At 70.1% G+C, this 54644-nt stretch carries 61 protein-coding genes and 1 tRNA gene (1 of these 62 running past the window's edge); 37 read left to right on the top strand and 25 right to left on the bottom strand.

Annotation, left to right across the window (positions count from 1 at the left end; translation table 11 throughout):
* The 6 genes from ABT158_RS20305 to ABT158_RS20280 form a co-directional block, all read right to left on the bottom strand.
* Nucleotides 1–156, bottom strand: partial view of a hypothetical protein gene (locus tag ABT158_RS20305; RefSeq protein WP_352355420.1) — the 5' portion only. Its footprint begins 438 nt before the window's first position; only the first 156 of its 594 coding nucleotides appear in the window; it begins with the start codon at nt 154–156; its stop codon lies off the left edge, out of view.
* A gap of 76 nt (nt 157–232) precedes the next feature.
* Complete coding sequence (locus tag ABT158_RS20300) at nt 233–712, bottom strand: hypothetical protein (protein ID WP_352355418.1); 480 nt, start codon at nt 710–712, stop codon at nt 233–235.
* A gap of 11 nt (nt 713–723) precedes the next feature.
* On the bottom strand, nt 724–1221 hold the full coding sequence (locus ABT158_RS20295; protein ID WP_352355416.1) for an ankyrin repeat domain-containing protein: 498 nt from the start codon (nt 1219–1221) through the stop codon (nt 724–726).
* A gap of 17 nt (nt 1222–1238) precedes the next feature.
* Nucleotides 1239–1745, bottom strand: coding sequence for a DUF6461 domain-containing protein (locus ABT158_RS20290; RefSeq protein WP_352355414.1), 507 nt, complete (start codon nt 1743–1745; stop codon nt 1239–1241).
* Between the two features lie 157 nt (nt 1746–1902).
* The gene (locus ABT158_RS20285; protein WP_352355412.1) at nt 1903–2811 is read right to left on the bottom strand and encodes a hypothetical protein; all 909 of its coding nucleotides are present in this window, start codon (nt 2809–2811) and stop codon (nt 1903–1905) included.
* Between the two features lie 688 nt (nt 2812–3499).
* Nucleotides 3500–4171, bottom strand: coding sequence for a hypothetical protein (locus ABT158_RS20280; RefSeq protein ID WP_352355410.1), 672 nt, complete (start codon nt 4169–4171; stop codon nt 3500–3502).
* A 406-nt stretch (nt 4172–4577) separates the two neighbouring features.
* On the opposite strand from ABT158_RS20280, the gene ABT158_RS20275 reads away from it, so the two are divergent.
* On the top strand, nt 4578–5021 hold the full coding sequence (locus ABT158_RS20275) for a hypothetical protein (RefSeq protein ID WP_352355408.1): 444 nt from the start codon (nt 4578–4580) through the stop codon (nt 5019–5021).
* A gap of 23 nt (nt 5022–5044) precedes the next feature.
* Here ABT158_RS20275 and ABT158_RS20270 read toward each other — a convergent pair whose 3' ends face one another.
* The 3 genes from ABT158_RS20270 to ABT158_RS20260 are packed head-to-tail and all read right to left on the bottom strand — an operon-like array spanning nt 5045 to nt 7364.
* Nucleotides 5045–5749 carry a class I SAM-dependent methyltransferase gene (locus ABT158_RS20270; RefSeq protein WP_352355406.1) on the bottom strand — a complete coding sequence of 235 codons (705 nt, stop codon included), beginning with the start codon at nt 5747–5749 and terminating at the stop codon, nt 5045–5047.
* Nucleotides 5750–5789: 40 nt separating this feature from the next.
* Nucleotides 5790–6560, bottom strand: a complete 771-nt coding sequence (locus tag ABT158_RS20265) for an arylamine N-acetyltransferase family protein (protein WP_352355404.1) — start codon at nt 6558–6560, stop codon at nt 5790–5792.
* Nucleotides 6561–6614: 54 nt separating this feature from the next.
* Nucleotides 6615–7364 (bottom strand): class I SAM-dependent methyltransferase, encoded by a 750-nt coding sequence (locus ABT158_RS20260; protein WP_352355402.1) that lies wholly within the window; start codon nt 7362–7364, stop codon nt 6615–6617.
* A gap of 71 nt (nt 7365–7435) precedes the next feature.
* Here ABT158_RS20260 and ABT158_RS20255 point away from each other — a divergent pair, with 71 nt between their 5' ends.
* On the top strand, nt 7436–8005 hold the full coding sequence (locus tag ABT158_RS20255) for a CGNR zinc finger domain-containing protein (protein WP_352355400.1): 570 nt from the start codon (nt 7436–7438) through the stop codon (nt 8003–8005).
* A 16-nt stretch (nt 8006–8021) separates the two neighbouring features.
* On the opposite strand, the gene ABT158_RS20250 is transcribed toward ABT158_RS20255, so the two are convergent.
* Nucleotides 8022–8963, bottom strand: coding sequence for a D-2-hydroxyacid dehydrogenase family protein (locus ABT158_RS20250; protein ID WP_352355398.1), 942 nt, complete (start codon nt 8961–8963; stop codon nt 8022–8024).
* A 313-nt stretch (nt 8964–9276) separates the two neighbouring features.
* Nucleotides 9277–9669, bottom strand: a complete 393-nt coding sequence (locus tag ABT158_RS20245) for a hypothetical protein (RefSeq protein ID WP_352355396.1) — start codon at nt 9667–9669, stop codon at nt 9277–9279.
* A 271-nt stretch (nt 9670–9940) separates the two neighbouring features.
* On the opposite strand from ABT158_RS20245, the gene ABT158_RS20240 reads away from it, so the two are divergent.
* The 8 genes from ABT158_RS20240 to ABT158_RS20205 all read left to right on the top strand — a co-directional run bounded on the left by ABT158_RS20240 (nt 9941) and on the right by ABT158_RS20205 (nt 17226).
* Nucleotides 9941–11797: a glycosyltransferase family 2 protein gene (locus tag ABT158_RS20240; protein WP_352355394.1), complete on the top strand. Its 1857-nt coding sequence runs from the start codon at nt 9941–9943 to the stop codon at nt 11795–11797.
* A gap of 74 nt (nt 11798–11871) precedes the next feature.
* Nucleotides 11872–12879, top strand: coding sequence for an energy-coupling factor ABC transporter permease (locus tag ABT158_RS20235; protein WP_352355392.1), 1008 nt, complete (start codon nt 11872–11874; stop codon nt 12877–12879).
* Between the two features lie 23 nt (nt 12880–12902).
* The gene (gene cbiQ / locus ABT158_RS20230; RefSeq protein WP_352355390.1) at nt 12903–13658 is read left to right on the top strand and encodes a cobalt ECF transporter T component CbiQ; all 756 of its coding nucleotides are present in this window, start codon (nt 12903–12905) and stop codon (nt 13656–13658) included.
* Complete coding sequence (locus ABT158_RS20225; RefSeq protein ID WP_352355388.1) at nt 13652–14389, top strand: energy-coupling factor ABC transporter ATP-binding protein; 738 nt, start codon at nt 13652–13654, stop codon at nt 14387–14389. Before cbiQ ends, ABT158_RS20225 begins: the two co-directional genes overlap by 7 nt.
* Before the next feature lie 173 nt (nt 14390–14562).
* A complete protein-coding gene (locus ABT158_RS20220; RefSeq protein ID WP_138689510.1) occupies nt 14563–14901 on the top strand; it encodes an STAS domain-containing protein in 339 nt (112 codons plus the stop codon).
* A gap of 48 nt (nt 14902–14949) precedes the next feature.
* A complete protein-coding gene (locus ABT158_RS20215; protein WP_352322296.1) occupies nt 14950–15723 on the top strand; it encodes an SDR family NAD(P)-dependent oxidoreductase in 774 nt (257 codons plus the stop codon).
* 6 nt (nt 15724–15729) lie between these two features.
* Nucleotides 15730–16494 (top strand): crotonase/enoyl-CoA hydratase family protein, encoded by a 765-nt coding sequence (locus ABT158_RS20210; protein WP_352355386.1) that lies wholly within the window; start codon nt 15730–15732, stop codon nt 16492–16494.
* Between the two features lie 111 nt (nt 16495–16605).
* Complete coding sequence (locus tag ABT158_RS20205) at nt 16606–17226, top strand: rhomboid family intramembrane serine protease (protein WP_352355384.1); 621 nt, start codon at nt 16606–16608, stop codon at nt 17224–17226.
* A 3-nt stretch (nt 17227–17229) separates the two neighbouring features.
* Here ABT158_RS20205 and ABT158_RS20200 read toward each other — a convergent pair whose 3' ends face one another.
* Complete coding sequence (locus ABT158_RS20200; RefSeq protein WP_352355382.1) at nt 17230–17808, bottom strand: TIGR00645 family protein; 579 nt, start codon at nt 17806–17808, stop codon at nt 17230–17232.
* A 38-nt stretch (nt 17809–17846) separates the two neighbouring features.
* Here ABT158_RS20200 and ABT158_RS20195 point away from each other — a divergent pair, with 38 nt between their 5' ends.
* Complete coding sequence (locus ABT158_RS20195) at nt 17847–18218, top strand: BlaI/MecI/CopY family transcriptional regulator (protein ID WP_352355380.1); 372 nt, start codon at nt 17847–17849, stop codon at nt 18216–18218.
* Here the strand turns inward: ABT158_RS20195 and serC are convergent.
* Both serC and ABT158_RS20185 read right to left on the bottom strand, forming a co-directional pair.
* The gene (serC, locus tag ABT158_RS20190) at nt 18215–19324 is read right to left on the bottom strand and encodes a phosphoserine transaminase (protein WP_352322287.1); all 1110 of its coding nucleotides are present in this window, start codon (nt 19322–19324) and stop codon (nt 18215–18217) included. The two genes, ABT158_RS20195 and serC, sit on opposite strands and share 4 nt — an antisense overlap.
* 111 nt (nt 19325–19435) lie before the next feature.
* Nucleotides 19436–20542, bottom strand: a complete 1107-nt coding sequence (locus ABT158_RS20185; protein WP_352322285.1) for a citrate synthase 2 — start codon at nt 20540–20542, stop codon at nt 19436–19438.
* 202 nt (nt 20543–20744) lie between these two features.
* Here ABT158_RS20185 and pdxH point away from each other — a divergent pair, with 202 nt between their 5' ends.
* Together pdxH and ABT158_RS20175 are read left to right on the top strand one after the other, a co-directional pair.
* Nucleotides 20745–21422, top strand: coding sequence for a pyridoxamine 5'-phosphate oxidase (pdxH, locus tag ABT158_RS20180; protein WP_352322283.1), 678 nt, complete (start codon nt 20745–20747; stop codon nt 21420–21422).
* A 10-nt stretch (nt 21423–21432) separates the two neighbouring features.
* On the top strand, nt 21433–22719 hold the full coding sequence (locus tag ABT158_RS20175) for an MFS transporter (protein ID WP_352355377.1): 1287 nt from the start codon (nt 21433–21435) through the stop codon (nt 22717–22719).
* Here ABT158_RS20175 and ABT158_RS20170 read toward each other — a convergent pair.
* A complete protein-coding gene (locus tag ABT158_RS20170; RefSeq protein ID WP_352355375.1) occupies nt 22665–23288 on the bottom strand; it encodes a UdgX family uracil-DNA binding protein in 624 nt (207 codons plus the stop codon). The genes ABT158_RS20175 and ABT158_RS20170 overlap by 55 nt on opposite strands.
* Nucleotides 23289–23390: 102 nt before the next feature.
* On the opposite strand from ABT158_RS20170, the gene ABT158_RS20165 reads away from it, so the two are divergent.
* The 3 genes from ABT158_RS20165 to ABT158_RS20155 all read left to right on the top strand — a co-directional run bounded on the left by ABT158_RS20165 (nt 23391) and on the right by ABT158_RS20155 (nt 27241).
* Nucleotides 23391–24095, top strand: coding sequence for an iron-dependent transcriptional repressor DtxR (locus tag ABT158_RS20165; RefSeq protein ID WP_352355373.1), 705 nt, complete (start codon nt 23391–23393; stop codon nt 24093–24095).
* 123 nt (nt 24096–24218) lie between these two features.
* On the top strand, nt 24219–26441 hold the full coding sequence (locus ABT158_RS20160) for an ATP-binding SpoIIE family protein phosphatase (protein ID WP_352355371.1): 2223 nt from the start codon (nt 24219–24221) through the stop codon (nt 26439–26441).
* Entirely contained in the window at nt 26438–27241 is an 804-nt protein-coding gene (locus ABT158_RS20155) for an alpha/beta fold hydrolase (RefSeq protein ID WP_352355369.1), read from the top strand. Before ABT158_RS20160 ends, ABT158_RS20155 begins: the two co-directional genes overlap by 4 nt.
* On the opposite strand, the gene ABT158_RS20150 is transcribed toward ABT158_RS20155, so the two are convergent.
* The gene (locus tag ABT158_RS20150; protein WP_352355367.1) at nt 27238–27600 is read right to left on the bottom strand and encodes a helix-turn-helix domain-containing protein; all 363 of its coding nucleotides are present in this window, start codon (nt 27598–27600) and stop codon (nt 27238–27240) included. The two genes, ABT158_RS20155 and ABT158_RS20150, sit on opposite strands and share 4 nt — an antisense overlap.
* Before the next feature lie 20 nt (nt 27601–27620).
* On the opposite strand from ABT158_RS20150, the gene ABT158_RS20145 reads away from it, so the two are divergent.
* Nucleotides 27621–28049 (top strand): MarR family winged helix-turn-helix transcriptional regulator, encoded by a 429-nt coding sequence (locus tag ABT158_RS20145; protein WP_352355365.1) that lies wholly within the window; start codon nt 27621–27623, stop codon nt 28047–28049.
* A gap of 12 nt (nt 28050–28061) precedes the next feature.
* On the opposite strand, the gene ABT158_RS20140 is transcribed toward ABT158_RS20145, so the two are convergent.
* Both ABT158_RS20140 and ABT158_RS20135 read right to left on the bottom strand, forming a co-directional pair.
* Nucleotides 28062–28223, bottom strand: coding sequence for a hypothetical protein (locus ABT158_RS20140; RefSeq protein ID WP_352355363.1), 162 nt, complete (start codon nt 28221–28223; stop codon nt 28062–28064).
* A gap of 43 nt (nt 28224–28266) precedes the next feature.
* Complete coding sequence (locus ABT158_RS20135) at nt 28267–29412, bottom strand: acyl-CoA dehydrogenase family protein (RefSeq protein WP_352355361.1); 1146 nt, start codon at nt 29410–29412, stop codon at nt 28267–28269.
* A 222-nt stretch (nt 29413–29634) separates the two neighbouring features.
* Here ABT158_RS20135 and ABT158_RS20130 point away from each other — a divergent pair, with 222 nt between their 5' ends.
* From ABT158_RS20130 to ABT158_RS20105, 6 genes are all read left to right on the top strand, one after another.
* A complete protein-coding gene (locus ABT158_RS20130; protein WP_352355359.1) occupies nt 29635–31062 on the top strand; it encodes a hypothetical protein in 1428 nt (475 codons plus the stop codon).
* Nucleotides 31062–31841, top strand: coding sequence for a class F sortase (locus ABT158_RS20125; protein WP_352322264.1), 780 nt, complete (start codon nt 31062–31064; stop codon nt 31839–31841). The genes ABT158_RS20130 and ABT158_RS20125 overlap by 1 nt, the downstream gene beginning before the upstream one ends.
* 72 nt (nt 31842–31913) lie before the next feature.
* Nucleotides 31914–33266, top strand: a complete 1353-nt coding sequence (locus ABT158_RS20120) for a hypothetical protein (protein WP_352355357.1) — start codon at nt 31914–31916, stop codon at nt 33264–33266.
* A 5-nt stretch (nt 33267–33271) separates the two neighbouring features.
* Nucleotides 33272–34012, top strand: a complete 741-nt coding sequence (locus tag ABT158_RS20115; RefSeq protein ID WP_352355355.1) for a class F sortase — start codon at nt 33272–33274, stop codon at nt 34010–34012.
* 15 nt (nt 34013–34027) lie between these two features.
* The gene (locus ABT158_RS20110) at nt 34028–34687 is read left to right on the top strand and encodes a hypothetical protein (RefSeq protein WP_352355353.1); all 660 of its coding nucleotides are present in this window, start codon (nt 34028–34030) and stop codon (nt 34685–34687) included.
* Between the two features lie 72 nt (nt 34688–34759).
* Entirely contained in the window at nt 34760–35905 is a 1146-nt protein-coding gene (locus ABT158_RS20105) for an acetyl-CoA C-acetyltransferase (protein WP_352355351.1), read from the top strand.
* Nucleotides 35906–36312: 407 nt separating this feature from the next.
* On the opposite strand, the gene ABT158_RS20100 is transcribed toward ABT158_RS20105, so the two are convergent.
* The 4 genes from ABT158_RS20100 to ABT158_RS20085 form a co-directional block, all read right to left on the bottom strand.
* Nucleotides 36313–36903 (bottom strand): TetR/AcrR family transcriptional regulator C-terminal domain-containing protein, encoded by a 591-nt coding sequence (locus ABT158_RS20100; protein WP_352355349.1) that lies wholly within the window; start codon nt 36901–36903, stop codon nt 36313–36315.
* On the bottom strand, nt 36900–37331 hold the full coding sequence (locus tag ABT158_RS20095; protein WP_352355347.1) for a hypothetical protein: 432 nt from the start codon (nt 37329–37331) through the stop codon (nt 36900–36902). Before ABT158_RS20095 ends, ABT158_RS20100 begins: the two co-directional genes overlap by 4 nt.
* Before the next feature lie 23 nt (nt 37332–37354).
* The gene (locus ABT158_RS20090; RefSeq protein WP_352355345.1) at nt 37355–38773 is read right to left on the bottom strand and encodes a serine hydrolase domain-containing protein; all 1419 of its coding nucleotides are present in this window, start codon (nt 38771–38773) and stop codon (nt 37355–37357) included.
* A gap of 70 nt (nt 38774–38843) precedes the next feature.
* Nucleotides 38844–39314, bottom strand: coding sequence for an Lrp/AsnC family transcriptional regulator (locus ABT158_RS20085; protein WP_352355343.1), 471 nt, complete (start codon nt 39312–39314; stop codon nt 38844–38846).
* 80 nt (nt 39315–39394) lie between these two features.
* Between ABT158_RS20085 and ABT158_RS20080 the strand changes: the two genes are divergently transcribed.
* The 5 genes from ABT158_RS20080 (at nt 39395) to ABT158_RS20060 (ending at nt 45852) form a co-directional block, all read left to right on the top strand.
* Nucleotides 39395–40669: an APC family permease gene (locus tag ABT158_RS20080; protein WP_352355341.1), complete on the top strand. Its 1275-nt coding sequence runs from the start codon at nt 39395–39397 to the stop codon at nt 40667–40669.
* Complete coding sequence (locus ABT158_RS20075; RefSeq protein WP_352355339.1) at nt 40662–42533, top strand: acyl-CoA dehydrogenase family protein; 1872 nt, start codon at nt 40662–40664, stop codon at nt 42531–42533. The genes ABT158_RS20080 and ABT158_RS20075 overlap by 8 nt, the downstream gene beginning before the upstream one ends.
* A gap of 208 nt (nt 42534–42741) precedes the next feature.
* Nucleotides 42742–44010: an extracellular solute-binding protein gene (locus ABT158_RS20070; protein ID WP_352355337.1), complete on the top strand. Its 1269-nt coding sequence runs from the start codon at nt 42742–42744 to the stop codon at nt 44008–44010.
* Between the two features lie 73 nt (nt 44011–44083).
* Entirely contained in the window at nt 44084–44968 is an 885-nt protein-coding gene (locus ABT158_RS20065) for a carbohydrate ABC transporter permease (RefSeq protein WP_352355335.1), read from the top strand.
* Nucleotides 44968–45852: a carbohydrate ABC transporter permease gene (locus ABT158_RS20060; protein WP_352355333.1), complete on the top strand. Its 885-nt coding sequence runs from the start codon at nt 44968–44970 to the stop codon at nt 45850–45852. Before ABT158_RS20065 ends, ABT158_RS20060 begins: the two co-directional genes overlap by 1 nt.
* Before the next feature lie 55 nt (nt 45853–45907).
* On the opposite strand, the gene ABT158_RS20055 is transcribed toward ABT158_RS20060, so the two are convergent.
* On the bottom strand, nt 45908–46645 hold the full coding sequence (locus ABT158_RS20055; RefSeq protein WP_352355331.1) for a class I SAM-dependent methyltransferase: 738 nt from the start codon (nt 46643–46645) through the stop codon (nt 45908–45910).
* A gap of 116 nt (nt 46646–46761) precedes the next feature.
* On the opposite strand from ABT158_RS20055, the gene ABT158_RS20050 reads away from it, so the two are divergent.
* Both ABT158_RS20050 and ABT158_RS20045 read left to right on the top strand, forming a co-directional pair.
* Nucleotides 46762–47307 carry an RNA polymerase sigma factor gene (locus tag ABT158_RS20050; RefSeq protein WP_352355329.1) on the top strand — a complete coding sequence of 182 codons (546 nt, stop codon included), beginning with the start codon at nt 46762–46764 and terminating at the stop codon, nt 47305–47307.
* Entirely contained in the window at nt 47294–48055 is a 762-nt protein-coding gene (locus tag ABT158_RS20045; RefSeq protein WP_352355327.1) for a hypothetical protein, read from the top strand. Before ABT158_RS20050 ends, ABT158_RS20045 begins: the two co-directional genes overlap by 14 nt.
* On the opposite strand, the gene ABT158_RS20040 is transcribed toward ABT158_RS20045, so the two are convergent.
* A complete protein-coding gene (locus tag ABT158_RS20040) occupies nt 48044–49066 on the bottom strand; it encodes an adenosine deaminase (RefSeq protein ID WP_352355325.1) in 1023 nt (340 codons plus the stop codon). The genes ABT158_RS20045 and ABT158_RS20040 overlap by 12 nt on opposite strands.
* Nucleotides 49067–49172: 106 nt before the next feature.
* Between ABT158_RS20040 and ABT158_RS20035 the strand changes: the two genes are divergently transcribed.
* Nucleotides 49173–49757 carry a hypothetical protein gene (locus ABT158_RS20035; RefSeq protein ID WP_352355323.1) on the top strand — a complete coding sequence of 195 codons (585 nt, stop codon included), beginning with the start codon at nt 49173–49175 and terminating at the stop codon, nt 49755–49757.
* 41 nt (nt 49758–49798) lie between these two features.
* Nucleotides 49799–50317 (top strand): hypothetical protein, encoded by a 519-nt coding sequence (locus ABT158_RS20030; RefSeq protein ID WP_352355321.1) that lies wholly within the window; start codon nt 49799–49801, stop codon nt 50315–50317.
* Between the two features lie 70 nt (nt 50318–50387).
* Here ABT158_RS20030 and ABT158_RS20025 read toward each other — a convergent pair whose 3' ends face one another.
* Nucleotides 50388–51596, bottom strand: a complete 1209-nt coding sequence (locus ABT158_RS20025) for a pyridoxal phosphate-dependent aminotransferase (protein ID WP_352355319.1) — start codon at nt 51594–51596, stop codon at nt 50388–50390.
* A gap of 158 nt (nt 51597–51754) precedes the next feature.
* On the opposite strand from ABT158_RS20025, the gene ABT158_RS20020 reads away from it, so the two are divergent.
* From ABT158_RS20020 to rplA, 5 genes are all read left to right on the top strand, one after another.
* Nucleotides 51755–51827: transfer RNA gene (locus ABT158_RS20020), tRNA-Trp, on the top strand.
* Between the two features lie 77 nt (nt 51828–51904).
* Nucleotides 51905–52150 (top strand): preprotein translocase subunit SecE, encoded by a 246-nt coding sequence (gene secE, locus ABT158_RS20015; protein ID WP_125642950.1) that lies wholly within the window; start codon nt 51905–51907, stop codon nt 52148–52150.
* 60 nt (nt 52151–52210) lie between these two features.
* The gene (gene nusG / locus ABT158_RS20010; RefSeq protein ID WP_502911555.1) at nt 52211–53023 is read left to right on the top strand and encodes a transcription termination/antitermination protein NusG; all 813 of its coding nucleotides are present in this window, start codon (nt 52211–52213) and stop codon (nt 53021–53023) included.
* A gap of 117 nt (nt 53024–53140) precedes the next feature.
* Nucleotides 53141–53572 carry a 50S ribosomal protein L11 gene (gene rplK / locus ABT158_RS20005; protein ID WP_125642947.1) on the top strand — a complete coding sequence of 144 codons (432 nt, stop codon included), beginning with the start codon at nt 53141–53143 and terminating at the stop codon, nt 53570–53572.
* A gap of 60 nt (nt 53573–53632) precedes the next feature.
* Nucleotides 53633–54352, top strand: a complete 720-nt coding sequence (gene rplA, locus ABT158_RS20000) for a 50S ribosomal protein L1 (RefSeq protein WP_352325431.1) — start codon at nt 53633–53635, stop codon at nt 54350–54352.
* Nucleotides 54353–54644: the final 292 nt, after the last annotated feature.

The following is a 54644-nucleotide window of genomic DNA, read 5'->3' as shown; positions in this document are numbered from 1 at the left end:
GTTGTAGCTGAAGATCACGGCCATGGCCGTCCCGACGTCGGCAAGAGACATCCGGCCGGAGAGAGCGAGAAAGCGGTCGTTCGACCGCTCGTTGATCGGCCAGGCCGTGAAGTCCACCGCGTCGTGGGTCTCCAGGACGACTTCGATGATGACCATGGTCGGCAGTATCCAGGCATCGGGTGTCCGTGCAGCAGCCGATGGTGCCGGCCGTGCATCGTACTTGGTCCGTACGTCAAGCCCAGAAGTCCCTTTCGGGCAGTCGTATCCAGGCGCCGGGTGGGTCGGTGATCGGCCGGGCGTCGGTCAGGCGCAGGCCCGCGCCGGCGCAGCAATACGCCGGATGGCGGTCGCGGTAGAGGTAGGCGGAAAGGATCTCCTCGGTGGGGGCGTCAGTGGGGACCATGAAGGCGCTGACCGGCTCCCAGGCGATGACCTCGCCGTCGCGGGCGAGGTGCCCGAAGAGGCCCTTGGGGTTCGAGTTCATGCTGTAGCAGACCGTGTCTGTCGAGACGCGCCTACAGAGGCCGGGAGTGCAGGCGGCATGTCCCCAGGGTTGTGTGATGACGCAGCCGCCGGGCACGTCGGTGATGCCGACGATTCGGTCGGCGTCCGGGACGTCGTACCAGCCCTCGCACAGGGCGTCGACGTCCACGTCATCGGCAGGGGTGGCCTCCAGGCGCGCTGTCGCCTCGGCTGCGCTGATGCCGGCCACGCAGGCCAGGCTCAGGCCTTCGTAGTTGAGTCTCCGAGCGCGGGGATCAGCCGCTTGGCCTCCGCCGCGGCGGCGGCCTCGGTCTTGGAGAGGCCCATCTCTGACGGGGGGACGGGGATAAGGCCGGGAGCGGGACCGGCCAGGTTGAGGCGGCCAGGGGACCAGCCGTTCATCATGCGGCGCCACGGGTCCGCTCCAGCGGCGACGAGGGCACGGGCGTTGTCGGTGCGGCCTTCGAAGACGGCCGTCCAGAGCGCGGTACGACCCCGGTGTTCGGCGTCGACGTCATCGACCCGTGCGGCCAGTTCGGCGACCACCTCCGGCGAGCCTCGCTCAGCCGCGACGTGCAGCGGCTTGTCGAAGAGAGGCACGCCGGAGTTCGGATCAGTGCCCGCGGCGAGCCGAGCTCGGATCAGGTCGAGGTCCGTCCATTCGTCCCAGCCGACGATCCACCATCCGACATCGTCGGTAGTGGTCATGGGAATCCTCCAGATGATCTGGCCTTTCACGCTGGGGTCGTTGGACGTCAGGGCTTGGTCGTAGGTGGGAGGGCGCCCCATCTGAACGTGGAGCTCTTCAGCAGGTGCTCCGTCGTCCTGATGCCGGTCAGGTGCTCGACGAGCAGAAAGGCGGGGCCTTCGTAGAGCCGGGGACGGGACGGGTAGAGCCTGTCGATCTCCTCCATGGTGTCCAGGAGTTCGGCGGGCGTTTCCGTCAGGAAGCCGTCGTCGCCGCCCCAGCCGAATCTGATCTCGCCGTCCTCGCACCAGTAGAAGTAGTCGAGGTCCTTGACGCCGAGTGCGGCCTGGGCGACGAGGCGGGCGCCCTTGGACAGCTCGGTGAGCAGGTCTTCGCAGGTGCCGAGCCAGTCGGGGTCGGAGATGAGCGTCCAGTCGCCGATGGAGGCGACGCCGACGGGGGCCCAGGGGCCGGGCCTTGGAGGAAGGAGCCCGGGGAGAAGTCCTCCCAGCGGCCGCCGAGGCGCGCGACCATCTGTTCGGGCGTGGCACGCACGTAGATGAAGCTGTAGCACTCCTCGGCGTATTCGCCGCGGAGCCAGGAGACGTCGGGGGCTTCAGGGACATGTCGTCATGCCGGCAGTCGGCACCGACAGGAAAGGCGCTGTCGTCGGGAGGCGGCCGGTGGTGGGCATCGCGCGGAAGTGTTCGTAGGCGAGTCGAGTGTCGGTGTCAGTATCCCTGCCCGGGGATGGCGGCCAGGTCCATGACCATGTATCGCTTGCGGGCGTCGTCCTGCCAGAACAACAGCGGGCTGCCGGAAAGGGAACCGCCGACCTGAACGGTCAACTCACCTTCGGCCGGTTTGCCCTCTTTCAGGCGGAGCACGGCGGACCTGTCGGCGCAGCGGTCGTAGATCACGCTGCCGTTCTCCAACGTTCCGACACGGGCTGTGGAGATGGAGGAACCCTCGCCGATGACCTTCGGCGGATCGAAGAACCCGAACCTGTCGCGGAAGAGAGGGTTCCTGCGGAACCCGCCGGGGACGATGCTGCGATGTGAGCCGTCCCGGCGTTGCACGATCACTTCGGTCAGCCGGTCGGCGGCGCGGGCGACGCCGCTGACGCACCAGTCGGGGCCGCAGCGCCGGTCGGTGCCGTCGACCTTTTCGGCGGAGCGTTTCTCGCCGGTGACGAGGTTGGTGACGGTGTTCTTGCCGTCGTGCACCCAAGGCCAGGTGGAGACGTGGCCGGAGCCCATCAGGGCCGGAGTTCCGCCGGCGAGGGGGACGCGGTAGATGGGGCCTCCCCTGTCGTCCCACCAGACGATCTGGTCGCCCGCGAGCTCCAGGCGGTACATCCGGCCGTCCCGGCCCCCGGGCCGCTGGGGGTCGGGCGCGACGAGGGCCACGAAACGGATGTGGCCGCCGGTGATCGGCATCGTCCACAGTTGCAGCTCGGGGCTCGTGCGGTCCGGATGGCGGACTGCGGCGATCCACACGATCTGCGAATCGCTGACGGACACGTTCTCGATCCGGTGATAACGTGCCGCGCTTTCGGGGACGGTGCCCAAGAGTCTGTGCCTGCCGGTCCGCCGGTCGTAGTTCACCAGGATCGGCCGGTGCTCGTTCGGGTCGGCCATCAGCACCTCGTGCCTGCTGAGCATCGCCAGTGGCCGAACGTCGCGGGTGTCGCTGAACCAGCGTGGCACCGAGAAGAACGCCTCGGGCCAGACGTCCTCGGCCGCGGGTAAGTCCGGCACCGGAGGAGGGGCAGCCGGTTGTGACGCCGATTGCGGGATATGGGGCGAGCAACCGCCTGTACCGGCGGTGAGCAGGGCTCCTAATGCGGTGATCAGCAGCCTTGAATATGCAGAACGTCTCACCTCTTCTCAGACGTCGGGGCCGAAAAGTAAGTTCCCGTTCGTGGGCGTGAAAGGTGCGTCAATGAACGCGGGAGATGTCACCGAAACGGCCGTCGGGGGAGCGCTGGGTAACTGATTCGGCCATCTCGCGAATGCGTGGCCTAGGAAATGCTCAGTCGATACGCGATGAGAGCGCGAGCAGGGCTGTTCCGTCGGGTCGATCTGGAGATGGGGCGGGGAATCGATGACCCCGCTCATGCCTGCGAACTACTGGAAATGTATGTCGGCCCTCAGGGGGAGCCGGTGAGGAACAATTCCAGCTCACCGTATGCACCCCGTCGGCTCTCGCGGAACAGCTCGAACAGCGTCCCTTTCTCATGGGCCGGTAGCTGAAGGCGGGCGGGGCTGTAGCGGCAGCCCCGCCTCGGCGTGCGGGTGGCGGGCCGGCGAGGCCTGTGCGTGGTGGTCAGAAGGGGCCGGGCTCCGGGTAGCCGGCCTTGATGACGGCCCTGCGGGTCTTCGGAGTGAGCTTCTTCTCGCTGATGACCTTGCCGGCCGCCGGTGCGCTGATCTGCACCTTGGCGCCCCAGCCCGAGAAGCTGGTGTCGGTGTGGAAGGCCATCTGGCTGTAGTCGTCGTCGTCCGAGGACGGGGTCGAGTCGACGACGGTGCGGGTGAGCAGGTTGTTCTTGTCGAAGTACAGGTGGAACTCGACGCTGCCTTCACCAGCCGCCTTGTTGTGCTGGTACGCGGCCAGGGTGGAGGTGCCCTGGTATTCGCCGGGCGCCACCTCGGAGGAGTGATCCAGCATGAACTTCAGGTCCGCGGGGGTGACGCCTATGTCGAGGACGGAGTTCTCGCGCGCACTGGTCCGCGAGCCGATCCAGGAGCGGCCGGCGGGCAACGCCTTGGCGATGCCGGGGTTGGTCACGTAGGCGTTCCTGCCTTCGGCGACGACCCGGTAGGGAGGCTCGAACTCCTTCTGGCGGGACGACATGCGGACGCGGAGGTCGGCGGCCGCCACCTTGCCCTTGCCGAACGCCAGCGTGCCGGTGGTGCGGGTCTTCACCTCCACCTGCATGGCCTGGTCGTCGACGGTGAAATCGAGGGTGATGCTGTCTAATTCGGTGATCTTCACGCCCTTGCCTGGTAGTAGTTGGGCTTTCAGGGCTTTCACCGCGTCCGCGGGGGCGGCCTGCGTGGTTGCCGGAGATGCGGCCTGAGCGGGTATGGCTGCCGCGCACACGACTGCGGCCGTGGTCGCGAGGCCCGCGAAGAGGAGCTTCATCAGTATCCTTCATTTCGAAGATATAGCAGGGAAAAGAGTAAGAGAGGGATGTCGGGCGGATGGGCGATATCTCGTAACGATCGGGTGCCGACTGGTGATTTCGAGGATGGAAAAAGGGCGGCCCTTGCGTTCGCTCTCGTCACGCGCGGAGGGTTCCTTGGGCGTCAGGGACAGGGCATGGGCGGCGATTGCCGTTGTACTGGCTCTGGGGACGGTTTATGCGACCAGCGTTCCCGGTTGGCATTTCATGTGGTTGATGGCCATCGGCGTCGGCTGGGTGTTGTTCGGGGTTCCTTGGCTCGTCATGCTCGGTGGCGCTCTGTTCCGGAGGGGCGGGGCGGTCGAGTTACGCCGTCAGTGGCGGTTCTGGGTCGTGCCGCCCTTGGTCGCGGCTCTGGCCGAGGCACTGGTCTACGTCGGCGCGCCGGTCAGGGTGCGGTTCGAGTTGTCGCGTGGCAGTCTTGAGCACCTCGCGCAGACGGTGTCAGCCGGGACTCCGCCCGAGGAGCAGCGATGGATCGGGCTTTATCCCGTCAAGTACCTGGAAGGCTCCCGCGGAGCCTTCGGGTTCATGATCAAGGACGCGGGATTCTTCGGCAGTTACGGATTCGCCTGGAGCTCGAACGGCGAGCCCGACATCGACGCGCCGGGTTCCTACCGCCACTTCGACGGACGCTGGTACGTCTGGAGCGACGACTGAAGCCCGCCCGGTGAGCCGGGAGGTCAGGTGCGTCGCCAGGCCAGGAGGCCGTCGGGGGCGGTGGTCCGGGCGTAACCCGCGCTCACGAGTTCGTCCCGAAGGGTTTCCCAGGCGGGACGGTAGGCGTGCCCGACGAGCTCTTCCTCGCCGAGCACCTCGTCGCCCTGGATGATCCGGTAGAGGTAGCGGCACGTGGCGCGTTCGTCGTCCGACTCGACGATCTCGGACGAGACCGTGTACGTGTGGCGGCCCACCCGGCGGGAGTCCAGGTGCCGCAGGGGGCGCGGCTTCGGCGGGCCGCCGTCGCGCCAGGTGAACACGAGAAGCCCGCCGGGCTCCAGCCGGTCGGCCAGGACGGGCCAGAGCCGCCTTCGGTAGCCGGGTTCCAGGGCGTACAAGACGTTGATCATCACCATGGCCTCGACCGGCTCGTCGAGGTCGAGGCTCAGGGCGTCGCAGGGCAGCACGGTGACCCGTTCGAGCAGGTCGGGCCGTTCGGCCAGGCGGGAGAGCAGTACCGCCCGCATCGTGGCCGACGGTTCCAGCGCGAAGATCTCGGCAGGCGTCCACTCGGCCAGGGACGTGGTGATCAGGCCGGTTCCTGCGCCTACCTCCAGGACGCTGCGGCGAACCCCGGCCAGGAGAGACGGCAACTTCTCGCGCACGCCCGGTATGTGGCTGTGCACGGCGAGCAGGTCGTAGAAGACGGGAGAGACGTAGTCGGCCATGGTCGGCCACCGTAGTTCAGCCGGCGTGACTTCCGAGGGGTCAGGCTCCCGCCGCCGGCGCCCGGTCGAGCGTCACGCCGAAGTGCTCCCGGTACGCCGGAAGCAGCTCGTTCTCGTTCAGGATGCGTTCGGCGCGCTCGTCCTGCCGGGTGACGATCAGCTTGCGCCCGCTGATCGTGGTACGCCCCTCCGCCGTGCGGATCGAGCACACCGGCGACCTGGTGAAGTGCGAGTCCGGCGAGGTCGCCTGCCACCAGCAGGTCGGCACGAAGTCGGCCAGCTCGTAGGGCCGCGCGGTGAGCCGGTAGGCGGGCTCGCCGTTGTGCGACACGTCGAGATCGCCGTGCTCCCCGGGAGCGGGCACGATCTGGAACACCCCGGCGCCGTCCTTCTGCTCGCCGCGCTCGTCGATCCGCAGCGGCTCGTCGGCGAAGTCGCCGAAGCCGACGTCCACCAGCCAGGGCTCGTCGAGGTCGACGCGGAGCGCGAGGTGGTCGAACAGCGGCCCCGGCCGGCCGCCGCCGAACACCCGGGCCGCGAGCAGGGTCACCCGGTAGCCGAGCGCGGTGAGCAGGGCGGCGAACAGGCCGTTCTGCTCGTAACAGAAGCCGCCGCGGCGGCGGGTGACGAGCTTGTCGAACAGGGCGTCGGGAGCGAGGGAGATCGGCTCGCCGAGGTGGATGCTCAGGTTCTCGAACGGCACCGCTCGCAGGTGCGCGAGCTGCAGTGCCCGCAGGCCGTGGACGTCCGGCGGCACCGGCCGGGACGCTCCGAATCTGTCCAGGTAGCGGGTGACTTGCGACTCGTCCATGACCTACAGGAAACCACGTCTCGCCTGCCTGCGCCCGCCGGATGGCGGTGCGGGTCAGCTTCGCACGGCGCACAGCAGGCGGTTGTTCCCGCGCTGCCACAACGTGCCGATCTCGCCGAACCCGGCCTTGGTCAGCGCGCCGACGTGCTGCTCGACCAGGTGGGACTCCGAGCCGTGATGGGCTGCGCCGGCCGTGCTGCGCTCCTGGCTGAGGTCGGCGAAGGCGGGGTCGGCGGCGATGGCGTCCCACCAGGCGCGCCAGTCCTCGGGCCGGCGGTCGCCGAAGACGCGGTCGGTCTCGCGCTGGTGCACCGCGTGCTCCAGCCGGGCCAGGGTGGGGGAGGAGGAGTCCATGTGGTCGCCGTTGAGCAGGAGCCCGCCGGGGCGCAGGACGCCGGCCAGCTCGGCGTACGTCTCCTGAAGCTCCTCGGGCGAGATCCAGTGCAGCGCGGTGGTGCTGACGGCGGCGTCGGCCGGACGGTCGAGGCCGAGCGCCTTGGTCCACCCGCCGGTGCGCAGGTCGGCCGAGACGAACCGCAGCCCCGGGTAGGCGGCCCGGCCGAGCCCCAGCAGCAGCGGGTCGGCGTCGACGGCGATCACGGTGGCCGCGGGCAGGCGGTCGAGCAGCCGGGCGGACAACGACCCCGGCCCGCACCCCAGGTCGATGACCACGGGATCCGGCCGGCCCAGCGCCTCGACCGCGTCGATCAGCGCGGTGAAGCGGGCCTCCCGGTCGGGCAGGTAGCCCTCCTGCTGACGGTCCCAGCGCTCGATCCACGCCAGCGCGGCTTCCTGAGTGAGCATCAGATCTCCCTGTAACTGTCGTCTAAGATTTGAGCAGTCACAACTTAGAACGCGAAGGTGTAACCGGTCAAGTGGATTACAACAGTCACACAGATGCGATCGTCCGGGTCGCCGTGGCGCTGGTCAACGCGCTGACCCCGGGCGAGCAGCGCGGGCGCGAGTTCCCCGTCCCCGACGACCTCGCCGCGGCCGCCTCCGGCGCGCTGGGCAGCGTCTATTCCGGCCACCGCGGGATCGGCGCGGCCGACGCCGCCGAGCTGGCCGAGGTCGCGGCCCGGCTGCGCGTGGTGTTCCGCGCGGTCGCGGACGGCGACGTCGACGCCGCCGCCATGGCCACGAACGCGCTGCTGGAGGAGAGCAGGGCCAGGCCGATGCTCGAACGCCACGACGGCGAGCCGTGGCACCTGCACTTCCACGGCCCCGGCGGCTCGGTGGCGGGCGACTGGGCGGCGAGCTGCTCGACCGGGCTCGCGATCGTGCTCGGCAGCGAGTTCAGCGACCGGCTCGGCGTCTGCACCGCCCCCCACTGCGACCGCGTCTACGTGGACGTCTCCCGCAACGGCACCCGCCGCTTCTGCTCCACGGCCTGCCAGAACCGCGTCAAGACCGCCGCCTTCCGGGCCAGGACGAAGGCGGAGTGAGCCGGGGTGAGCCGGGTCAGCCCAGGACGCGGATCGGCGCGCCGGCCAGGAACGCGTCGATGTCCTGCACGGCGTCGCGGAAGTAGGTCTCGTAGTTGCCGCCGGTGACGTACCCGAGATGCGGGGTGGCCAGCACGTTGGGCAGTCTGCGCAGCTCGTGCCCGGCGGGCAGCGGCTCGGTCTCGAACACGTCGAGCCCGGCCCCCGCGATCAGCCCCTCGCGCAGCGCCGACGCCAGCGCGGCCTGGTCGACGATGGCCGCCCGCGAGGTGTTGACCAGGTAGGCGCTGGGCCGCATCAACGCCAGCTCACGCGCGCCGACCAGCCCGCGGGTGCGCTCGCTCAGCACGAGATGGACGGAGACGACGTCGGACTCGGCGAACAGCTCCTCCTTGGCGACGGCCCGCACGCCCAGCTCGCCGGCGCGCGCCGCGGTCAGGTTCTGGCTCCAGGCGATGACGTCCATGCCGAACGCCTGCCCGATGCGGGCCATCTGCGCCCCGATCTTGCCGAGGCCGAGCAGCCCGAGGGTGCCGCCGTGCAGGTCCATGCCGACGGTGCTCTGCCACGGGCCGCCGGAGCGCATCGCCGTGGCCTCGGGGACCAGGTGGCGGGCCAGGCCCAGGATGAGCGCCCAGGTCAGTTCGGCCGGCGGGGTGGCGGCGCTGCCGGTGCCGCACACGGTGACCCCGCGGGCGCGGGCGGCGTCGAGGTCGACGGAGGCGTTGCGCATGCCCGTGGTGATCAGCAGGCGCAGCCGGGGCAGCCGCTCGAACAGCTCCGCGCCGAACGGCGTGCGCTCGCGCATGACGACCACGATCTCGAAGTCCGCCAGGGCCGCCACCAGCTCGTCCTGGCTGGTGAAGTGGGCCCGGAAGCTCGTGGCCCGGACCCGCGACCAGTCGGCCAGCCCGAGGGCCACGCCCTGGTAGTCGTCGAGGACGGCGCAGCGCAGCATGATCCGTGATCCTACGCCGCGGCCCCCTGCTCCAGCTCCCCGGCGGGGCCGGGGAGCTGGAGCCCGTTCAGTCGGCGGCTAGCCTTTCCGCCTCTTCGTGCAGCGCCGCGACCAGGATCAGCTCCAGGTTGAGCTCCTCCAGATCCGGCGACGCCAGACCGTCAAGGACGCGCATGGTGGGCCTCCCTGAACAAAAGACGTCTCAGGTGTCACATAGGTTCACATCTATCCGAAACGTTCTCAGGGGAGGCGCGGACCGGAGGGAGGGGGAGTCATTCCGTCGAGGGTTCCGGGAATTGTCCCGGGCAAATCATCAAGCGACTCCCGACAGGCCGGAATCGCGGTTCAACTCGATGTCCATCTGCATCGCCAGAATCTCCTGCCGCTCCTGGTTGATCCTGCGGCAGATCGTGACATATGCGGTCAGCACCTTGGAGTAGGAAGCCCGGGCCTCCTCCAGCTGGCCGCGCAGACGTTCGATGCGGTCGGGGTCGGCGAACTCCTCGGCCTCGGCCTCGGCCAGCAGCGCGCGGGCCTCGTCGACGATCTCCTCGGCCCGCATCCGCGTGCGTCGCAGCATCGCCGAGCACTGGAAGAGCTCCGTCAGGCGCGCCGATGAACGAGCGAACTCGGCCTTGCTCATACCCGTGCCGCCCGCCCGATGCCAGCGAAGATTCGATGCCATTACCGCCACCTCCCCGGTCAAGGTTGCCTAACTGTAGACGTGTGTACCCCGCCGGAGGATGACCTGAGACGCCCACGGAGTACGTCCCTGATCCCGGCGGAGAGTTTTCTTCCTCTGACAGGTCGAGGATTTTCCCCTGAAACTCATTCGGTCCCTGGTGAATGTGCTGATTAGAGCCAACTGCGGGGTCTATCCGAAGAATGCAACGAATCGCCGGGGTCGGCAAATAGGTGACTCCAAGACGGCCGATCGCCCCCCGCGGCGACGGGCGTTCGTCACATACTGAAACGACATGGCGGCGCAACGTGACTCCGAGGTGACGGCAGTGGTGGCGATGTCGGCGGCGGGCAACAACGACGAGACGGTCGACGTCAGCGTCGTCATCCCGGTGCACAACTGCCGTCCCTATCTGGACAGGTGCCTCACCTCGGCGCTCGTGCAGCGGGTGAAGAAGGAGATCATCGTCGTCGACGACGGCTCCACCGACGGCGGCGCCGAGCTGCTCGACCTCTACGCCACCTACCACCAGTCCAGCGTCAAGGTGGTGCACATCGAAGGGTCGGGCGGCGCCGGCCGGCCGCGCAACGTCGGCCTCGCCCACGCCACCGGCCGGTACGTCTTCTTCTGCGACGCCGACGACCACCTCGGCCCCGAGGCGCTGGAACGCATGGTCGCCATGGCCGACAGGAACGGCTCCGACATCGTGCTCGGCAAGATCGTGGGCCACGGCAGGCGGGCCCCCGCCTCGATGTTCCAGCAGAACGCCGAGCGCCTGACCCTGGCCGACAGCAACGTCTACAACAGCCTGAGCTGCTTCAAGCTGTTCCGGCGGGAGATGGTCGAGCGCCACGGCATCCGCTTCGCCGAGGACATGCTGGTCGGCGAGGACATCATGTTCACCGTGCACGCCTACTGCCACGCCGGCGTGATCTCGGTGGTCGCCGACTACGACTGCTACCACCTGGTCTCCAGATCCGACGGCAGCAGCATCATGCAGCAGGCGGGCAGCCGCGACCCGATCGCCTGGCTGACCATGATCCGGCGGCCCATCCGGCTCATGGCCCGGCACGTCGAGCCCGGCCCGCTGCGCGACCACCTGCTGCGCCGGCACTTCAGGCTCGACGCCTTCAGCCAGCTCGGCACGGTGTTCCTGGAGAGCGACGACGTGCGCCGCAAGGAGATCGCCCAGGAGGTCGCGGCGCTGTGCGACGAGTGGTTCACCCCCGGCGTGCACGCCCGGCTGAACACCATCGACAAGCAGCGCGTGGCCGCGCTCGGCGACGTCGACCGCCTGGTCCGGCTGGCCCGCATCGAGAGCGCCACCGTGCGGCGGCGGCTGACCGGGCTGCGCTGGGAGGACGATCACCTCGTGGTGAGCGGCACGGCCGGCCTGGAGGGCATCAGCCAGGACGACGGCGTGGCCCTGGTGCTGCGCCCCCGCAACGACCCGCACGGCGAGCTCGTCGTCCCGGCCGAGCGGCAGGGGGCGGAGTTCACCGCCCGGGTGGAGGCCGCCGCGCTCGCCTCCGGCGTCTGGGACCTGCGGGTGGCGGTCGAGCTGGAGGGGGTGGTGCGCCACGGCCGGCTGGGCGCCGACCGGGACAACGGCGTCACCCGGCCGCAGCCCCGCCTGATCGGCGGCGTGGTGACCCTGCCGTACTTCACCAGGGACAACGGCAACCTGAGCATCGACGTCGGCGGCCATGTCGTCGCCGTGCCCGGCACCGTCCGGCTGGAGCGGACCAGGTGGGGGCTGGGCCACCGGCTCGTCGTGCACGGCGAGGTCAGCGTGGCCGGGCAGGTCCCCGAGTGCGCGGCGATCAGGCAGATCGTCTGGCGCGAACGGCGTACCGGCCGCGAGCGCGCCGAGCGCGTGACGGCGCTGCCCGGGGGCGGGTTCGCGGCCAGGCCGGCGGTGGGCCGGCTCCCGCCCGGCACCTGGGACGCCTACCTGGAGCTCGACCTCGGCGGGCCGCCCGCGCTGTTCAGGATCGAGACCGACGCCGACACGGTCGCCGGCCCGCGCAGGTGGCGGGGCGCGGCGTTGCTGCGCAGCGTGCGGCCGTACGCGACCTCGGGGAAGGGGCGGCTGAGCACGGTCGTGCACCGGCTGACGCCGCGAACGATCCTCAGGAAGCTCCTTCAGTAATTGCCACCTATGTGCAGGTGCAAGGCGATGCTCTAAAGTGAGGAGGATTTGTTCGTCCTTCTGGAGGCGTTGCCGTGCACGTACCCGATGGCTTCTTCAACGCAGCTACATCCGTCTCCGCCGGAGCGGTGGCGGCCGCCGGGGTAGCGGTCTGCCTGCGGGGCGCCCGCCGCGAGCTGGACGACCGGACCGCGCCCATGGCGGGGCTCGTGGCGGCCTTCATCTTCGCGGTCCAGATGCTGAACTTCCCCGTCGCGGCGGGCACCAGCGGCCACCTGCTGGGCGGCGCGCTGGCGGCGATACTCGTGGGGCCCTACACAGGCGTGCTCTGCATGGCCGTGGTGCTGCTGGTGCAGGCCGTGTTCTTCGCCGACGGCGGGCTGACCGCGCTGGGCGTCAACATCACCATCATGGGCATCGTCACCGTGCTGGTCGGGTGGGGCGTCTTCCGGCTGGTCACCGCGATGGCCAGGGGCCGGGGCGGCGTGACGCTCGGGGCCTTCCTCGGGGCGCTGATCTCCGTGCCGGCCTCGGCGCTGGTGTTCTCCCTGCTGTTCTGGATCGGCGGCACCGCGCCCATCGAGGTGTCGGCCGTGGCCGCGGCCATGGGCGGCGTGCACGTGCTGATCGGCATCGGCGAGGCGCTGATCACCGCCACCACCGTCACCGCCGTGCTGGCCGTCCGGCCCGACCTGGTGTACGGCGCCCGCGGGCTGGCCAAGCCGCTGGTGCTCAAGGGGGCCGACGGCGCCACCACGACCGTGGACGAGCCGGCGCCGGCGGCCCGGCCGGGCGCGCTCAAGCCGTTCCTGCTGGGCGGGCTCGGGCTGACCCTGGTGCTGGCCGGCGTGGTGTCCTTCTTCGCCGCCTCCGACCCCGACGGGCTGGAGGCCGTGGCCGAGAACAAGGGCTTCAGCGGCCAGGCGGCCGACCACGCGTTCGGGTCGTGGGCGCTGGCCGACTACGGTGAGGTGGGCGGCATCCCGGTCGGCGTGGCCGGGATCGTCGGCGTCGGGCTCGTGCTGCTCATCGCCGGCGCCGTGGCGTTCGCCGCGCGCAGCCGTACGAACGTGGGGGTCTGATCTGTGAGAGACGGTGAGTGACGGTGGGCGCGGGGCATCGGCACGATCTCTACCTGCCGGGTGACTCCCTCGTCCACCGGCTGCCGCCGCAGTGCAAGCTGCTCGCCGTCTTCGCCTTCGCGGTCGTCGTGGTGGCCACGCCGCGGGAGCGCTTCTGGGCGTTCGCGGTCTACGCGGCGCTGCTCGGGGGCGTCGCGCTGGCCGCGCGGGTGCCGGTTGGGCACGTGCTGCGGCGGATGGTGATCGAGCTGCCGTTCGTGCTGTTCGCGTTCCTGATCCCGGTGATCGGGATGGGCGAGCGCACGACGGTGCTCGGGGTCTCGCTGAGCGTGCCGGGGTTGTGGGCGGCCTGGAACATCCTGGTCAAGGCCACGCTCGGGGTGATCGCCTCGATCCTGCTCGCGGCCACCACCGAGCCGCGGGTCATCCTCGTCGGGGCGCAGCGGCTGCGGCTGCCGAGCCTGCTGGTGCAGATCGCCATGTTCATGCTCAGGTACATGGACGTGATCCTGGAGGAGATGCGGCGGATGCGGGTGGCCCGCGAGTCGCGCGGGTTCGAGGCGCGCAACTTCCGGCAGATCCCGGTGATCGCGCGTTCGGCCGGGGCGCTGTTCATCCGTTCGTACGAGCGGGGCGAGCGGGTGCACCTGGCGATGCTGAGTCGCGGCTACGCTGGACGGATGCCGATAATTCAAGATATTTCGGCATCCATCGGGCAGTGGGCGGCGGCGCTCGTCCTGCCCGTCGTGGCACTCGCGGTTCTGGGGCTCTCATGGTGAACTCTCTGGAGGTCAGTGACCTGGCCTACGCCTACCCCGACGGCACTCAGGCGCTGTTCGGCGTGAACCTGGCGATCGGCCGCGGTGAGCGGGTGGCGCTGCTCGGCCCCAACGGCGCCGGCAAGACGACCCTCGTCATGCACCTCAACGGCATTCTCACCGCCGGGCACGGCGGCGTGGCCGTGGGCGGCGTCCCGGTGCGCAAGGACACGCTCAAGGAGATCAGGCAGCGCGTCGGCCTGGTCTTCCAGGACCCCGACGACCAGCTCTTCATGCCCACGGTCCGGGACGACGTCGCCTTCGGCCCGGCCAACGCCGGACTCAAGGGCGCCGAGCTCGACCGGGTGGTCCGCGACGCGCTCGACCGGGTCGGCATGCTGGCGGCCGCCGACCGGCCGCCGCACCACCTGTCGTTCGGGCAGCGGCGCCGGGTGGCGGTGGCCACGGTGCTGGCGATGCGGCCGGAGATCCTGGTGCTCGACGAGCCGTCCTCCAACCTCGACCCGGCCGCGCGCAGGGAACTGGCCGAGATCCTGCGTTCGCTGGACGTGACGGTGCTCATGGTCACCCACGACCTGCCGTACGCGCTGGAGTTGTGCGAGCGCTCGCTGATCCTGTCGGGAGGCGTGATCGCCGCCGACGGGCCCACGCGCGAGCTGCTGGCCGACGCCGAGCTGCTGGCCGGGCACCGCCTGGAGCTCCCGTACGGCTTCGCCGTCCCGGCCGGGTGAGGCAACCTGGCCCCCAGGTCGCGGGCCGGGCGGCCGGGTGGGTAAGAACCTTCAGCGCCGCGTCCAGCGCATGATTAGTCCGGTCTAGTCCTTCTGTATCCGGCTCTTCGTAGTTTGTGCATGCCCGCTATCCGGGGATGTCGAAGTACAGTGGCTCATCGAGGAGGGGCCAAATGAAGCTGCGGCTTGCGCGACACGCCCTGGGTGACGCCGTGGTGGTGGCCGTTGAGGGAGAGCTCGATCTGTTCACCGCACCGTTCCTCCGCGACGAGGTCCGCGACGCCATCAAGCAGGACAGCGCCAGGCTCGTGCTCGACCTGCAGCAGCTGTCGTTCATGGACTCCAGCGGTCTTTCGGTGCTGATCGAGGCCTGGCGGCTGGCCACGGGAGAGGGAGGCGGGGTGTCCCTCGCCGCGCCCCAGGCGCCCGTGGCGCGCATCCTGCGGACCACGGGGCTCGACCGGCGGATCAAGGTGTACTCCGACGTCGACAGCGCCGTGGGTGGAATTTAACCCGCCCCGAGTAGAACTTCATTCGGTTGGCGCGTTAAGGTCCGGGATATGGACGTCAACGGATCTGCAGCAATCATCTCCGGCGGTGCCAGCGGCCTCGGTGAGGCGACGGCCCGCGAGCTCGCCCGCGCGGGCGCCACCGTGGTCATCGCCGACCTCAACGAGGAGCGCGGCAAGGCCGTCGCCGACGAGCTCGGCGGCGTCTTCGTCAGGACGGACGTGTCGGACGACGATCAGGTGCAGGCGGCCGTCGACGCGGCCGTGGCCACGGGCAAGCCGCTGCGCGTCGTGGTCAACAGCGCGGGCATCGGCTGGGCCGAGCGCACGGTCAACCGCGAGGGCAAGCCGCACAACCCGGCCACGTACCGCAAGGTGATCGAGGTCAACCTGATCGGCACCTTCAACCTCATGCGCATCGCCGCGGCCGCCATCGCCGCCACCGAGCCGGTCGACGCCGACGGCCAGCGCGGCGTGGTCATCAACACGGCCTCCGTCGCCGCCCTGGAGGGCCAGACGGGCCAGCTCGCCTACTCGGCCTCCAAGGGCGGCATCGTGGGCATGACGGTCCCCGCCGCGCGCGACCTGGCGGCCATCGGCGTCCGCGTGAACACGATCTGCCCCGGCATCATCGACACCCCCATCTACGGCTTCTCCGGCAACGCCGAGGAGTTCAAGGCCAAGCTCGTGGCCCCCGTGGTCTTCCCCAAGCGCATGGGCCGGGCCGACGAGTTCGCCCACCTGGTGCACTCGCTCGTCCAGAACGACTACATGAACGCCGAGGTCGTGCGCTTCGACGGCGGCATCCGCTTCCAGCCCAAGTGAGGTCCCGTGTCTGACGAAGTGCTCGTCGAGGAGTCCGGCAACGTCGCGGTCATCACCATCAACCGGCCGAAGGCGCGTAACGCGATCAACGGCGCGGTGGCCCGGGGGATCGCCGAGGCGCTGGACACCTACGACGCCCGCCCCGAGATCTCGGCGTACGTGCTGACCGGCGCCGGGGGCACGTTCTGCGCGGGCATGGACCTCAAGGGGTTCCTGTCCGGGGACTTCCCGGTGGTCGAGGGGCGCGGCTTCGGCGGCATCGCCGAGGCGCCGCCCAAGAAGCCGCTGGTGGCGGCGGTCGAGGGGTACGCGCTGGCGGGCGGCTTCGAGCTGGCCCTGTCCTGCGACGTCATCGTGGCCTCGTCGGAGTCCACGTTCGGGCTGCCCGAGCCCAAGCGCGGGCTGGTGGCGGGCGCGGGCGGGATCATGCGGCTGCCGCGGCGGATCCCGTACCACGTGGCCATGGAGATCGCCCTGACCGGCGACCACTACCCCGCCTCCCGCCTGTACGAGCTGGGCCTGGTCAACCGGATCACCGAGCCGGGGGCCGCCCTGGAGGGCGCGCTGGAGCTGGCCCGCAAGATCGCCGCCAACGCGCCCCTGGCGCTCGCGGCGACCAAGAAGGTGATCATCGAGTCCCAGGACTGGCCCCTGGAGGAGATGTTCAGGAGGCAGGGCGCGATCATCAACCCGGTGTTCGGCTCCAAGGACGCCATGGAGGGCGCGGCGGCCTTCGCCGAGAAGCGCGCCCCCCAGTGGAAGGGCGAGTAACCCTCACCCGTACGCCGGCCCCTTCCACACGTCCGGAAGGGGCCGCGTCAACGCGCGTGCGTGACCTTTCCTGCGTACGGTAAAGGGAGGAGACCACCACCAGGAGAGCGCATGAGCGACCATTCGGGTTCCAGGTTCGAGTCGGCCAGGCGCGGCGCCGGCACCTTCCTGTCGAGCGCGATCAAGGCGATCGTCATCCTCGGGTCCATGCTCGCCGTGATGTGGGTCCTGGAGGGCGTCGACTACGTGATGGGCGGCGCGCTCGACTCCTACGGCATCGCGGGCTGGGACGCCGACGGCCTGGTGGGCATCCTGTTCGCGCCGTTCCTGCACGGCGGCTTCGGCCACCTCATGGCCAACTCGCTGCCGCTGCTGGTGCTGGGCTTCCTGGCGGCGGTGCGCGACATCCGCAAGTTCCTCTGGGCCACGCTGCTGATCGTGCTGATCGGCGGCCTCGGCACGTGGGTGTCCAGCCCCGGCGTGATCACGATCGGCGCGAGCGGCCTGGTCTTCGGCTACTTCGGCTTCGTGCTGGCCCGGGGCCTGTTCGACCGCCGCCTGGTGGACATCCTGATCGGCATCGGCGTGGGCGTGGCCTACTACTCGATCCTGTGGGGCCTGCTCCCCAACCAGCAGGGCATCTCGTGGCAGGGCCACCTGTTCGGGCTCCTGGGCGGCGTGGTGGCCGCCTGGGTGCTGCGCCGCAGGAAAGAGCTGCCGGCCCGCGTCTGAGCCCTACAGGTGCGGTTTGGTGTGCTCGGCCGGTGAGCTGGAGAGCATGCGGTCGATGAGCGCCAGGCCGATCGCCGAGGCCACGAACGCCAGGTGGATGATCGTCTGCCACATGATCTTGTCGTTGGGCACGTCACGCGCCCGGATGAACGTCTGCAGCAGGTGCACCGACGAGATGCCCACGATGGCCGTGGCCAGCTTGACCTTCAGCACGTTGGCGTTGACGTGGGAGAGCCATTCGGGCTCGTCGGGATGGTCGTTGAGGTTGATGCGCGAGACGAACGTCTCGTAGCCGCCGATGATCACCATGATCAGCAGGTTGGAGATCATCACGACGTCGATCAGCGCCAGGACCGTCAGCATGACGACGACCTCGGCCGACGTGCCGTCGCCGGTCGCCGGGTGCAGGAAGACGCTGCTCAGCAGGTGCCACAGCTCGGTCATGAACTGCCAGACGTACACCGCCTGGGCCACGATGAGGCCCAGGTAGAGCGGGACCTGCAGCCAGCGGCTGGCGAACATGAGGTAGCCGAGGCTGCGGGGCAGCGCTCGCCCCTGGCCGATCGGGGGCTGTTCGGGCAAGAATGTTTCCTACTGATCGAGCCGGAGGACTGGTTGAGTTGGCGAACCTGGGTTCCCTGGAACGCGCGATCATGAACGTGCTGTGGGACGCCGGCCGGGCCATGCGCGTACGGGAGCTCCTGGGCAGCCTCAACGAGGACCGCGACCTGGCGTACACGACCGTGCAGACCGTCGCCGAGCGGCTGGTGCGCAAGGGCCTGCTCGTGCGCACGCCCGCGCGCAACGCCTTCCGCTACGCGGCCGCCTGCTCAAGGGCCGAGCACGTCAGCCGCCTGATGCTGGAGGCCCTCGCCGTCAGCACCGACAGGCTGCCGGTGCTGACGAGGTTCGCGCAGAGCGTCGAGGAGGCGGACGCCCTGGCGCTCCTGGACGAGCTGACCCGCCGGACGGGCCGGCGCGCGACGGGCTAGAGGCGCTCGACCACGTGGTCGACGCAGACCGTCAGCGCCTCGACGTCGGACGGCTCGATGGCCGGGAACATCGCGATGCGCAGCTGGTTGCGGCCCAGCTTGCGGTAGGGCTCGGTGTCGACGATGCCGTTGGCGCGCAGCACCTTGGCCACCTCGGCGGCGTCGACGTCGTCGTTGAAGTCGATCGTGCCGACCACCTGCGAGCGGAACTGCGGGGCGGCGAACGGCGTGGCGTAGGACGACTTCTCGGCCCAGGTGTACAGGCGCTGGCTGGACTCGGCGGTGCGGGCGGTGGTCCAGGCCAGGCCGCCGTTGCCGTTCATCCAGTCGAGCTGGTCGGCCAGCAGGAACAGCGTGGCCACGGCGGGCGTGTTGTAGGTCTGGTCCTTGCCGGAGTTGTCGATCGCGATCGGCAGGCTGAAGAACTCGGGGACGTACCGGCCGGAGGCGGCGATCTCCTCGACCCTGGCCAGGGCGCGCGGCGACATGATCGCGATCCACAGGCCGCCGTCGGAGGCGAAGCTCTTCTGCGGGGCGAAGTAGTAGACGTCGGTCTCGGCGATGTCGACCGGCAGGCCGCCCGCGCCGGAGGTGGCGTCGACCAGCACCAGCGAGTCGTCGCCGCCCACGCGGGAGATCGGCATGGCGACGCCGGTCGAGGTCTCGTTGTGGGTGAGGGCGTAGACGTCGACGCCGTCCTCGGCGACCGCGGTGGGGTGGGTGCCGACGTCGGACTTGATCACGCTCGGGTCGGCCAGCCAGGGCGCCTTCTTGGCGACGGCGGCGAACTTCGAGGAGAACTCGCCGAACGACAGGTGCTGGGACTTCTCCCTGATCAGCCCGAAGGCCGCGATGTCCCAGAACGCGGTGGTGCCGCCGTTGCCCAGCACGACCTGGTAGCCCTCGGGCAGCGAGAACAGGTCGGCCAGGCCGGAGCGCACGCGGCCGACCAGGTTCTTGACCGGCTTCTGGCGGTGGGAGGTGCCCATGAGGCTCGCGCCGGAGGCGGCGAGCGCGGCCAGTTGCTCGGTGCGAACCTTCGAGGGCCCGCAGCCGAAGCGGCCGTCGGCGGGCTTGATGTCAGCGGGAATCACGATGTCAGCCACGTGCCAAGCGTACTGAGGCCGTCCGGGTGACGTCGCACGGGTCCGCCGAATGAGACGCGGAACGGCCCGCCCTTGAGCGGGCGGGCCGTTCATGACACGGGTGAAAACGTGTCAGATCGTGCCGACAACCTCGGAGGCGCCGGGGACGTCGCTCAGCGGACGCGAGGCCGGGCCGATGTAGTTGGCGCTCGGACGCACCAGCCGGCCCGTGAGCTTCTGCTCCAGGATGTGCGCGGCCCAGCCGGCCGTGCGGGCGCAGGTGAACATCGAGGTGAACATGTGCGAGGGCACCTCGGCGAAGTCCAGCACCACGGCCGCCCAGTACTCGACGTTCGTGGCGAGCACCCGGTCGGGCTTGCGGGCGTGCAGCTCCTCCAGGGCGGCCTGCTCCAGCGCCGCCGCGACCTCGTAGCGGGGCGCGTCGAGCTCCTTGGCGGTGCGGCGCAGCACGCGGGCGCGCGGGTCCTCCGCGCGGTAGACGCGGTGGCCGAAGCCCATGAGCCGGTTGCCCTTGTCGAGCTCGCTCTGGACGTACTTCTTGGCGTCGCCCAGCTGCTCCACGCCTTCGATCATGTGGAGCACGCGGGCGGGGGCGCCGCCGTGCAGCGGGCCCGACATCGCGCCCACGGCGCCGGAGAGCGCCGCGGCCACGTCGGCGCCGGTGGAGGCGATGACGCGGGCGGTGAACGTGGACGCGTTCATGCCGTGCTCGGCGGCCGAGGTCCAGTAGGCGTCGATGGCCTTGACGTGCTTGGGATCAGGCTCACCGCGCCAGCGGATCATGAAGCGTTCGACGATGGTCTTCGCCTCGTCGACCCGGCTCTGCGGCACCATCGGCAGGCCGAGGCCGCGCGCGGACTGCGCGACGAAGGAGAGCGCCATCACGGAGGCGCGCGCGAGCTGGTCGCGGGCCTCCTCGTCACTGATGTCGAGCAGGGGCTTGAAGCCATAGGCCGGAGCCAGCATGGCCAGCGCACTCTGCACGTCTACGCGGATGTCACCGGAGTGGACAGGGATGGGGTACGGCTCCGCCGGGGGCAGGCCCGGCTGGAACTTGTTGTCGACCAGCAGGCCCCAAACGTGCCCGAAGGGGACACGGCCGACCAGCTCCTCGATGTCGACGCCCCGGTATCGAAGGGCGCCCCCTTCTTTGTCCGGTTCCGCGATCTCGGTCTCGAAAGCTACGACGCCTTCGAGGCCGGGTTTGAAGTCGGACATGCTCGGCCGCCTCCCTTTCTTGCCATGTAACGGCAATGCCTTGATGTCGAGATACCGGCGGGTCAATTTAACCCCCTCCCAGGTCATGGTCGGTCTCGGGACCCGCCGAAACGTCAAACCCGCTGGTAGGGAGCCTGCTGTGGGCACGTGTCCCGCGACCTGCGTCACGCCGCCGGACGCGCCCTAGCGTGGGATCTGCCACATGAGCGCGCAAGAATACCGTCTCGTGGATGCCACCCCGCGCCCGCCCCTGCTGGCGGCGCTACGCCGAACGTACGAGGGCGAGCCGTTGCTCGAGACCGACCTCGCGTCCGACCCCGTCGCGCAGTTCACCGTCTGGTTCCAGGACGCGCTCGACGCCGGCCTGCCCGAACCCAACGCCATGGTCCTGGCCACCGCCTCCGCGGGCGGCCGGCCGAGCGCCAGGACGGTCCTGCTCAAGGGCTACGACGAGAACGGCTTCGTCTTCTACACCAACTACGAGTCCCGCAAAGGCCGCGACCTGGCCGAGAACGGACGCGCCTCGCTGCTGTTCCCCTGGCACGCCATCCGCCGCCAGATCCGCATCGAGGGCACCGTCGCCCGCATCTCCCACCAGGAGTCGGCCGACTACTACAACTCCCGCCCGTACGGCTCCCGCATCGGGGCCTGGGCCTCGCGGCAGTCGGCGGTCGTGCGCTCGCGCGAGGAGCTCGACGAGCGCTACGAGGAGCTGGCCGCCCGCTGGCCCGAGGATCCGCCGGTGCCCGACTTCTGGGGCGGCTTCCGGGTGACGCCGACCGAGGTGGAGTTCTGGCAGGGACAGCTCGACCGGATGCACGACAGGCTGCGCTACCGGCGCACCCGACCCGGTTGGGCTTTGGAGAGACTTGCACCATAAATTGCCTTAGGTGGCAATCGGGGAACTGGTCAAACGTCATCTTGTGGACACAAGGCCGCTGGCCGTGCCCGCGTACCGGCGGATCTGGTCCGGCCAGGCCGTCTCGAACGTGGGCGTCTCCGTCACCGTCGTGGCGGTCGGCCAGCAGGTCTACGAGCTGACCCACTCCTCGCTCTGGGTGGGCCTGCTCGGCATGGCCAACCTCGTCCCGCTGCTGGTCTTCGGGCTGTGGGGCGGGGCCGTCGCCGACGCCTTCGACCGGCGCAGGCTGCTCGTCATCGGCTCGCTCATCACCTGGGCGGCCACCCTGGTCATCCTGGCGCAGGCCCTGCTCGGACTGGGCAACGTATACCTGATCTTCGCGGCGACGGCGGTCAACGCCACCGGGTTCGCCATCACCGGCCCGACCAGGGGCTCGGTGATCCCGCGCGTCCTCGACCCCGAGCTGGTGCCGGCCGCCAACGCGCTCAACTCGCTGGTCTACAGCCTCGGCGCGGTCGTCGGCCCGATGCTCGGCGGCGTGCTGCTGTCCACCGGCGGCGACCACCCGAACTACGCCGCCGCCTACGCGGTGGACGCCCTGCTGTTCAGCGCCGGCCTCTACGCGGCCCTCAGGCTGCCCGCCCTGCCCCCGCTGGGCGAGGTGACACGTCCGGGAGCGCGGGCGGTCTGGGAGGGGCTCAGCTTCATCGCCAGGAGCCCGGTGCTGCTGATGTCGTTCGTCGTGGACATCATCGCGATGGTGTTCGCCATGCCGCGCGCCCTCTACCCCGAACTGGCCGCCGATCGGTTCGGCGGCTCGATGACCGCGCTCGGCTGGGTGACCTCCGCCATGGCGATCGGCTCGGTCGCCGGCGCGCTGTTCTCCGGCTGGGTGGGCCGGATCTCGCGGCAGGGCGTCGCGCTCGTGCTGGCCATCGCCATGTGGGGGCTCGCCGTCGCGGCCGCGGGGCTGGTGCGCGAGCTGTGGCTGGTCGTGGCGTTCATGGCGGTCGGCGGCGTGGCCGACGTGATCTCGTCGGTGTGGCGGCAGTCGATCCTGCAGCTCTACGCCCCCGACGAGATGCGCGGGCGGATGCAGGGCGTGTTCATGGTGGTCGTGGCGGGCGGCCCGCGCCTCGGCGACCTGCGCGCCGGCGCGACCGCGACCGCCTTCGGGCTCACCGGCGCCTGGGTGGGCGGGGGACTGGCGTGCGCGGTCACCGTGCTCGTCGTCGGACTGTCGGTGGCCGGGTTCCGCGACTACCGCTCCGACACCCGCGCCGCGGCCTTGAGGTCGGAGACGAAGCCCGCGTAGGCCGCGTCCCTGTCGGACGCGCGCAGCACCGCCGAGGGGTGGATCGTGGCCACCGCGAGCGCGTCGCCCAGCGGCACCGGCTCGCCTCTGTGCTCGGTCAGCCGGAACGCCCTGCCCAGCAGCGACCTGGCCGCCGTCGCGCCGAGCACCACGACCACGTCGGGGCGCACCAGCTCCAGCTCCGCGCCGAGCCACGGCCGGCACGCCTCGATCTCGGCGACCGTCGGTTTCTGATGAATCCTTCTCTTCCCCCTGGGAGTGAAGGAGAAATGTTTGACAGCGTTCGTCAGATAAACCGCGTCCCGTTCGATTCCCGCTTCTTCCAGGCCCCGATCGAGTACGCGCCCCGAGGGCCCCACGAACGGATGACCCTCGCGGTCCTCGAGATCTCCCGGCTGCTCGCCCACCAGCATGTAACGGGCCTGCTCGGGGCCCTCGCCGAACACCGTCTGGGTGGCCTTCGCGTACAGGTCGCAGCCCTCGCAGCGGGCGGCCGCCGTGCGCAGGGAGCCGAGGTCGCGCCGGGCGGGAAGGAACTCGGCCGCTCCGTTGTTGCCGTCCTTAACCATCGTCGGTCGTTCTCCCAATAGGGTTCCTGATGACTTCTGTGCCCGTAGCGGACGGGCTCAGTCCCCGCCACGACCGGCGTAGCATTTCAGTTGGGAGGAGCCTTGACCGCACACGGCCTGATCGACACGACGGAGATGTATCTCCGCACGATTTACGAGCTCGAAGAGGAGGGCATCGTCCCCCTTCGCGCCCGCATCGCGGAGCGCCTCCAGCAGAGCGGCCCCACCGTGAGCCAGACCGTCGCCCGCATGGAGCGCGACGGCCTTGTCCGCGTCGAGGGCGACCGGCACCTGTCGATGACCGACCTGGGCCGCACGCTGGCCACCCGCGTGATGCGCAAGCACCGCCTGGCCGAATGCCTGCTCACCCAGGTCATCGGCCTTCCCTGGGAAGAGGTGCACATCGAGGCGTGCCGGTGGGAGCACGTCATGTCCGAGTCGGTCGAGGCGCGGCTGGTGACGCTGCTCGACAACCCCACGGTCTGCCCGCACGGAAACCCCATCCCGGGGCTGGCCGAGCTGGGGGCGCCGGAGGTCACCGACGGCGCGGCCAACGTCCTGACCTCGATGTCCGAGGCCGCCGGGCCGCGTGACATCCCGGTCGTGGTGCGCCGGATCAGCGAACAAGTGCAAAGCGATCCTGCTGTGATGCTTAAACTCAAGCAAGTTGGGATACAACCCGGACGCGAGGTGACGCTCGCGGCGAGCGACGACGGTGTGCGGGTGACAGGTGACGGTGACGCGAACGACACTCCCGCGGAGCTTCCGCGTGACGTTGCCGCGCACGTTTTTGTCTCCAAGCGCTGACGCGCGCGCAGCCACTTGGTTGAATCCCTCTTGGGAGGCCCTCCACTCTCCCCTGGCCAAGACAGTTGCAGGAGCACCCGTGGTCCGCTGTGCGCACAAGCCACCCCAAGGAGTGGTCTCCGGATGAAGCGATGGGGGGATCTGTCACAAGAAACGGCTGATCACCTTGGTGCCGGGTCCGTTTTGGACCATGCCGAAATGGCAGTGGTCGTGACAGACCGCTTCAGCAATCTCCTCTACTGGAATCCCTTCGCCGAGCAGCTGTTCGGCCGTCCCGGCAACGCGCCGGGGCGTGACGCGTCCGTCCTGTCCCTCGGGATCATGGAGAAGGACCACCCGCTGGCGATCGAGCTGGCCAAGCACGTGCTCAAGGGCGGCGTGTGGGAGGGCACGTTCGACGTCAGGCGCGGCGACGGCACGATCGTCTACGTGCGCGCCCAGGCCGTGCCGCTGCGTCACCCGTCCGGGTCGGTCACCGGCATCGTCATCCTGGCCCGTGAGGCCCTGCGCAGCAACGAACGCGAGAAAGACCGTTTCGGGCTCCTCGAACGCATCGGCGAGCGGCTGGCCGGCTCCCTCTACGTCGAGGAGACGCTCAAGCGGGTGGCCGAGATGCTCGTGCCGCAGTTCGCCGACCACTGCTTCATCGAGCTCATGGAGGGCGACCGGCTGGTCCGCCGGGTCTCGGAGCACGTCCAGGGCTGGACCCCGCCCGCGGGCACGTGGAAGCCGGTGGGCGCGGAGATCCGCTACCCCTCCGGCCACTACGCCGACACCGCGCTGCGCCGCCAGGAGACCATCCTCGTCGAGGACTTCTCCACCACCAGCTACCCGTCGCCGCACGAGGGCAGCGCGCGCCTGGCGAGCGAGATCGGCATGACCTCGGCCATCGTCGCCCCCCTGCTGGTGCGCGGCGAGACGCTGGGCCTGATGTACCTCGGCCTGTCCAACCTGACCGACCGGCGCAGCCCCCACTACGACGCCTTCGACCGCGACTTCGTGGGCGCCATCGCCACCCGCGTGGCCCTCGCGATCGACAACGCGCTGCTGTTCGAGGAGGAGCGCCACACCGCCGAGTCGTTCCAGAAGCACCTGCTGCCCAGGGCGCTGCCCCAGCTCGACGGCCTCGACATCGCGGTGCGCTACTACCCGGCGGCCCCGCTCGCCTCCCACGGCCAGGGCATCCAGACCCAGGTCGGCGGCGACTGGTACGACGTCATCCCGCTCTCGGCCGGCCGGGTCGGCATCGTGATCGGCGACGTCGAGGGCAGGGGCGCCAAGGCCGCGGCCATCATGGGCCAGCTCAGGGCGGCGCTGCGGGCCTTCGCACAAGACGACAAGTCACCCGCCGACATCCTGGCCAGGCTCGACGAGTGGACCCGCATCATCGCCACCCCCGAGCAGGACGACAACGGCGCCGACGTCAGCATCCCGCCCATCGTCACCTGCCAGTACCTCGTCTACGACGCCTGGTCCCGGCAGCTCTCCTTCGCCAACGCCGGGCACGCGCCGCCGCTGCTGGTGGTCGACGGCCAGTGCCTGGAGATGGACATCGAGGAGGTCGGCCAGCCGCTCGGCGTCCGGGCCAAGGGCCTGCACGCCGACCTGGTCTACAAGGAGGAGACCCGCACCCTCCCGCCGGGCGCGGCGCTGCTGCTCTACACCGACGGCCTGGTCGACCGGCGTCCGGGCCGCGACGGCAGGATGCCGAGCGAGGAGGAGACGCTCGGCGTGCTGTGCGAGAAGCTCGCCAAGATGGCCGACGCCGACGTCGAGCGCATCGCCGACGCCGCCACGATCGCGGTGCCCGGCGAGATCGACGACGACATGGCGATCCTGGTCGTCCGCTCCAGCGACGTCGACCTCGACGTCGAGGAGCGCACCTTCCCGGCCCAGCCGATCATGGTCGGCGAGGCGCGCCGCATGGCCTCCGAGGCGTTCTCCGGCTGGAACGTGCCCGAGGAACGCGCCGAGCTGGCCTGCCTGCTGGTCTCCGAGGTCGTCACCAACGTGGTGCTGCACGCCTCCACCGCCAACTCCCCGCGCCGGGAGCTGGTCGTCGAGGGGCCGCCGCTGCCGTTCGAGGATTCCTGGGACATGCCGGGCTTCGAGGAGGAGCCGGTCGGCGACAAGGAGTTCACGCTGAGGCTGCGCAGGGGCGAGGAGTCGGTCTGGGTCGAGGTGTTCGACCAGGACCTCCGCCTGCCCCGCATCCGCAGCGCCGGGGAGAACGACGAGGGCGGCCGCGGCCTCTACCTGGTCGACCAGCTGGCCAAGCGCTGGGGCTCCCGTCCCACCAGGGAAGGCAAAGCGGTCTGGTTCGAGATTCCCACCCGGAGCAGGTGAGTGGTTCACTGGGCCGCATGGAGCTGGCCTTCGAACGCCGGGGCAGCGGCGAGCCGCTGATCCTCGTCCACGGCATCGGGCACCACTGGCAGGCGTGGTTGCCGGTGATGGACCGGCTGGCCGCCGACCACACGGTGATCGCGATCGACCTACCCGGTTTCGGGGTGTCGCCGCGGCTGCCCGCGGGCATCCCGTACACCGCGGAGTCGCTGGCGGACGCGGTCGAGTCGTTCTGCGCGCTGCTCGGCATCCGGGAGCCGCACGTGGTGGGCAACTCGCTCGGCGGCTACATCGCGCTCGAACTGGCCTCGCGCGGCGTCGTGCGCGCGGCGACCGCGTTGTCGCCGGCCGGCTTCTGGTCGCGCTCCGAGCTGCTCTACTGCCAGACGACGCTGAAGGCTCTGCGGAACTCGGCGCGCGCGATGTCGCCGGAGCAGGCGGTCAGGGCGGCCGGCAACCCGTTCATGCGGGCGGTGTCCAGCGGGGTGCTGGTGGCCCGGCCGAGCCGGCTCGACCCCGCCGGGCTGGTCGCGGCCACACAGGCGCTGGCGGGGTCGGCGGGCTTCGACGAGACGCTGGAGTCGTTCGGCGGGCTGATGCCGCCCGCCCCGCCGAAGTCGCCCATCACGATCGCCTGGGGCGAGCGCGACCGGTTGCTGCCGCGCCACCAGGCCGTGCGCGCGGCGCGCTGGTCGGGGCAGCGGGTCAGGCTGCTCAAGGGCTGCGGGCACGTGCCGATGAGCGACGATCCTGAGCTGGTGGCCCGGGTCGTCCTGGAGGCCGACCGGGCGGCTTCCTAGCGTTCGGCGTTGGCCGCCATGCGGCGCAGCACCTCGACGGCGGTCCGGTACTCCTGCGCGCTCACGCCCTGCGTGACCTGCTGCCGGAAGCGGGTGACCCGCTCGGAGACGGCCGTGTGCACGGCCCGGCCCTGGCCGGTCAGCCGCCCGTCCGCCAGCCATCCCCTCGACGTCAGGCTCTGTACGGCCTCCTCCACCCCCTCGAACGGCGCCAGCGCGGCGGCGTTCTCCCCTTGGGCGGTGGCGTGGAGAAGCTGCCACTCCCTGCGCGAGGCGCCATGGGCGGCCAGGGCCTGACCCATCGCGTCCTCCAGCAGGTTGTCGAGGTGCTTCACCCAATATCCGATAGGTCTGTCCATGCATGTAGAATAGCAACTATATGTATGAAGACAAGGAAATTGCCGCGATCGAGCGGGCGATGGTCGCGATCAGGCGCAGGCAGAGCAGGCGGGCGCTGGCACGGCAGCACGGCGCGGCGGGCCCCGAGTTCGAGGTGCTCGACGTGATCGAGGGCGCCGGCGGGCGGCTCACCGTGTCGGCGGTCGCCGAGGCGCTCAACGTCGATCAGCCGCGGGCGAGCCGGCTCGTGACGGCCGCCGTGACGGCGGGGCTGGTACGGCGGGAGGCCGACCAGGCCGACGGGCGGCGGGCGTGGCTGGTGCTGACCGACGCGGGCGCCGCCGCGCTCGCCCAGGCCCGGCAGGCCCGGCAGGCGGCCTTCGCGTCGGCCACCGCCGGCTGGTCGGCGGCCGAGCGGGCCGAGTTCGCCAGGCTGCTGACCCGGTTCGTGCAGGGGATGCCGGGGTGAGCCTTCCCGGCCTCAGCGCATCGTCTGGCCCCAGACGAGCAGCATGGCGATGACGAACACGATCATCACGCCCGCGTAGCCGACCGGGCCGAGCCGGAAGGCCCTGCGCACGCGGTTGAGCCCCCAGGCGAACAGTAACGCCAGGAAAACGAGGAGGATCAGGCCGCCGTCCATGCTGACAGTATGCGGCGCGGCCCGGGCGGGCGCGCGCCTGCCGTCAGAATCCGAAGGACCGGCCGATGATCTCCTTCATGATCTCGGTCGTGCCGCCGTAGATCGTCTGGACGCGGCTGTCCAGCCACGCCTTGGCGACCGGGTACTCCATCATGTAGCCGTAGCCGCCGTGGAGCTGGAGGCAGCGGTCGATGACCTTGTTCTGCAGCTCGGTGGTCCACCACTTGGCCTTGGCGGCGTCCACGACGGTCAGCTGCCGGGCGTTGAGTGCCAGGATGCACTTGTCCACGTAGTGGCGGGCGATCTCCGTCTCGGTCGCCAGCTCGGCCAGGACGAAGCGAGTGTTCTGGAACGAACCGATGTTGCGGCCGAACGCCTGGCGGGTCTTGCAGTACTCGATCGTCTGCTCCAGCACCGTCTCTGCCGCGGCCACCGCCGCCACGGCGATCGACAGGCGTTCCTGGGGCAGGTTGTTCATCAGGTGGAAGAAGCCCTCGCCCTCGTTCGGGCCGAGGCGGTTGGCGACGGGCACGCGCACGTTCTCGAAGAACAGCTCGGCGGTGTCCTGGGCCTTCATGCCGACCTTGTCCAGGTTCCGGCCGCGGTTGAAGCCCTCCATGCCGCGCTCGACCACGATCAGCGTCGTTCCCCTGGCCCCCGCCTCGGGGTCGGTCTTGGCGACCACGACCACGAGGTCGGCGTTGACGCCGTTCGTGATGAACGTCTTCTGGCCGTTGACCACGTAGTGGTCGCCCTCGCGGACGGCGGTGGTCCTGATGCCCTGCAGGTCGCTGCCGGCGCCCGGCTCGGTCATCGCGATCGCGGTGATGAGCTCGCCAGAGGCGAAGCCGGGCAGCCAGCGCTGCTTCTGCCCGTCGTCGGTGAGCTCGACGACGTACGGGGCCATGACGTCGTTGTGCAGCGAGAAGCCCAGGCCGGAGGCGCCGGTCCTGATGATCTCCTCGACGATCACCGCGTTGTAGCGGAAGTCGGTGATGCCGGATCCGCCGTACTCCTCGGGGACGCCGAAGCCGAACATGCCGATCCCGCCGGCCTTCTTCCAGACCTCGCGGGGCACGATGCCGTCCTTCTCCCACTGGCCGTGGTGCGGCACGACCTCGCGGGCCATGAACTCGCGCACGGTTTCCCTGAAGAGCAGGTGCTCCTCGTCGAAGAGGTCTCGCTGCATCGATTCGCCTCCAAGCAGGTGTCGTGCACGACAGAATACGATTCTGTTACCCGGAGGTATACCCGCTTTCGCGGCAGGGAAGGCGGTGGGGACACGGCAGGGGACACGGCAGGGGACACGGCTTCATCACAAGTGCTGGAACTTGGGGGAAACCGCCTGCGTTGCGGGTGTTTTCGACTCTAAGATCTACCCTCGGTCTATTTGTGATGATCGGAGTGTCCCGTGAGTCGGTGGCGCAAGTCGTTGCTCGCCGCGTCGATCGCATCGGTGGCGGCCGTCGGGGTCGTCGCGTTGCCCGGCGTCCCGGCCTCGGCCGCACCGGCCGACCTGGACGTCCAGTACGAATGCATTCCCTCCGGGGCCGACAGCATCGTGCGGCACGCACCGGTACGCCTGAACACCCATCTCACCTTCGCCACCGACCTGGTGGTCGGCGACCCGCTCAACTTCACCTGGAAGCTCGACTACGCCGACCACGGACGGCTCCAGTCGCCCGGCTACTTCGCCCCGGGCGCCAACGTGCACGCCACCGGCAACGTCGAGCTGACCAGCAGCTGGCAGGGCATCCTGCAGCCGAAGGGCTCGGTCGAGCAGAAGGGCAAGCTGCGTCCCGACGGCGAACTGTCGCTGCCCGAGTCCCTGAACGACCCCGGCCTGATCGACAAGGTCGGGACCATCAAGGTCACGCCGAAGGACATCGAGCTCGACTTCACCCCGCCGGACGGCACGGTCGTCGCCAACGACGGCAACGAGAGCGACAACCCGACCGACATGAAGGTCATCTACGGCCCCGGCTGGACCTCGATCGACGACCGTCCGGGCTCCGAGAACCACGTGCACAACGACCTGCACGAGACCAACGACCTCGGCGCCTGGGCCGAGCTGAGCTTCACCGGCACCGGCGTGGAGTACATCGGGCCGCACGACAAGGACGCCGGCCCGGTGGACATCTACATCGACGGCGGCAAGGTGGCCACGGAGGACCCCTCGCGCTCAGACGACGACCTGCCCGTCAACGACGACCTCGACGGCGGCTTCACGATCTGGAAGTCGCCGGAGCTGAAGTACGGCAAGCACACCATCAGGATCGTGAACGCCTCCAGCAAGCCAGCCTGGCTCGACGCGTTCAAGGTGTCCACCAACACCGCCAAGATCCCGACGGGCTACCACGGCGCGAAGTGCAAGCTCGTCGGCGGGCCGGTCTCGGTGACGGTGACCGTACGGGACAAGTCGGGACCGACCAACAGCCAGACCCCCACCACGAGCACCACCCCGACGACCACGCCCACCACCAGCCCGACGACCACCCCCACCAACACCAGCACGTCCACCGCGACCAGCACCCCCACGCGGAACCACTCGCGGCCCACGCCGACCAACGGGCTCGGGCACGTGGTCGTGGTGCCGGCGGTCACGGGGACGAGCACGAGCACGGCCACGCCCACCGCGACCGGCCCCACGGCGACCACGTACGTCAGGGCGCAGGTGGCCAAGGTCCCCAAGGGCGGGGTGGACACCGGTGAGGCGCCCGACGAGCCGGACCGGCCGTACGGGCTGATGGCCAGTGGGGCGATGTTGCTCATGGGCAGCGCGGGCGGCGGGCTCGCCCTGCGCCGCCGCAGGGCCGCGCACGCGGGAGGAACGAAGTGATGGCCGAGCAGAAGACTCCGATGCAGCGGGCGATGCCCGGGCTGCTGATCGCCGGTTCGCTGGCCGGCGTCGGCGCGATCATGGTGGGCCTGCTCTCCGTGGCGCCCAAGGTGGACGACGGCTCCGGCACGCTGGCCGCCGCCGACCGGCCGACCGCCGTGCAGATCGAGAACGCGGGCGCGTTCGTGTTGCCCGCGACCGTGGGACCGGGCGGCAAGGGGGCGACGCTGACCCCGGCCCGGCCGGACGCGCCGCCGCCGCTGGCCGCGGCCCCGACCGTGCCGCCGATCCCCAAGGCCAGGACGAAGGCCGCCAAGGCCAAGGCGAAGCCCAGCCGGATCAAGATCCCCAAGATCAAGGTGAACGCCCCCATCGGCGGCGTCACCGTGGACATCAAGGGCAACCTGGGCACTCCGCCGCTGACTCGGCCGAACCAGACCGGCTGGTACCGCTTCTCGCCGGTGCCCGGTGAGCTCGGGCCCGCGATCATCAACGGCCACGTCAGCACCCGCAAGGGCCCCGCCGTCTTCGACCGTCTGCGCGAGCTGGCCAAGGGCGACCAGATCTACGTGTACCGGTCGGACGGGAAGGTCACCCGGTTCACGGTGAGCGGGATCGAGCAGGTCAGCAAGTCGGCGTTCCCGACGTCCCGGGTGTACGGGAACACCAAGGACTCGCAGCTCCGGCTGATCACGTGTGGCGGCGTCTTCAACAAGGAGGCGCACAGCTACACGGACAACATCGTGGTGTACGCGACGTTGTCGAAGAAGAAGGGCTGATGGGGTTTTTGGGACGAATTTGGGGTTTTACGGGAAGTTGACAGGGACAGTTCGTAGGATCTCAACCGAACCGTGACCATCGGCTGGAATTCTGGCACGACTGTTGACACTGCGCTGAACGGAGATGGACCCGTGCTTACGTCCCAGGCGTGGCGCCGCCTCGCCCACAAGACCTCCGCCTTGGGATTGATGGGCACACTCGCCGTCTCCGTCGGCTCGCTGGTCGGCCTGTCCTCGCCCGCCCAGGCTGCGGCCCCGAAGCAGTTCAGCTACACGTGCGCCGGAGGGCCGTTCACCTTTGGAGCCACTCCGCTCAGCGTGACGCTCACTGGTCCCGAATCGGTCACAGCAGGCGGTAGCTTCGACCTGTCGGTTGGCATTCCGGCGCTGACCCAGACAACTCCGGCCACACAAGCCACGTATGTGCAGGCCACGGTCGCGCTGACGCCGACCGGTGGGTCAGTCACTGACCCTGGCGCGAAGCAGGGAGCGGCTGTCGCGGCGAACACCCCTGCCATTCCTGCGGGCGAAGTGAAGTACAAGGTGTCTGTGGGCGCCACCACGACGGGCAAGGTGAGCATCAAGCCCGGAGAAATCCGTCTCGGGCTCCTGTCCAGCCCGAGCAGCGTGGCGACCTGCACTCCCTCCTCCACCACCGAGGTCCTCGACATCCCTATCGGGACTGGCGGTGGCGCCGGGACCGACGTGGTCTCCTACAACTGCAAGCTCCCCAGCGGGACGGACGCCCTCTACCCCGCCACTGTCGACATCAAGGTCGCGATGACGACGCCCACCAACGCCAAGGCCAATGAGGATGCCTCCATCACCTGGACAGGCACCATCGAGACCACGAATGACCCGCTCACCGCGCCCACCGGGTTCCCCGTGAGCAGCAAGCTCTTCGCCACCATCAAGGCGACCGGCGCAGGCGCGCCCGCCACCGCCACCGGCGAGGTGACCCTCACCGGCGCCGTGGCCGGTCAGGACATCATGACGCTTCCGAGCGTCACCATCAAGATCAAGCCCACCACCGCCGGCACTGTGCAACTGACGGCGGGGGATCTGGCTCTGGGCACCTCCTCGACTGCGCCTGCGATCAAGTGCGAGGCGCCCACGACCGGGCTCAAGACCTTCAGCTTCCAGGTGGCGGCCGGCACGGGGACGACCCCGACGCCCACGCCGACCCCCACTCCCACTCCCACGCCCACGCCGACCCCCACCCCCAAGCCGACCAAGACCAGCACTGCCACCGTGACCGTCACCCCGCCCGACAAGTCCAAGACGCCCAAGGCGGGGGCCGACACCGGGGGCGGGGGTATGGCGGGGCCCGACGGGCGGTTGTTCGTGCTGACCGGCACCGTTCTGATCGCGGCCGCGGCGGCCGGTGGGCTGGTGCTGCGCCGGCGTACCGCGGGCAGGGGCTGAGCGGCGTGGCCGGGCAGTATCCCTACGGCGGCCCGCCACCGCGGGACCGGGGGAGCACCGCGCTCAGGACCGTGCTGATCGGCGCGGCCATCGCCGGGGTCGTCACGGTCGTGGCGGGCATGCTGATGGTGCTGCAGTCGCCCGAGGAGTACGGCATGGACAGGGACGCCCTGCCCGTGGCCGTGCAGACGCAGGCGTCGGGGCAGCCGCAGCAGGCGTTGTTCCAGGCGCCGCCGGACCAGCCGCCGCCGCTGCCGGAGATCACGCCGGCGCCGCCGATGCTGCCCTCGACGCCGATCCGGATCGTGATCAAGCGGCTTGGCATCAACGCGCCGATCAAGTCGGTGGGGCTGGCCAAGGACGGGACGATCGAGGTGCCGCCGTCCGACAATCCCAACCTCGTCGGGTGGTACCGGAACATGTCCACGCCGGGCCAGGAGGGTCCGGCGGTGCTGCTCGGGCACAAGGACACCCGGACGCGCAGCGCCGTGTTCAGCCGCCTCGGCGAGCTCAAGCACGGCGACACCATCGAGGTGAAGCGCCAGGACAAGACGACCGCCGTGTTCACGGTCGGCGGCGTGGAGCAGGCGAGCAAGAAGACGTTCCCGACCGAGCGCGTCTACGGGGGCCGGGAGAACGCCCAGCTCCACCTCATCACCTGCGGTGGTGCCTACGATCGCACCATCGGCCACTACAACGACAACATCATCGTCTACGCGACGATGACGAGCTCCTATCGAAGCTGATTGGCGGAGGCGGGCATGGGCTGGCTGGCGAAGCGGAAACTGCGTACTGGCCCGACGGCGGCCCTGCCCGCCAGACCGGACCCCGCCGAGTTGTTGCGGATCGTCCGGCTGGCCGACCCGGACGCCCGGCGCGAGGGCGACGACATCGTGGCGGCCGACGTGCGGGTGTACGCGCCGGTCGAGGCCGACGCCGAGCTGACCGGCGGGGTGCTGGAGAAGGCGTGGGCCTGCCGGGTCACCGCCGAGGGGCCGCTGCCGTTCGACTTCTTCGACCGCTACCTGGCCGAGGGGCTGGCCTTCCGGCTCAAGGGGCTCGCCGTGTGCCGGGGCGAGGTGAGCGATCCGGCCGACGGCGAGGATGGCGGTCCCGCCGTCATCCTGCCCGTACGTCCGTCCGCCGACGATCTGGCGCCGCTGCTGGAGCAGGGGGAGGACGAGTTCACGTTCACGTCGGGCGACATCCGGGCCGCGCTCGTGCCGCAGAAGGGGCAGCCGCCGGCGGTGCGGGAGCTGCTGCCGTTCGCCACCGAGCTGACCGCGATCGAACTGCGCGGCGAGGAGCCCGTCAAGCTCGGAAGCCTGGCGCTGGAGCTGGCAGAATCGCTGAACGGCCTGGTCGTGGACCGGTGGCGGTTCAGGATCGACGCCGCGGAGGACCTTCTGCCCCCGGAGTGACGAGCCACAGAACGTCGTTCTGTTGTAGTCTCTCCTCAATAACCGAATAATGCTCGGTTTCCAGGAGGCACTGTGGCAGAGGCGTACATCGTCGGAGCGGTCCGTACCCCGGTCGGCAAGAAGAAGGGCGGGCTTTCCACCGTCCATCCCACCGACCTGGCCGCCCACACGCTGAAGGCGCTCATCGACCGCACCGGCGTCGATCCGGCGGCGGTCGAGGACGTCATCATGGGGTGCGTCATGCAGTTCGGCCCCCAGAGCATGGACATCGCGCGGAACGCCTGGCTGTCGGCGGGGCTGCCCGAGACGACGGCCGGCGTCACGATCGACCGGCAGTGCGGGTCGTCCCAGCAGTCGATCCACTTCGCCGCCCAGGGCGTCCTGTCGGGCACCCAGGACCTGGTGGTGGCCGCGGGTGTCGAGTCGATGAGCATCGTCCCGATGGGCGCGTCGATCACCGCCGCGCTGGAGAAGGGCATGCCGTTCCCGTTCGGCGACAAGTGGGTCGAGCGCTACGGCAAGCAGGAGATCTCGCAGTTCCGCGGCGCCGAGCTGATGTGCGAGAAGTGGGGCCTCCAGCGCGACGTGCTGGAGCAGTTCGCCTACGAGTCCCACCAGCGGGCCGCCAAGGCCGTCGCGAACGGCTACTTCAAGGACCAGATCGCCCCCGTCAACGGCGTCGAGGACGACGAGGGCCCGCGGCCCGACACGACGCTGGAGAAGATGGCCGGGCTCAAGACCCTCAAGGAGGGCGGCCAGATCACCGCGGCCACCTCCTCGCAGATCTCCGACGGCTCCGGGGCCGTGCTGATCGCCTCCGAGCAGGCCGTGCGCGAGCACAATCTGACGCCGAGGGCCCGCATCCACCAGCTCGCGCTCATGGGCGACGACCCGGTCTACATGCTGACCGCGCCGATCCCGGCCACGCAGCGGGCGCTGCGGAAGGCGGGCATGTCGATCGACGAGATCGACGTCGTGGAGATCAACGAGGCGTTCGCCCCGGTGCCGCTGGCCTGGATCAAGGAGCTGGACGCCGACCCGGCCAAGGTCAACCCCAACGGCGGCGCCATCGCGCTCGGCCACCCGCTGGGCGGCACGGGAGCGATCCTGATGACCAAGCTGCTGCACGAGCTGGAGCGCACGGGCGGCCGCTACGGCCTGCAGACGATGTGCGAGGGCGGCGGCCAGGCCAACGTCACCATCATCGAGCGGCTCTAGCGGAACCGGGCCGGAAAAGGGTGAGCGCCGCCTCCCGGGCGTAAGAGGGGAGGCGGCGCTCGCTAACTACCATCCCGGTAGTTGTCTAGCGGCCCTTGGGCGGGATGATCCGCCGGGGCGGCACGACCGGGCGCTGCGGCATCTTGGGCAGTTGCCGGGGCGGCATGGGCGTGGCGGTCTTCTTCTTGGCTGAGCGAACTCGCATGCGAAGCTCCTTTACACGAACTCAGGACGCGGCTCGGTGAGGGCCGGGCGTCGACGAGCACAGCGTGGCCGCGTCTGTCGGACGATGGACTGAGGTGGCTGCTGTCACAGGTAAAGGCGCATGTCCGACAAGCTACGGCCTGTCCATAACACCGGGCAACCGAATTACCGCGGCGCCGCGAGCCGCTGCACGAGCAACCGAATCAACGCCGTGCCGCCAGCTGCTGCTCGAAGCCCGACACCATGGCCCGCAGGCCCGCGTCGAACCACTGGTCGTAGAAGCGCAGGGCGTCCGGGTCGTGGGTCTCGGCGGTCGAGCCGACCTGGGCCAGGGCGTGGCCGAGCACGTAGACGGCCACCGACTGCACCGCGTTGACGGTGTCGCCGGAGGGCACGCCCGCCGCCTCGAAGCGGGCCAGCAGGCCGGAGATCAGCTCGGTGCCGAGCCGTACGTCCACCGGGTGGGTGGCCAGCAGCGGGACGGCGCGCGGGTGGGCGAGCAGGAAGCGGCGGTAGGCCACGGCGAACCCGGTCAGCGCCCGCGGCCAGTCGGCGACCGGCGTGTAGCCGGCCATGGCCTCGGTGAACAGCCGGCCGACGACCAGGGACACGAGCGCGTCCCGGTTGGGCACGTGGCGGTAGAGCGACATGGCGGCCACTCCGAGGTCGGCGCCCAGGCGGCGCATGGTCAGCGCGTCGGGGCCCTCGGCGTCGAGGATGCCGACGGCCGCGGCCACGATGCGCTCGACGGTGAGCACGGCCGGACGCCCCGCCCGCCTGGGTGCCTGAGTCATGCGGTCAGCGTAACGACGATCGTGGCCGCCAGCATGAGCAGGGACAGCAGGCCCACCACCATGTGCTGGACGTCGATGACCACGGCGTGGCCCGCGGTGGGCAGAATCTTCCAGGTGCGGCTGTACTCGCGCCGGTAGAGCTCGCACTGCTCGGCCGTGGCCGGGCCGAAGTAGGGCAGCCACCAGTTGCGCACGTGCCCGGCCACGACCAGGACGCACAGGACGGTCGCGGCGATGAGCGACCACGTGCGGTGCAGCGCGACGCCGGCCGCGATGAGCAGCGGGAACGGGTAGTTGATCGCGGCGGCCATGGCCCGGCCCCTGACGTTCGCGCCGTCGAGGTCGTTGAGCGGGAACATGGGCACCCAGTCGGTGAGGACGAGCCAGGCGAGCCACACGAGCGGGACGGTGACGGCGACCGCGATCATCGGGTTCTCCTCGAATTTGCTTACTAGGTAAGCTTACACAGTACACAAATTCGGACGGCGGCGGTCAAGAGTCCGGCGAGAGCCGCGGCGAGCAGGGTGATCGACAACGACACCGGGAAGTAGGTGAGCTGCTCCCAGGTCACGTACCGCCCGTTGAGCAGCACGGAGACCCAGTTCGGATAGAGCGCGAACACCAGGACGGGCACCAGCACCGGCACCAGCCGCAGGGCGATCCGCCACCACGGCCGCCCCGACCGCCGGGACGCCCACCGCCGCGCCCGCAGCACGCCCATGACCCCGAGGCCGGCCGCCACGACGGCGAGCAGCCCCAGCACCAGGTCGTAGAGCTGCCGGTCGCCGCCCAGGGCCGCCGGCGCGCGGCCCTCGCTCATCGCGGCCAGGCCCCGCATGACGTCGTAGGTGGGGTCGTAGAGCGAGGCGCCGTTGGTCATGACGGCGAAGCCGTAGCCGGTCTTCGGCGAGACGGCCTCGACGGCGTTGTAGGTGAACAGGTTGCCGGAGTGCACCAGCAGGCCGGACTCCTCCTCCAGGCTCCAGCCCATGCCGTAGCCGTGCGGGCCGGGCTTGTGCATGGTCTCCAGGCTCTGCTTCTTGACCAGCGGGCGGCCGGCGTCGTTCTGGGCGATCAGCCACTTGCCCATGTCCGCGGCGGTCGTGATGACCGCGCCCGAGCCGCTGCCGTCGAGGAACCCGGACGCCTCCGGCCGGGGCAGCCACATGCCGTAGACCGAGACGAAACCGTCCGCCGGCCGGACGGCCTGGGCGCTCACGGCGCTGCCGGTCATGCCGAGCGGGCCGAAGACGCGGTCCTTCATGTAGGCGTCGAAGGGACGGCCGCTCGCGGTCTCGACCAGGCGGGCGGCCAGGTCGTAGTTGACGTTGCAGTAGGCGTACCGGCTGCCCGGGTCGGCGGCCAGGCGGCCCTCGGCCAGGCGGGCGGTGTAGTCGGCCAGCGAGCTCGCGGACTCCAACTCGCCGATGTCCAGCGAGCTGTCGGACAGCCCGGAGGTCTGGTTCAGCAACTGGCGCACGGTGATCTCGGCGAAGCGCGGGTCGGCCATCCGGAAACCGGGCAGTTGCCCGGCCACCGGCTCGTCCAGCGCGATCTTGCCCTGCTCCACCAGGGTCATCACGGCCATCGCGGTGAACGACTTGCTCACCGAGGCCACCCGCATCGGCGTGGCCGCGGTGACCGGACGCCCTTCGGAGTCCCTGCCGTACCCGGCGGCGTGCACGACCTTGTCGCCGTGGGTCACCACGACGGACAGCCCCGGTACGCCGGTGGCCTCCAGTGCCTCGCGCAGGTAGGCGTCCACGGCGGCGGGGGTCGGCGCGACGGGGGCCGAGGCGAGGGCCGGGGCCGCGGCGGGGGTGAGAGTCAGGGCCGCGGCCAGCCCGGCGAGGGCGATCTTCAAGCTCATGCAGGCAAACGTACGGAGAACGCCCCCACCGCCGAATCTGCCGACGGTCTAGTGGCACCCCCGACGAAAGTCAGGTCTCCGCGGCGGACGGCAGCCGCTCCGGCACCGCGTCGTGCACCTGCTGGAAGATCACCGAGGTGCGGAAGCCGACGATCTCCTTGCGCTTGCTGAGCCGGTCGAGCAGGAAGGAGTGGAGGTGGTCGAGGTCCTGGACCGCGACGTGCAGCAGGAAGTCGTCGCCGCCGGCCAGCACGAACACGCTCAGCACCTCGGGCAGCTCGGCGGCCGACTGCTTGAAGGCGTTGATCACGGCCCGGCTCAGCGGGCGGACCTGGACCGAGACCATCGCCTGCGTGCTCCGGTTGAGCGCGGCGGGGTCGATGTCGGCGTGGTAGCCGCGGATCACGCCGCGCCGGGTGAGCGCCCTGACCCGTTCCAGGCAGGTCGAGGGGGCGATGCCGAGCCGGCGGGCCAGTTCCCGGTTGGACTGCCGCGCATCCGTTTGGAGCAGGCGGATGATCGCCGAATCAAGTTCGTCCATGACGCGATTCTGCTCCTGTCTCCGATCGAACGTTCGGTGGGGCGGGGGTGGGGCCGAACGATCGCGCTACTTTCGCGGGCATGACTGAACAGGGCCGGATGGGTGTGGGGCAGGGCGCGGCGTTGCTGGTGGGCGCGGTGCTGGGGCCGGGGATGCTGGTGCTGCCGCAGCTGGCCGCCGCGGCGGCGGGGCCGGCCTCCGTGCTGGCCTGGGCGGGGCTGCTCGCGCTGAGCGTGCCGGTGGCGCTGACGTTCGCGGCGCTCGGCGTCCGGTACCCCGGTGGGGGCGGGGTGGCGAGCTTCGCGGGGCTGGCCTTCGGGCCGCGGGCCGCTGCCGTGGTCGGCTGGTGGTTCTACGGGGCCGTGCCGGTCGGGACGGTGGCGGGCGCGCTGGTGGGCGGCCGGTACGTGGAGGCGTGCCTGGGCGTGGACGGCACCCTGGCCGGCGTGCTGATCCTGGCCGCGGCGTTCGCCGCCAACGCCGCCGGGCTGCGTACCTCGGGGTGGTTGCAGCTCGTCTCCGTCGCGCTGCTGGTCGTCCTGCTGGCCGTCGCCGTGGTCACCGCCGCTCCGCGGGCCGACCTCGACCACTTCACCCCCTTCGCCCCGTACGGGGCGGCCGGGGTGGCCGGCGCGGCCGGGGTGCTCATGTTCGCCTTCGTGGGCTGGGAGGCGGCCAGCCACCTGTCGGCCGAGTTCGCCACCGGAAGGCGCGGGAGGCGCGAGGGGCACGGAAGGCACGGTCTGACCAGGGCCACCGTGGTCACCCTGGTCGTGGTCGGCGTGCTGTACCTGGGCGTCGGCGTCACCTCGGTCGGCGTGCTCGGCGCGGACATGCCGGGCGTGCCGCTGACCGCGCTGCTGGAGACCGGCCTCGGGGGAGTGGCGCGGCCGGTGACCGGGCTGCTCGCGGTGCTGCTGACGTTCGGGGCGGTCAACACGTACCTGGCGGGGGCGGCGCGGCTCGGGGTGGCGCTGGCCAGGGACGGGGCCATGCCCGCCTGGCTCGCCGGGGGACGGGGGCCGTACCGGAGCCTCGGGGCGCTGGCCGTGCTGACGGTGCCGGTCGTGGTGTGGGCGGTGGACCTGGACCTGCTGATGCGGGCCACCTCGGCGTGCCTGGCGGCCGTCACGGCGGCGGGCGTGGCGGCGGCGGTGCGGGTGCTGCCCGCCGGGCGGCTGCGGGTCACCGCCGTCGTGGCGACCGGCATGTCGGCGGTCGCGCTGGCGTGCTGCGGAGCCTTCCTGGCGGTGCCCGCCGTGCTGGCCGTCGTCGCGCTGGGCGTGCTTAAAGCCCTCAGGCGGGCAGTACTCCCAGCACATGACGGCGCACCGTCGGGAGGGTGCCATGACTGAGCAGACCACGTACGCGCAGAGCAGGCAGGTCGGCGAGCAGGCCAGGGAGCGGGAATGGACGCTGCCCAGCTTCGCCAAGCAGCTGTTCCTCGGCGATCTCCGGCTGGACCTGGTGCATCCGGCGCCCGGACTGCCGGCCGAGGCCGCCGAGCGGGGCGAGGAGTTCGTCCGGGCGGTGCGGCGCTTCCTGGAGGCCCACGTCGACCCGGCCCTCATCGAGCGCACCGCGCAGGTGCCGGACGAGGTGGTGAAGGGCCTGGCCGGCCTCGGGGCGTTCGGCATCACGATCGGCACGGAGTACGGCGGCCTCGGCCTGCCCTACCTGTACTACTGCCGCGCCCTCACGCTGGTCGGCTCCTACTGCCCCGCCCTGGCCACGCTGCTGTCGGCGCACCAGTCGATCGGCGTGCCGCAGCCGCTCAAGCAGTTCGGCACCGAGGAGCAGAAGCGGGAGTTCCTGCCCCGGTGCGCGGCCGGCGAGATCTCGGCCTTCCTGCTCACCGAGCCGGACGTGGGCTCCGACCCCGCCCGCCTGTCCACGACCGCCGTGCGCGACGGCGACGACTACGTGCTGAACGGCGTCAAGCTCTGGACGACGAACGGCGTCGTCGCCGACCTGCTGGTGGTCATGGCCAGGACCGGCGAGAAGATCAGCGCGTTCGTGGTCGAGGGGAACAGTCCGGGCATCACGGTCAGGCGTCGCAACAGCTTCATGGGCCTGCGCGGCATCGAGAACGGCGTCACCGAGTTCTCCCAGGTCAGGGTGCCGGCCAAGAACCTGATCGGGAAGGAGGGCCAAGGGCTGCGGATCGCGCTCACCACCCTCAACACCGGCCGCCTGTCCCTCCCGGCGACCTGCGCGGGCAGCGTCAAGTGGGCCGTGAAGATCGCCCGCGAGTGGGGCAACGCCCGCGAGCAGTGGGGTCGCAAGGTCGGCCGGCACGAGGCCGTGGCGACCAAGATCGCCTTCATCGCGGCCACCGCGTACGCGCTGGAGGCCGTCAGCGAGCTCACCGCCCGCCTGGCCGACGACCGGCGCAACGACATCAGGATCGAGGCCGCCCTCGCCAAGCTGTACGCCACCGAGCTGTCGTACCGGGCGCTGGACGAACTGGTCCAGATCAGGGGCGGCCGTGGCTACGAGACCGCCGAGTCGCTGGCCGCCCGCGGCGAGCGCGGCGTGCCCGCCGAGCAGATGCTGCGCGACGCCCGCATCAACCGCATCTTCGAGGGCTCCTCCGAGATCATGCGCCTGATGATCACGCGTGAGGCCGTGGACGCGCACCTGACCGCGGCCGGCGAGCTGATCAACCCCGAGGCGTCCGCGCAGGAACGCGCCCGCGCGCTCGGCCGGGCGAGCCGCTTCTACGCCGGGTGGCTGCCGACCCTGGTGGCCGGCTCGGGCAGCCTGCCCACGGGGTACACCGCCTTCGGCCCGCTGGCCCAGCACCTGCGGTTCGTGGAGCGGACCAGCAGGAAGCTGGCCCGGTCCACCTTCTACGGCATGTCCCGGTGGCAGGGGAGGCTGGAGCACAAGCAGTCCTTCCTCGGGCGGATCGTCGACATCGGGGCCGAGCTGTTCGCCATGACGGCCGTCTGCGTGAAGGCCGAGGAGGACGCCGACGACCTCGGACGCAGGCCGTACGAGCTGGCCGACACCTTCTGCCACCAGGCCCGGCGCCGCGTCCGCACGCTGTTCGACGAGCTCTGGGACAACAGCGACGAGCAGGACGTGCGCCTGGCCCGGTACGTGCTCGACGGCCGCTACGAGTTCCTGGAGGAGGGCATCCTCGACCCGTCCATCGAGGGCCCGTGGATCGGGACGCCGGACGGCGGCGAGAGCGTGCGGAGAAAGATCCTGTGACGCCCGGTCTAGACCGGTTGTGAGCTTTTTCTGCCCTGAGTGTTTTCAAACCGATACCAGCCGGTATAGACCGGCTGCTGAACACAGGCTTACTCTGGCGCAAACGCGTTGAGCTGTGGCTCTCGCACCCCTCATCCCTTTGGACGGGGTCAGGTGGCTGGTACGGACCAGCGACCCGTCCGACGAGAAGGCGGTATCACCAGTGAACATGAAGCTTGTGGGCGGCGCCGCTCTCGGCCTTGCCACGATGCTGGTCCTGTCCAGCTGCGGCTCCGACGGCGGTTCGGGTGGCGGCGGGAACAACACCCAGGCCTCGGGCGGCGGCCAGGTCACCCTCAAGATGGTCGCCGCCGACTACGGCGACGGCCCCGGCAAGCCGAACTCGGGCGAGACGTTCTGGAAGGGCGTCGTGGACGAGTTCCAGGCGGCCAACCCCAACATCAAGGTCGACGTCCAGGTCATCAACTGGAACGACATCGACAAGCAGGTCGCCACCATGGTCCAGAACGGCCAGGTGCCCGACATCCTGCAGACCGGCGACTACTCCGGCTTCGTCAAGGACGGCCTGCTCTACAAGGTCGACGAGGTCCTGTCCCCGAACGTCTCCGGCGACATGCTGCAGAAGTTCGCCGACTTCGGCAAGGTGGACGGCACCGGCTACGGCATCCCGTTCGTCTCCTCCGCCCGCGCGCTGTTCTACAACAAGGATCTGTTCGCCAAGGCCGGCATCGCCGAGCCGCCCAAGACCTGGGACGAGCTCAAGGCCGCCGCCGAGAAGCTGAAGAAGGCCGGCGTCAGCCAGCCGTTCGGCCTCCCGCTGGGCCAGGAGGAGGCCCAGGGCGAGTCGTTCCTGTGGATGCTGGGCAACGGCGGCGGCTACAAGGACGCCTCCGGCAAGTGGGCCATCAACTCCCCGCAGAACGTCGAGACCTTCACCTACATGAAGGGCCTGGTCGACGCCGGCCTCACCACCCCCAACCCGGGCACCAAGGATCGCAAGACGGTCTGGGAGGACTTCGGCGCGGGCAAGGTCGGCATGGTCAACGGCGGACCCATGTCCATCCCGATCTTCGACGCGGCCGGCCTGAAGAACTACGGCGTCACGGCGATCCCCGGCAAGACCGGCCCGCTCGACACCACCCTCGGCGTCATGGACTGGATCATGGCGTTCAACAAGAACGGCCACGCCGCCGAGATCAAGAAGTTCTTCGACTTCTTCTACACCGGCAACGCGGCGCAGAAGATCTCCGACACCTACAAGCTGCTGCCCGTCACCAACGGCGGCATCAAGAAGCTGTCGGGTGACGAGAAGCTCAAGCCGTTCCTCGACGCGCTGCCCAACGCCAGCTTCTACCCGTTCCAGGACCCGAAGTGGGCCGAGGTGAACCCGGCGATCAAGCAGACCATCGGCGGCGCCGTCAAGGACGACCCCGCCAAGGTCCTCGGCGAGCTGCAGAAGACCGCCGAAGCCAGCTGATCCAGCGGGGGTCTGTGGAGCCGGCGCGCGGGTCGCGTCCCCGCGCCGGCTCCACCGTCATGGAAGGTTCCTCATGAGAAGGTTGCGCGCCCTCGAACCCCTGGCCTGGATCGGGCCGGCCGTGGTGCTGATCGCGCTGGTCGTGCTCTGGCCCGTGATCGAGATGGTCCGGTCGTCGTTCCTCAAGATCAGCCGGTTCGGAGTGGTCCAGGGAAACAACTTCCCGGACAACTACACGAAGCTGTTCGGCGAGAAGGACTTCGCCGACATCATGATCCGCAGCGTGATCTGGGTGGTCGCGGTCGTCGCGCTCACCGTGCTGGTCTCGCTCGCCCTCGCCCAGCTGTTCAACCAGCGCTTCCCCGGCCGCAAGATCGCCCGCTGGGCGCTCATCGCGCCCTGGGCGGCCTCGGTGCTGATGACGGCGATCATCTTCAAGTGGATGCTCGACCCCGAGGTCGGCGTGATCAACCAGATCAGGGTGCGGCTCGGGTTCATCGACGCGATGGGCGGCGCCTCCGCCGACCAGCTCGGCGACGCCTCCAGCGCGATGCCGTGGCTGGTGTTCGTGGCGGTCTTCGTCTCGGTGCCGTTCACGACGTACGCGCTGCTGGCCGGGCTCGCGACCATCCCCGCCGACGTCTACGAGGCGGCTAAGATGGACGGCGCCACCAAGCTCCGGACGTACTGGTCGATCACGCTGCCGCTGCTGCGCCCCGCGCTCACCGTCGCCGCGCTGATCAACGTGATGAACGTCTTCAACAGCTTCCCGATCATCTGGGCGATGACCCACGGCCAGCCGGGCTACTCGACGGCCACCTCGACCATCCTCATGTTCATCCTCAAGGGCTCGAACATCGGCGAGTCGGCCGCGATGTCCGTCGTGAACTTCGGCATGGTCATCGTGCTGACCGCGATCTTCCTGAAGGTGTCGCGCTGGAACAAGGAGGTGGCGTGATGGCCGTGCAGACCATGTCCAAGGCCGGTACGCGCCACCAGCCCGGCCACCGCGGACCTGCGCAGCGCCGCATGCCCAGGCTCAAGACCGTGATCGTGGCGGCCGCGGCCTACATCGTCGCGTTCGTCTTCCTGTTCCCGTACCTCGTCATGCTGCTGACCTCGCTGCGGTCGCAGGACTCGCTGCGCGAGGTGACGTTCTGGCCCGACGAGTGGGTGTGGTCGAACCTCGCCAACTTCTGGACCAGCGGCCTGGCCGGGAACCTGTGGGTGACGCTCAAGGTCGCCGGCGGCTCGACGATCCTGGTGCTGCTCGTGGCGCTGCCGGCCGCGTACTACTCGGCCCGGCACAAGTTCCGCGGGCGCACGGCGTTCCTGATCCTGGTGCTGATCACCCAGATGTTCCAGCCCACGGCCATGCTCGTCGGCATCTACCGCGAGTTCTACCAGTTCGGCCTGGTGGACTCGATCTGGTCGCTGATCCTGGTCAACGGCGGCTTCAACCTGGCGTTCGCGGTGTGGATCCTGAACGCCTACTTCGCCTCGATCCCGCGTGAGCTGGAGGAGGCCGCCTTCATCGACGGCAACGGCCGCTTCGGCGCGCTGTTCCGGATCACGCTGCCGCTGGCCATGCCGGGCGTGATCACCGCACTGATCTTCACGTTCATCGCGGCGTGGAACGAGTTCGTGGTCGCCCTGACCCTGACCACGACGCCGGCCAACCAGCCGCTCACGGTCGCGCTGAACTCGTTCATCGGCCAGTACCAGGTGGACTGGCAGAACCTCTTCGCGGGCTCGGTGATCGCCACCATCCCGGTGATCATCCTGTTCGCGCTGATCGAGCGGAAGGTCGTCGGCGGACTGACCGCCGGCTCGATCAAGTAGAAAACGTCCGGCCGCCACCAACCCACCGGGTGGCGGCCGGGCTCACTTCCGCGGGCTACTTCTGCGGGACGCGGGCCACGCAGAACACCGTCTGGCCGAATGGCGGGGTGATGAACCGCTCGATCAGCCGCGTGGCCGGGACCACCGTGCGGTCGTAGATCTTGACCAGCCGCGGGTCGGGGTAGCCCACGCCGCCCCGCCGGACCGCCGCCCACCAGGCGATGCCGCCCAGGAAGTTGATCGGCTTGAGCACGTCGATGTCGAGCCCCGCCTTGGCCACCGTGGCGCGCAGGGTCTTCGGCGTGTAGCGCTGGACGTGCCCGACCTTGCGGTCGAAGTCTCCATAAAGCTGCATGTAGCCGGGCACCCAGATGATGATCCGGCCGCCGGGCAGCGTGACGCGGGCCAGCGAGCGCAGCGCCTCGGCGTCGTCCTCGATGTGCTCCAGCACGTTCATCATGACGACGGTGTCGACCTTGTCCTTCAGCGGGATCTCGGTCGGCAGGCCGAACTGCAGGACGTCGATGTCGTCGCGGCCCTCGAAGCGCTTCTCCAGCTGCTCGACGCAGTAGGGGTCGAAGTCGCTGACGACCAGGCGGTCGAGCCGCGGCAGGAACTGCTCGGCGAAGTGGCCCAGCCCGGAGCCGATCTCCAGCATCGAACGGCCGACGTGCGGGGCGACCATGTCGAACTCGTACTGCCGATAGTTCTTGGCCTCGTCCCCACCCAGGTGGTTCTCCAGGGCCTCGTCACCGGCCGCCGGTTGCACTACACGGTCATACCCAGAAGACATAGTCCCGTTCCTTTGTGGGGCAGACGGATTGCACGAGTCTAATGCCCCTGAGGATGACCTGATGCGTGAAACGCCCTTCCCCGGGCGCGGGCGGATGCGATGGAATCTGACACGCCATGGACGACGACGAGGCGATCACCCGCTCGCTCGACGGTGACCTGGGGGCCTACGAGGTCCTGGTCGCCAGGTACAGCGCGCTCGCCCATCGCACCGCCGCCATGCTCGGCGCGGGCGACGAGGCCGAGGACGTCGTGCAGGAGGCGTTCGTCAAGGCTTTCCGCCATCTGCCCAAGTTCCGGCGGGACGCGCCCTTCCGTCCCTGGTTGCTGCGGATCGTGGCCAACGAGACGCACAACCTGACCCGGGCCCGCGGGCGCCGCTCCGACCTCGCCGTACGGCTCACCGCCGCCGACCCCGCCGGTCCGGTGGCCCCCGACGACCCGGCGGGCGCGGCCGTCGCCACCGACCGGCGGGCCCGGCTGCTGGCGGCCGTACGCGGCCTGCCCGAGCGGGAACGCCAGGCGGTGGTGTGCCGGTACTTCCTGCAACTGTCGGAGGCGGAGACGGCCCAGGTGCTCGGCTGGCCGGTCGGTACCGTCAAGTCCAGCACCCATCGGGGGCTGGCCCGGCTGAGGGAGGAGGTGGGCGGTGAACTCGCATGACCCCTTCGACGACCTGGAAGGCGAACTGACCGCCCTCGGCCCCCTCCTCGACACCCCGTCCCCGCCGCCGCCGGACGATGTCGCCGCCGCCGTGCGCGCCCGCCTGGAGCTCCGGCCTCAGAAGCGCAGGCGGCCGACATGGCGGCCATGGCGGCCATGGCGGACACGGCGGGCGCGGTGGCGGATCGTGGCGGCCGTCGTGCTGGCCGTCGTCGCCGTCACGGCCGCCACCCCCCAAGGCCGCGCCGCCGTGGCCCGGATCCTCCGCATCGCCGGCGTCGAACTGCAGCTCGGCGACACACCGCCCACCCCGGTACGGACCACCGCGAACCTCCCCGGCGAGCACCCGGTGGCCACGGACGACCTGCCCGGCCTGGTGCGGTTCCAGGTCAGAACCCCGGCCGAGCTCGGGCCCCCCGCCCGCGCCACCGTCGCCGACCAGGGCCGGCTGGTGTCGATGTTCTGGCCGGACGGCGTCCGGCTCGACCAGTTCCAGGGCGGCGTGGACCCGTTCTTCTTCAAGAAGCTCGGCCCGCCCTGGCCCGACTACGTCGAGATGGCCGGGACCACGGCCTGGTGGATCCCCGGCGAGCACCCGCTCGGCTACATCCGCCGCCAGGACGGCACCGAGATCCCCCTGCGCCAGGCCGCCCCCACCCTCGTCTGGCAGCGGGACGCGCTCACCTACCGCCTGGAGGGCGCCGGCACCAGGGAACGGGCGGTGCGGATCGCCGGGTCACTGCGGTGAGCCGGTCAGCCAGTCGTCCACGCCCTTGAGCAGCTCCTTGCGCACCGGCTCCGGCGCGGTCGAGGACCGGATCGACTGCCGGGCCAGCTCGGCGATCTCGGCGTCGGAGAACTCGTAGACCTCCCTGGCCAGCTCGTACTGGCGCAGCAGCCGGGTGCCGAACAGCAGCGGGTCGTCGGCGCCCAGCGCGATCGGCACCCCGGCGTCGAACAGCCGCCGCAGCGGCACGTCCGCCGCCCGCTCGGCCACGCCCAGCCCCACGTTGGACGTCGGGCACACCTCGCAGCAGATCTGCCGGTCGGCCAGCCGCTGCATCAGCCACGGGTCCTCGGCCGCCCGCACGCCGTGCCCGACCCGGTCGGCGCCCAGGTCGTCGATGCACTGGCTCACGCTGCGCGGCCCGAGCAGCTCGCCGCCGTGCGGCACGGCCAGCAGCCCGCCGCGCTTGGCGATGCGGAAGGCCCGCTCGAAGTCGCGCGCCGCGCCGCGCCGCTCGTCGTTGGACAGGCCGAAGCCCACCACGCCCCGGTCGGCGTACTGGGTGGCGAGCCTGGCCAGGGTGTTCGCGTCGAGCGGATGCCGGGTCCTGTTGGCCGCCACGATCACCGGCATGTGCACCCCGGCGTGCTCGGCGGCCTGCCGCGCCGCGTCGAGCATCAGCTCCAGTGTGGCCGTGAGCCCGCCGAACCGCGCGGCGAACCCGGACGGGTCCACCTGGATCTCCAGCCACCGGGAACCGGCCGCCGCCTCGTCCTCGGCCGTCTCGCGCAGCAGCCGGTAGACGTGCTCTGGACGGCTCAGCACGGACCTGGCGATGTCGTACAGCCGCTGGAACCTGAACCAGCCGCGCTCGTCGGTGGCCCGCAGCCGCGGCGGCCAGTCCTGCTCCAGCGCGTCGGGCAGGTGCAGCCCCTGCTCCCTGGCCAGCTCGATCAGCGTCGAGTGCCGCATGGAGCCGGTGAAGTGCAGGTGGAGATGGGCTTTGGGCAGCGTGTGCAGGGGCCGGTGCATTTCCATATTTTGCCACTGGCCCCAGGTGCGGATTCGCATGTCGCCCAAGGCTGCGGGACCGGCATCGGCACGGTAGAGATCGGCCGGATCGGGGGATCAACCGTCCATGATCCCTGAGGGTGCGGGCGTCGCGGGGCAGGGCCGGCGCGCGCTGCTCGCCGGCCTGGCGTTCGCGGTGACCGCTCTCGCCATCTACGCCCTGTTCCATTCGGGTTTCGGCCGTCCGCACCCGCCTTCTGCGGGCTCGTCGTACGTGCCCCCGCCGCCCCTGAAGGCGCCGTCCAGCCCCGGCGCGGCGGCGGCGCGGGCCGAGCTCCCGCTCGCGGTCGTCTCCGACGACCTCTGGCTCACCTACCTGCCCCGCGGCCTGCGCCGCAGCGGCGGCGGCCCGATCGCCCCCGACGGCGTCCTGGCCAGGTACGGCACCGCCAAGCGCTACGTGGAGGCCCAGGTCGAGCACGGCGCGGTGGCCGCCGACTGGGACACCTACCGCGCGCACGCCGGCGTGCTGGACCCCCGCGAGACCACGATCAGGGGCCGGCCCGCGGTGGTCGGCGCGCATCCGCGCGGCGGCAGGGTGATCGCCTGGCTGGAACGCCCCGGCACGGGCGCCTGGATCCGGGTGAGCGACTCACTCGGCGGCGAGCTGCTGCCTATTGCCGCCTCGGCCCGCGCTCCTGTAGGAGACTAGGAGCCTTTTCCCTGGTTGATCCCACGAGTCATGGGGGGACGATGCGGCGCCCGGCAGCGGTGTTCATCACGTTCGCGCTGGCCGCAGGCACGGGCGGGTGCGGCGGCGACACGCCGCGACCGCCCAGCACCACCCCGCCGCCGCCGTCGGCGAGCGAGCCGGCGACCGGGAGACCCGTCACGCTGGCCTGCGGATCGACCCGGCTGGAGATCCCCGGCGCGCCCCCGCCCCTGGCCCGCGCCGGCACCTTCGGCCGCCTGGGCGCGCTCGCCAGGCGGCTCACGGTCAGGGGCGTGACGTGGCGCGACGACGAGGACGAGCAACTGCGGGTGGGCGTGGTGTGCGGCGTGCGGACGGCCGAGCAGTTCGCCACGCTGGTGGCCCGCTCGACCCTGACCGCCTACCGCGGCAAACCCGCGCTGCGCTGGACGAGCCGCGACGGCCTGCGCAACTTCATGTGGCTGGAGAGCCCCGGCACGGCCGTCTACCTCGCCGCCACGCCCGGCATGACCGCCCAGCTCCGCCAGACCGCCGCCGCCGTCAGACCCGCCACCTCCTGAGCCGCTTCCCGAGCCGGTGTAGGTGCCCCGCCGCGGCCACGGAAGGCCGGCAGGGCGCCCCGGAGGCCGCTCAGCGAGCCTCGGACAGCAGCTTGGCCATCCGGCTGACGCCCTCGACCAGATCGTCGTCACCGAGGGCGTAGGACAGCCGGAAGTAGCCGGGCGTGCCGAACGCCTCGCCCGGCACGACCGCCACCTCGGCCTCCTCCAGGATCAGCTCGGCCAGCTCCGCCGACGTCCCGGGCCGTCGCCCGCGCAGCTCCTTGCCCAGCAGCCCCTTGACCGACGGGTACGCGTAGAACGCCCCCTTCGGCTCCGGGCAGAACACGCCCGGGATCTCGTTGAGCATCCGCACCATGGTCTGACGCCGCCGGTCGAAGGCCGACCGCATCTCCGCCACGGCCGACAGGTCGCCGGAGACCGCGGCCAGCGCGGCCCGCTGCGACACGTTGGCCACGTTGGAGGTGGCGTGCGACTGCAGGTTGGCGGCGGCCTTGACCACGTCGGCCGGGCCGATCAGCCAGCCCACCCGCCAGCCGGTCATCGCGTACGTCTTGGCCACGCCGTTGAGGATCACGACCCGGTCGCCCAGCTCGGGTACGGCCGTGGCGATGCTGGTGAACTCGGCGCCGCCGTAGACCAGGTGCTCGTAGATCTCGTCGGTGACCACCCACAGCCCGTGCTCGGCCGCCCACCGGCCGATCGCCACGGTCTCCTCGCGCGAGTAGACCGCGCCCGTCGGGTTGGACGGCGAGACGAACAGCAGCACCTTCGTCCGCTCGGTACGGGCCGCTTCGAGCTGCTCGACGCCGGCCAGGTAGCCCGTGGACTCGTCGGTCACCACGTCGATCTGCACGCCCCCGGCCAGCTTGATCGCCTCGGGGTAGGTCGTCCAGTAGGGGGCGACCACGATGACCTCGTCGCCCGGGTCGAGCAGCGTGGCGAACGCCTCGTAGACGGCCTGCTTGCCGCCGTTGGTGACGAGCACCTGGGACGGCTCGACGGAGTAGCCGGAGTCGCGCCGCGTCTTGTCGGCGATGGCCTGCTTCAGCTCGGGAAGGCCGCCCGCCGGCGTGTACTTGTGGTTGCGCGGGTCGCGGGCCGCCTCGACCGCCGCCTCGACGATGTAGCCGGGCGTCGGGAAGTCGGGCTCGCCGGCGCCGAAGCCGATGACCGGGCGGCCGGCGGCCTTCATCGCCTTCGCCTTGGCGTCCACCGCGAGCGTGGCGGACTCGGAAATCGCGGAGATTCTTGCGGAGATACGGGGTCGCGTGGACATGCCTTCCATGCTCCCACGCGGGCGTGACCTGGGCGATCAGGTTTGGGTTCGACGTACCGGGCAATCCCCCGTATGCTTTCGCCTGGTCCTTCCGCCGCATGTCGGCGAGCGGTTCGGTCCAGGCAGTGAGTCAATCAGGGTAGTGTGGTTGACGACATAGGGCACTGGCGCAATTGGTAGCGCACCGGTCTCCAAAACCGGCGGTTGGGGGTTCGAGTCCCTCGTGCCCTGCGAGTGCGGTCCGCGCAATAATGGCGTGTAAGCGCGCCGCAAAACTGCGTTGGATACGACAGATTCAGGTGAGGACTGTGGCGATCGACACGCGCGGCGAGACCGCAGGCAAGCCCAGTGGCGAGAAGAAGACACGCACTTCACCTGCCCTTTTCTACCGGCAGGTCGTCAACGAGCTCCGCAAGGTCATCTGGCCGACACGCAAGGATCTCATCACCTACACCACGGTCGTTCTGGTATTCGTTCTGATCATGGTGGCGATCGTTTATGGGCTCGACGCCGCTCTGGGCTGGGCCGTCCTCCGCGTCTTCGGCGGGGAGTGATCCCGCCTAGCTCGACACCGTGTGGTGTCGGCTGACGGCGACACCATTCGATTCGAGGAAATGAGGAAAGGTCACGTGTCCGAGTCTTCTGTTCCGGCCGAGGAACCCCGCGACGAGCGGGGCGACGACGAGCTGGGAGAGGCCACCGACGAATGGGGCGACGAGCTGGGTGAGGCTCGCGACGAAGGCGTCGAGGCGGCTCTCCAGGAGGCCGACGAGACCGACGAGGTCGAGGAGTCGGAGGAGGCCACCGCCGACGCGGAGGCCGAGATCCTGCCCGACGTCGACCCGGTCGAGGAGTTCAAGAGCTCCCTGCGCGGGCTCCCCGGCGAGTGGTACGTGATCCACTCCTACGCCGGCTACGAGAACCGCGTGAAGTCCAACATCGAGAGCCGCAACGTGTCGCTCAACATGGAGGACTACATCTACCAGGTCGAGGTGCCCACGCACACCGTCCAGGAGTTCAAGAGCGGCAAGAAGGTCCCGGTCAAGGAGCGCGTGCTGCCCGGCTACGTCCTGGTGCGCATGGAGCTGACCGACGAGTCCTGGGCCGCCGTGCGCAACACGCCCGGCGTGACCGGTTTCGTCGGCCTGTCCAACAAGCCGAGCCCGCTCAGCCTCGACGAGGTCGCCAAGCTTCTGGCGCCCGAGCCGTCCGAGGAGAGCAAGAAGGCCACCACCAAGGCGGCCTCCGGCCCCACGGTCGAGTTCGAGATCGGCGAGTCCGTCACGGTCATGGACGGCCCCTTCGCCACCCTGCCCGCCTCGGTCAGCGAGATCAGCCCCGAGTCGCAGAAGCTCAAGGTGCTCGTCTCGATCTTCGGCCGTGAGACCCCGGTCGAGCTCTCGTTCAACCAGGTCTCGAAGATCTAAGACGATCACCTACACTTAGACGTTCGGTCGGCCGCCTTTCGCGAAGGGTGGCCTTCCGACATGTCCGGGCGCATCCGCGTCCGGACGGCATCACGATCAGGACCCGGAGAAGGACTCATGCCTCCGAAGAAGAAGATCGCGGCGCTCGTCAAGGTCCAGCTCCCCGCTGGCCAGGCCACGCCCGCTCCGCCGGTCGGTACCGCCCTCGGTCCCCACGGCGTCAACATCATGGACTTCGTCAAGCAGTACAACGCTGCGACGGAGTCCCAGCGGGGCAACATCATCCCCGTTGAGATCACCATTTTCGAAGACCGCAGCTTCACCTTCATCACGAAGACGCCCCCGGCGCCTGAGCTGATCAAGAAGGCCCTGGGTCTCGACAAGGGCAGCGCCGTCCCCCACAAGGACAAGGTCGGCCGGCTGACGCGCGAGCAGCTGCGCAGCATCGCCGAGACCAAGATGCCCGACCTCAACGCCAACGACGTCGAGGCTGCAGAGAAGATCATCGCCGGCACCGCCCGGTCGATGGGCATCACGATCGCCGACTAAGACCTTTCCCAGATCCGTGGGAGGGCCGGGTCCCGGCCCGCGTACCACAAGGAGACAGACATGAAGCGCAGCAAGGCGCACAAGGACGCGGCGGCCAAGGTCGACCGCGACAAGCTCTACACGCCCGCCGACGCCGCGAAGCTGGCCAAGGAGACGTCGACCACCAAGTTCGACGCCACCGTGGAAGTGGCGCTGCGGCTGGGTGTCGACCCTCGCAAGGCCGACCAGATCGTGCGCGGCACGGTCAACCTCCCGCACGGCACCGGTAAGACCGCCCGGGTCCTGGTCTTCGCGACCGGTGACCGTGCCGAGGCAGCCCGCGAGGCGGGCGCCGACATCGTCGGCGCCGACGAGCTGATCGACGAGATCGCCAAGGGCAACCGGCTCAACGAGTTCGACGCCGTGGTCGCCACCCCCGACCTCATGGGCAAGGTCGGCCGTCTGGGCCGCGTGCTCGGCCCGCGCGGTCTCATGCCCAACCCCAAGACCGGCACCGTGACGCCCGACGTCGCCAAGGCCGTGACGGAGATCAAGGGCGGCAAGATCGAGTTCCGCACCGACCGGCAGGCCAACCTGCACTTCATCATCGGCAAGACGTCGTTCCCCGAGCGTCAGCTCATCGAGAACTACGCCGCCGCCCTTGACGAGGTGCTGCGTCTCAAGCCGTCGGCGGCCAAGGGGCGTTACCTGAAGAAGGTCACCTTCTCCACCACCATGGGCCCCGGCGTTCCCGTCGACCCCAACCTCACCCGTGGCCTGACCGCCGAGCTCGACGCGTAACGGTCGCACGTTCTTCGAAAGGCCCCCGCCTGTCTCAGGCGGGGGCCTTTCGCTCTGTCCGGGCACCGGGTCTCGGTCGGCCGGGGGGCCGCCGGGCGCCGGGCCGGAGCCGTTTCGTTCGGGTTGTTCGGCCCGGACGATCTCTCCAGGTGAGCGGCGTTGTGCAGAAATCGTGCACAGCCTGTGGGGGATAACCCCAATGCCGGGAAGTTAAGGGCTTTGGGCTGCTGTCAACTGGTGTTCGGTGAGGACGTTGATGGTGGTGCTCGCGCGGTGGTTGGTGCGGTCGACG

It is taken from the genome of Nonomuraea sp. NPDC001636, assembly GCF_040298265.1.
In the GTDB taxonomy this organism is placed as follows: Bacteria; Actinomycetota; Actinomycetes; order Streptosporangiales; family Streptosporangiaceae; genus Nonomuraea.
Note: the sequence above shows the minus strand (reverse complement) of the source record. Positions and strands in the feature narration are given on the sequence as shown.

Excerpts from the sequence above, each read along its gene's own strand:
- ABT158_RS20285 (WP_352355412.1), bottom strand. The coding sequence starts at position 2,811 with ATGGCCGACCCGAACGAGCACCGGCCGATCCTGGTGAACTACGACCGG.
- ABT158_RS20275 (WP_352355408.1), top strand. The coding sequence starts at position 4,578 with ATGGCCATCGGCGTCGGCTGGGTGTTGTTCGGGGTTCCTTGGCTCGTC.
- ABT158_RS20270 (WP_352355406.1), bottom strand. The coding sequence starts at position 5,749 with ATGGCCGACTACGTCTCTCCCGTCTTCTACGACCTGCTCGCCGTGCAC.
- ABT158_RS20265 (WP_352355404.1), bottom strand. The coding sequence starts at position 6,560 with ATGGACGAGTCGCAAGTCACCCGCTACCTGGACAGATTCGGAGCGTCC.
- ABT158_RS20260 (WP_352355402.1), bottom strand. The coding sequence starts at position 7,364 with ATGCTCACTCAGGAAGCCGCGCTGGCGTGGATCGAGCGCTGGGACCGT.
- ABT158_RS20250 (WP_352355398.1), bottom strand. The coding sequence starts at position 8,963 with ATGCTGCGCTGCGCCGTCCTCGACGACTACCAGGGCGTGGCCCTCGGG.
- ABT158_RS20240 (WP_352355394.1), top strand. The coding sequence starts at position 9,941 with ATGGCGGCGCAACGTGACTCCGAGGTGACGGCAGTGGTGGCGATGTCG.
- ABT158_RS20225 (WP_352355388.1), top strand. The coding sequence starts at position 13,652 with ATGGTGAACTCTCTGGAGGTCAGTGACCTGGCCTACGCCTACCCCGAC.
- ABT158_RS20220 (WP_138689510.1), top strand. The coding sequence starts at position 14,563 with ATGAAGCTGCGGCTTGCGCGACACGCCCTGGGTGACGCCGTGGTGGTG.
- ABT158_RS20215 (WP_352322296.1), top strand. The coding sequence starts at position 14,950 with ATGGACGTCAACGGATCTGCAGCAATCATCTCCGGCGGTGCCAGCGGC.
- ABT158_RS20205 (WP_352355384.1), top strand. The coding sequence starts at position 16,606 with ATGAGCGACCATTCGGGTTCCAGGTTCGAGTCGGCCAGGCGCGGCGCC.
- ABT158_RS20185 (WP_352322285.1), bottom strand. The coding sequence starts at position 20,542 with ATGTCCGACTTCAAACCCGGCCTCGAAGGCGTCGTAGCTTTCGAGACC.
- pdxH (WP_352322283.1), top strand. The coding sequence starts at position 20,745 with ATGAGCGCGCAAGAATACCGTCTCGTGGATGCCACCCCGCGCCCGCCC.
- ABT158_RS20170 (WP_352355375.1), bottom strand. The coding sequence starts at position 23,288 with ATGGTTAAGGACGGCAACAACGGAGCGGCCGAGTTCCTTCCCGCCCGG.
- ABT158_RS20160 (WP_352355371.1), top strand. The coding sequence starts at position 24,219 with ATGAAGCGATGGGGGGATCTGTCACAAGAAACGGCTGATCACCTTGGT.
- ABT158_RS20150 (WP_352355367.1), bottom strand. The coding sequence starts at position 27,600 with ATGGACAGACCTATCGGATATTGGGTGAAGCACCTCGACAACCTGCTG.
- ABT158_RS20145 (WP_352355365.1), top strand. The coding sequence starts at position 27,621 with ATGTATGAAGACAAGGAAATTGCCGCGATCGAGCGGGCGATGGTCGCG.
- ABT158_RS20140 (WP_352355363.1), bottom strand. The coding sequence starts at position 28,223 with ATGGACGGCGGCCTGATCCTCCTCGTTTTCCTGGCGTTACTGTTCGCC.
- ABT158_RS20135 (WP_352355361.1), bottom strand. The coding sequence starts at position 29,412 with ATGCAGCGAGACCTCTTCGACGAGGAGCACCTGCTCTTCAGGGAAACC.
- ABT158_RS20125 (WP_352322264.1), top strand. The coding sequence starts at position 31,062 with ATGGCCGAGCAGAAGACTCCGATGCAGCGGGCGATGCCCGGGCTGCTG.
- ABT158_RS20110 (WP_352355353.1), top strand. The coding sequence starts at position 34,028 with ATGGGCTGGCTGGCGAAGCGGAAACTGCGTACTGGCCCGACGGCGGCC.
- ABT158_RS20100 (WP_352355349.1), bottom strand. The coding sequence starts at position 36,903 with ATGACTCAGGCACCCAGGCGGGCGGGGCGTCCGGCCGTGCTCACCGTC.
- ABT158_RS20095 (WP_352355347.1), bottom strand. The coding sequence starts at position 37,331 with ATGATCGCGGTCGCCGTCACCGTCCCGCTCGTGTGGCTCGCCTGGCTC.
- ABT158_RS20090 (WP_352355345.1), bottom strand. The coding sequence starts at position 38,773 with ATGAGCTTGAAGATCGCCCTCGCCGGGCTGGCCGCGGCCCTGACTCTC.
- ABT158_RS20085 (WP_352355343.1), bottom strand. The coding sequence starts at position 39,314 with ATGGACGAACTTGATTCGGCGATCATCCGCCTGCTCCAAACGGATGCG.
- ABT158_RS20080 (WP_352355341.1), top strand. The coding sequence starts at position 39,395 with ATGACTGAACAGGGCCGGATGGGTGTGGGGCAGGGCGCGGCGTTGCTG.
- ABT158_RS20075 (WP_352355339.1), top strand. The coding sequence starts at position 40,662 with ATGACTGAGCAGACCACGTACGCGCAGAGCAGGCAGGTCGGCGAGCAG.
- ABT158_RS20070 (WP_352355337.1), top strand. The coding sequence starts at position 42,742 with ATGAAGCTTGTGGGCGGCGCCGCTCTCGGCCTTGCCACGATGCTGGTC.
- ABT158_RS20065 (WP_352355335.1), top strand. The coding sequence starts at position 44,084 with ATGAGAAGGTTGCGCGCCCTCGAACCCCTGGCCTGGATCGGGCCGGCC.
- ABT158_RS20060 (WP_352355333.1), top strand. The coding sequence starts at position 44,968 with ATGGCCGTGCAGACCATGTCCAAGGCCGGTACGCGCCACCAGCCCGGC.
- ABT158_RS20055 (WP_352355331.1), bottom strand. The coding sequence starts at position 46,645 with ATGTCTTCTGGGTATGACCGTGTAGTGCAACCGGCGGCCGGTGACGAG.
- ABT158_RS20050 (WP_352355329.1), top strand. The coding sequence starts at position 46,762 with ATGGACGACGACGAGGCGATCACCCGCTCGCTCGACGGTGACCTGGGG.
- ABT158_RS20040 (WP_352355325.1), bottom strand. The coding sequence starts at position 49,066 with ATGCACCGGCCCCTGCACACGCTGCCCAAAGCCCATCTCCACCTGCAC.
- ABT158_RS20035 (WP_352355323.1), top strand. The coding sequence starts at position 49,173 with ATGATCCCTGAGGGTGCGGGCGTCGCGGGGCAGGGCCGGCGCGCGCTG.
- ABT158_RS20030 (WP_352355321.1), top strand. The coding sequence starts at position 49,799 with ATGCGGCGCCCGGCAGCGGTGTTCATCACGTTCGCGCTGGCCGCAGGC.
- ABT158_RS20025 (WP_352355319.1), bottom strand. The coding sequence starts at position 51,596 with ATGTCCACGCGACCCCGTATCTCCGCAAGAATCTCCGCGATTTCCGAG.
- nusG (WP_502911555.1), top strand. The coding sequence starts at position 52,211 with ATGAGGAAAGGTCACGTGTCCGAGTCTTCTGTTCCGGCCGAGGAACCC.
- rplK (WP_125642947.1), top strand. The coding sequence starts at position 53,141 with ATGCCTCCGAAGAAGAAGATCGCGGCGCTCGTCAAGGTCCAGCTCCCC.
- rplA (WP_352325431.1), top strand. The coding sequence starts at position 53,633 with ATGAAGCGCAGCAAGGCGCACAAGGACGCGGCGGCCAAGGTCGACCGC.